42 protein-coding genes (2 of these 42 running past the window's edge) are annotated in these 57671 nt (G+C 65.5%); 9 read left to right on the top strand and 33 right to left on the bottom strand.

Features of this window, described 5'->3' with window-relative positions; translation table 11 throughout:
- The 4 genes from BLT40_RS07045 to BLT40_RS07060 all read right to left on the bottom strand — a co-directional run.
- On the bottom strand, positions 1-974 hold the 5' portion of the coding sequence (locus BLT40_RS07045; protein WP_036113936.1) for a malate dehydrogenase. It extends 10 nt beyond the left edge of the window; only the first 974 of its 984 coding nucleotides appear in the window; its start codon is at positions 972-974; its stop codon lies beyond the left edge, outside the window.
- Between the two features lie 37 nt (positions 975-1011).
- Positions 1012-2211 (bottom strand): aminotransferase class I/II-fold pyridoxal phosphate-dependent enzyme, encoded by a 1200-nt coding sequence (locus tag BLT40_RS07050; RefSeq protein ID WP_090352459.1) that lies wholly within the window; start codon positions 2209-2211, stop codon positions 1012-1014.
- 105 nt (positions 2212-2316) lie between these two features.
- Positions 2317-2823 carry a peptidylprolyl isomerase gene (locus BLT40_RS07055; RefSeq protein ID WP_036113939.1) on the bottom strand — a complete coding sequence of 169 codons (507 nt, stop codon included), beginning with the start codon at positions 2821-2823 and terminating at the stop codon, positions 2317-2319.
- Positions 2824-2949: 126 nt separating this feature from the next.
- Positions 2950-4704 carry a 3-hydroxybutyrate oligomer hydrolase family protein gene (locus BLT40_RS07060; RefSeq protein ID WP_090352543.1) on the bottom strand — a complete coding sequence of 585 codons (1755 nt, stop codon included), beginning with the start codon at positions 4702-4704 and terminating at the stop codon, positions 2950-2952.
- 164 nt (positions 4705-4868) lie between these two features.
- Between BLT40_RS07060 and BLT40_RS20590 the strand changes: the two genes are divergently transcribed.
- Both BLT40_RS20590 and typA read left to right on the top strand, forming a co-directional pair.
- Positions 4869-7079: a pilin gene (locus tag BLT40_RS20590; protein ID WP_255363962.1), complete on the top strand. Its 2211-nt coding sequence runs from the start codon at positions 4869-4871 to the stop codon at positions 7077-7079.
- A gap of 126 nt (positions 7080-7205) precedes the next feature.
- The gene (gene typA, locus BLT40_RS07070) at positions 7206-9050 is read left to right on the top strand and encodes a translational GTPase TypA (protein WP_036113947.1); all 1845 of its coding nucleotides are present in this window, start codon (positions 7206-7208) and stop codon (positions 9048-9050) included.
- Between the two features lie 55 nt (positions 9051-9105).
- Here typA and BLT40_RS07075 read toward each other — a convergent pair whose 3' ends face one another.
- Together BLT40_RS07075 and BLT40_RS07080 are read right to left on the bottom strand one after the other, a co-directional pair.
- Entirely contained in the window at positions 9106-9660 is a 555-nt protein-coding gene (locus tag BLT40_RS07075; RefSeq protein WP_090352460.1) for a DUF1003 domain-containing protein, read from the bottom strand.
- A 119-nt stretch (positions 9661-9779) separates the two neighbouring features.
- Positions 9780-10898, bottom strand: a complete 1119-nt coding sequence (locus BLT40_RS07080) for a mechanosensitive ion channel family protein (protein WP_255363963.1) — start codon at positions 10896-10898, stop codon at positions 9780-9782.
- 71 nt (positions 10899-10969) lie between these two features.
- On the opposite strand from BLT40_RS07080, the gene BLT40_RS07085 reads away from it, so the two are divergent.
- Positions 10970-11500, top strand: a complete 531-nt coding sequence (locus BLT40_RS07085) for a mismatch-specific DNA-glycosylase (protein ID WP_079521483.1) — start codon at positions 10970-10972, stop codon at positions 11498-11500.
- Here BLT40_RS07085 and BLT40_RS07090 read toward each other — a convergent pair.
- Both BLT40_RS07090 and BLT40_RS07095 read right to left on the bottom strand, forming a co-directional pair.
- On the bottom strand, positions 11476-12696 hold the full coding sequence (locus BLT40_RS07090; RefSeq protein ID WP_090352461.1) for a cytochrome c: 1221 nt from the start codon (positions 12694-12696) through the stop codon (positions 11476-11478). The two genes, BLT40_RS07085 and BLT40_RS07090, sit on opposite strands and share 25 nt — an antisense overlap.
- 4 nt (positions 12697-12700) lie before the next feature.
- On the bottom strand, positions 12701-13405 hold the full coding sequence (locus BLT40_RS07095) for a c-type cytochrome (protein ID WP_090352462.1): 705 nt from the start codon (positions 13403-13405) through the stop codon (positions 12701-12703).
- A gap of 100 nt (positions 13406-13505) precedes the next feature.
- Between BLT40_RS07095 and BLT40_RS07100 the strand changes: the two genes are divergently transcribed.
- The gene (locus tag BLT40_RS07100; RefSeq protein WP_090352463.1) at positions 13506-15089 is read left to right on the top strand and encodes an amidase; all 1584 of its coding nucleotides are present in this window, start codon (positions 13506-13508) and stop codon (positions 15087-15089) included.
- 120 nt (positions 15090-15209) lie between these two features.
- On the opposite strand, the gene BLT40_RS07105 is transcribed toward BLT40_RS07100, so the two are convergent.
- From BLT40_RS07105 to cmk, 9 genes are all read right to left on the bottom strand, one after another.
- Positions 15210-15614, bottom strand: a complete 405-nt coding sequence (locus tag BLT40_RS07105) for a DUF2628 domain-containing protein (RefSeq protein WP_036113966.1) — start codon at positions 15612-15614, stop codon at positions 15210-15212.
- A 155-nt stretch (positions 15615-15769) separates the two neighbouring features.
- The gene (locus BLT40_RS07110) at positions 15770-16645 is read right to left on the bottom strand and encodes a UTP--glucose-1-phosphate uridylyltransferase (protein ID WP_036113970.1); all 876 of its coding nucleotides are present in this window, start codon (positions 16643-16645) and stop codon (positions 15770-15772) included.
- Positions 16642-18540 (bottom strand): polysaccharide biosynthesis protein, encoded by a 1899-nt coding sequence (locus tag BLT40_RS07115; protein ID WP_036113973.1) that lies wholly within the window; start codon positions 18538-18540, stop codon positions 16642-16644. The genes BLT40_RS07110 and BLT40_RS07115 overlap by 4 nt, the downstream gene beginning before the upstream one ends.
- A complete protein-coding gene (locus tag BLT40_RS07120; protein WP_079521486.1) occupies positions 18527-19561 on the bottom strand; it encodes an MraY family glycosyltransferase in 1035 nt (344 codons plus the stop codon). Before BLT40_RS07120 ends, BLT40_RS07115 begins: the two co-directional genes overlap by 14 nt.
- The gene (lapB, locus tag BLT40_RS07125) at positions 19558-20730 is read right to left on the bottom strand and encodes a lipopolysaccharide assembly protein LapB (RefSeq protein ID WP_079521487.1); all 1173 of its coding nucleotides are present in this window, start codon (positions 20728-20730) and stop codon (positions 19558-19560) included. Before lapB ends, BLT40_RS07120 begins: the two co-directional genes overlap by 4 nt.
- Complete coding sequence (locus tag BLT40_RS07130) at positions 20727-20987, bottom strand: lipopolysaccharide assembly protein LapA domain-containing protein (RefSeq protein WP_043693444.1); 261 nt, start codon at positions 20985-20987, stop codon at positions 20727-20729. The genes lapB and BLT40_RS07130 overlap by 4 nt, the downstream gene beginning before the upstream one ends.
- 145 nt (positions 20988-21132) lie before the next feature.
- A complete protein-coding gene (locus BLT40_RS07135) occupies positions 21133-21435 on the bottom strand; it encodes an integration host factor subunit beta (protein ID WP_036113981.1) in 303 nt (100 codons plus the stop codon).
- 61 nt (positions 21436-21496) lie between these two features.
- Entirely contained in the window at positions 21497-23170 is a 1674-nt protein-coding gene (rpsA, locus tag BLT40_RS07140) for a 30S ribosomal protein S1 (protein ID WP_036113984.1), read from the bottom strand.
- Between the two features lie 171 nt (positions 23171-23341).
- Positions 23342-24022, bottom strand: coding sequence for a (d)CMP kinase (gene cmk / locus BLT40_RS07145; protein ID WP_079521488.1), 681 nt, complete (start codon positions 24020-24022; stop codon positions 23342-23344).
- Positions 24023-24139: 117 nt separating this feature from the next.
- Here cmk and BLT40_RS07150 point away from each other — a divergent pair, with 117 nt between their 5' ends.
- The gene (locus BLT40_RS07150; RefSeq protein WP_079521489.1) at positions 24140-24412 is read left to right on the top strand and encodes an acyl-CoA-binding protein; all 273 of its coding nucleotides are present in this window, start codon (positions 24140-24142) and stop codon (positions 24410-24412) included.
- A gap of 101 nt (positions 24413-24513) precedes the next feature.
- Here BLT40_RS07150 and treY read toward each other — a convergent pair whose 3' ends face one another.
- The 15 genes from treY to asnB all read right to left on the bottom strand — a co-directional run bounded on the left by treY (position 24514) and on the right by asnB (position 52435).
- Positions 24514-27126, bottom strand: coding sequence for a malto-oligosyltrehalose synthase (gene treY, locus BLT40_RS07155; RefSeq protein WP_079521490.1), 2613 nt, complete (start codon positions 27124-27126; stop codon positions 24514-24516).
- Entirely contained in the window at positions 27123-29201 is a 2079-nt protein-coding gene (malQ, locus tag BLT40_RS07160) for a 4-alpha-glucanotransferase (protein ID WP_090352464.1), read from the bottom strand. Before malQ ends, treY begins: the two co-directional genes overlap by 4 nt.
- A 3-nt stretch (positions 29202-29204) precedes the next feature.
- Positions 29205-30956: a malto-oligosyltrehalose trehalohydrolase gene (gene treZ / locus BLT40_RS07165; RefSeq protein ID WP_218124522.1), complete on the bottom strand. Its 1752-nt coding sequence runs from the start codon at positions 30954-30956 to the stop codon at positions 29205-29207.
- Entirely contained in the window at positions 30953-33061 is a 2109-nt protein-coding gene (gene glgX / locus BLT40_RS07170; RefSeq protein ID WP_090352465.1) for a glycogen debranching protein GlgX, read from the bottom strand. The genes treZ and glgX overlap by 4 nt, the downstream gene beginning before the upstream one ends.
- A gap of 11 nt (positions 33062-33072) precedes the next feature.
- A complete protein-coding gene (glgB, locus tag BLT40_RS07175) occupies positions 33073-35259 on the bottom strand; it encodes a 1,4-alpha-glucan branching protein GlgB (protein WP_255363965.1) in 2187 nt (728 codons plus the stop codon).
- Positions 35256-38573, bottom strand: coding sequence for a maltose alpha-D-glucosyltransferase (treS, locus tag BLT40_RS07180; protein WP_090352466.1), 3318 nt, complete (start codon positions 38571-38573; stop codon positions 35256-35258). Before treS ends, glgB begins: the two co-directional genes overlap by 4 nt.
- Positions 38574-38576: 3 nt before the next feature.
- Positions 38577-41858 (bottom strand): maltotransferase domain-containing protein, encoded by a 3282-nt coding sequence (locus BLT40_RS07185; RefSeq protein WP_090352467.1) that lies wholly within the window; start codon positions 41856-41858, stop codon positions 38577-38579.
- Positions 41859-41994: 136 nt separating this feature from the next.
- The gene (locus BLT40_RS07190) at positions 41995-42633 is read right to left on the bottom strand and encodes an FMN-binding negative transcriptional regulator (RefSeq protein ID WP_090352468.1); all 639 of its coding nucleotides are present in this window, start codon (positions 42631-42633) and stop codon (positions 41995-41997) included.
- A 1-nt stretch (position 42634) separates the two neighbouring features.
- Positions 42635-43714 carry a cell division protein ZipA gene (zipA, locus tag BLT40_RS07195; protein WP_090352469.1) on the bottom strand — a complete coding sequence of 360 codons (1080 nt, stop codon included), beginning with the start codon at positions 43712-43714 and terminating at the stop codon, positions 42635-42637.
- A 26-nt stretch (positions 43715-43740) separates the two neighbouring features.
- On the bottom strand, positions 43741-47241 hold the full coding sequence (gene smc, locus BLT40_RS07200) for a chromosome segregation protein SMC (RefSeq protein WP_090352470.1): 3501 nt from the start codon (positions 47239-47241) through the stop codon (positions 43741-43743).
- A gap of 7 nt (positions 47242-47248) precedes the next feature.
- Positions 47249-47512, bottom strand: a complete 264-nt coding sequence (locus BLT40_RS07205) for a BolA family protein (protein WP_079521499.1) — start codon at positions 47510-47512, stop codon at positions 47249-47251.
- On the bottom strand, positions 47509-47808 hold the full coding sequence (locus tag BLT40_RS07210; protein ID WP_036114004.1) for a YciI family protein: 300 nt from the start codon (positions 47806-47808) through the stop codon (positions 47509-47511). Before BLT40_RS07210 ends, BLT40_RS07205 begins: the two co-directional genes overlap by 4 nt.
- A 24-nt stretch (positions 47809-47832) precedes the next feature.
- Positions 47833-49365: a lysine--tRNA ligase gene (gene lysS, locus BLT40_RS07215; protein ID WP_036114006.1), complete on the bottom strand. Its 1533-nt coding sequence runs from the start codon at positions 49363-49365 to the stop codon at positions 47833-47835.
- A gap of 90 nt (positions 49366-49455) precedes the next feature.
- A protein-coding gene (prfB, locus tag BLT40_RS07220) for a peptide chain release factor 2 (protein WP_143025850.1) occupies positions 49456-50581 on the bottom strand; the annotation gives its coding sequence in 2 pieces (ribosomal slippage) (positions 49456-50505 and positions 50507-50581; 1125 coding nt in all).
- A 183-nt stretch (positions 50582-50764) separates the two neighbouring features.
- Positions 50765-52435, bottom strand: a complete 1671-nt coding sequence (gene asnB / locus BLT40_RS07225; protein WP_079521502.1) for an asparagine synthase B — start codon at positions 52433-52435, stop codon at positions 50765-50767.
- Positions 52436-52767: 332 nt separating this feature from the next.
- Between asnB and BLT40_RS07230 the strand changes: the two genes are divergently transcribed.
- The gene (locus BLT40_RS07230) at positions 52768-53196 is read left to right on the top strand and encodes a hypothetical protein (protein ID WP_079521503.1); all 429 of its coding nucleotides are present in this window, start codon (positions 52768-52770) and stop codon (positions 53194-53196) included.
- Here BLT40_RS07230 and BLT40_RS07235 read toward each other — a convergent pair.
- Positions 53160-54518, bottom strand: a complete 1359-nt coding sequence (locus tag BLT40_RS07235) for a formimidoylglutamate deiminase (protein ID WP_079521504.1) — start codon at positions 54516-54518, stop codon at positions 53160-53162. The genes BLT40_RS07230 and BLT40_RS07235 overlap by 37 nt on opposite strands.
- Before the next feature lie 123 nt (positions 54519-54641).
- Between BLT40_RS07235 and BLT40_RS07240 the strand changes: the two genes are divergently transcribed.
- The 3 genes from BLT40_RS07240 to hutI form a co-directional block, all read left to right on the top strand.
- A complete protein-coding gene (locus BLT40_RS07240; RefSeq protein ID WP_036114014.1) occupies positions 54642-56213 on the top strand; it encodes a bifunctional GNAT family N-acetyltransferase/carbon-nitrogen hydrolase family protein in 1572 nt (523 codons plus the stop codon).
- Positions 56214-56278: 65 nt separating this feature from the next.
- Positions 56279-57631: a chloride channel protein gene (locus BLT40_RS07245; protein WP_090352548.1), complete on the top strand. Its 1353-nt coding sequence runs from the start codon at positions 56279-56281 to the stop codon at positions 57629-57631.
- Positions 57628-57671: the 5' portion of an imidazolonepropionase gene (gene hutI, locus BLT40_RS07250; protein WP_090352471.1), read on the top strand. It continues 1192 nt past the right edge of the window; 44 of the gene's 1236 nt are visible here — the first part of the coding sequence; its start codon is at positions 57628-57630; the stop codon falls past the right edge of the window. Before BLT40_RS07245 ends, hutI begins: the two co-directional genes overlap by 4 nt.

Genomic DNA, 57671 nt, shown 5'->3' on the forward strand with positions numbered 1-57671 from the left:
AACAGATGCTCCACGCCAGCGCGCTCTTCGCGCAGTTCCTTTTCGGTCGCGTCGATACGCGCCTGCGAGAACGCGTTGATCTCCAGACCCTGGACGATGGCGTACTTGCCGTCCTTGACCGTCACCGGGTAACCGAAGATCACGCCCGGCTCCACACCGTACGAGCCGTCCGACGGGATACCCATCGAGACCCAGTCACCCTCGGCCGTACCGAGCGTCCAGTCACGCATATGGTCGACGGCGGCCGAAGCGGCCGAGGCGGCCGACGATGCGCCACGCGCCTTGATGATCGCCGCGCCGCGCTGCTGCACGGTCGGGATGAACTCGCCCTCGTACCAGGCCTGGTCGACCTGATCGAGCGCCGGCTTGCCCTTGACGGTGGTCGTGTGCAGGTCCGGATACTGTGTCGAGCTGTGGTTGCCCCAGATCGTCAGTTTCTTGATGTCGGTGGAGTGGGTACCGGTCTTCTCGGCCAGCTGCGACAGCGCGCGGTTGTGATCGAGACGAACCATCGCGGTGAAGCACTTCGGATCGAGATCCGGAGCGTTCTGCTGCGCGATCAGCGCATTGGTGTTGGCCGGATTGCCGACGACCAACACGCGCACGTCGCGCTTGGCGTGGTCGTTCAGCGCCTTGCCCTGCGGGCCGAAGATGGCGCCGTTGGCTTCCAGAAGGTCCTTGCGCTCCATGCCGGGGCCACGCGGACGTGCGCCGACCAGCAGTGCGTAATCGACGTCCTTGAAAGCGACGTTGAGGTCATCGGTGGCGACAACGCCCGCGAGGGTCGGGAAGGCGCAATCGTTGAGCTCCATCACCACGCCCTGCAGCGTGGGCAGCGCCGGGGTGATTTCGAGCAGGTGCAGGATCACCGGCTGGTCGGGACCCAGCATGTCGCCGGCGGCGATACGGAACAGGAGGGCATAACCGATCTGGCCGGCTGCGCCGGTGACGGCAACGCGAACGGGTGCTTTCATCTTTCGACTCCTCAGGGATATCGCGGGGGACTGACGATCAGCTCAGCTCGGCGAAGAACTCGACGATGCGGGCCATGCCCTTGTCGAGTGCCTCGTCCGGGCACGAATAGGAAATACGCAGGGCGCGCGGCTCGCCGAAGGCCGAACCCGGCACGCAGGCCACGCCCTTGGCATCGAGCAGCACGGCGCAGAAGTCGACGTCGGAGGTGATCTCCACGCCGTTGTGCTTCTTGCCAAAGGCCACCGAGATGTCCGGGAACGCATAGAACGCGCCCTGCGGACGTGGGCAGACCACGCCCGGAATGGACACCAGCGCGTCGTAGACGCGGTCGCGCTTCGCGGCGAACTCGACGCACTTCTGCGCGGGGACGTCCTGCGGACCGGCCAGCGCGGCGACGGCGGCGGCGGTGACCACTTCCGGCAGGCTGGTGATGTGATTGGAGTTGAGCGTGGTAACCGCCCTGGCGACGGTTTCCGGCGCGGCGATGAAACCCACGCGCCAGCCGGGCATGCCGTAGGTCTTCGACAGCGAATCGACGAAGATCGTGCGGTCTTTCAGCTCCGGACGGACGTGCACGAAGTTGTGGTAACCCACGCCGTCGAACACCATCGTGTTGTAGATGTCGTCGGTGATGATCCAGGTATCCGGATACTTCGCGATGACGTCGGCCAGCGCGGCGATTTCATCGCGCGTATAGACCATGCCGGTCGGGTTGGACGGGTTGTTGAACAGGAAGACACGCGGCTTGCGCGCCAGCGCTTCGTCCAGCTGCGCGGGCGTGAGCTTGTAGTGCTGCTCGGGCGGGCACGGCAGGATGTTGATCTTTGCCCCGACGATCTCGGCGATGTCGAGGTAGCTGGTCCAGTACGGGGCCGGGAAAGCGATTTCGTCGCCTTCGTCCAGCAGCGCTTCGGCCAGGTTGTAGAGGATCTGTTTGGCACCGACGCCGGTGGAAACGTTTTCACGCTTGTAGCCGGTGAGACCCAAAGCGTCGATGTGGGCCAGGAAGGCATCGACCAGCGCATCGGCGCCACGGTTGCTGCCGTACTGGCCGGAGTCCTTCGACAACGCCTCGCGGGCGGCGGCGTAGACGTGCTCACCGGGAAGGAAGTTGGGGACACCGATCGAGAAGCTGACGATGTCGCGGCCTTCAGCCTTGAGGCGCTTGGCTTTCTCGGCAATGACCATGATCGCACTGGGTTTGGCGCGACCCATTCGCGTGGCGAGCTGCGGCATCGTTTCCTCGTCGGGGGTGGGGCAAAGTGCGGCATTTTAACACGCCCCAAAAAGAAAACGCCGCCCGGAGGCGGCGTTTCAAACGCTTTGACGCCGGACGGGCGCTCAGCGGTTGTCGAGCACCTCGTTCCACTTCGCGACCTGGGCGGCCTGCTTTTCGAGCAGCGCGTCGACGTCGCCTTCGACGGTCACCGTCTCGATGGTGTCGTCGCCGACGATCTTGTTGACCACGGCCTGGTCGTCCGGGCCGACCACTTCGCCGAAGACGCTGTGCTTGCCGTCGAGCCAGGGGGTGGCGCCGTGGGTGATGAAGAACTGCGAGCCATTGGTGCCCGGGCCGGCGTTGGCCATGGACAGGATGCCCGGCTTGTCGTGCTTGAGGCTGGCGTCGAACTCGTCACCGAACTTGTAGCCCGGACCGCCACGGCCCGAACCCTCGGGGCAACCGCCCTGGATCATGAAGTCGGGGATGACGCGGTGGAACGTCTTGCCATCGTAGTAGCCACGCTTGGCCAGGTTGACGAAGTTGGCCACGGTAACCGGGGTCTTGTCGTCGTGCAGGCGGAGGTGGATATCGCCCTTGTTGGTCTTCATGGTGACGGTAATGGTCATCGCAATTCCTGTAACTCGTTGAAAATCGGACTATCCACTGCGAGCGGCCGGTCCGGTGGGCTGCAAAGGCTAACGAAGATGGCGCCACCTGCCCAACAGTTCAAGCGGTAAAGCGTGATGGTGCGTTCAGGTCCGTGGCAGGGCCAGCGCTTCGGCGGTCAGGGGACCTGCCCCGCGAGGGCGGGCATCGCGCACGGCGGCATCCTCAGGCAGCGCCCTGCCCTCCATGAGGTGCGCCCAGGCCCGGTCCAGCGCCGCGTAGCCGTAAGGCAGCAGCGGCACGTGGCCGTCTCCGAAGTCCGGGAAGGCCAGGAAGGAATCGAAGTGCTGGGCGTACGGCACCTTCCAGAACACGGGCGATCGGCCGGAGGCGCGTAGCCACTTCACGTAGGGCTCCGAACTGAAGGCCATGGGGATCAGACCGTCCTGCGCGCCGTGCACGATGACGATCGGGAGCGCGGCGCGTGGCAGCGTCGCCGCTGTGGCCGCCACGCCAGCGCGCAGGCTGACGGCATCCTCGCCCTGCCCCGTCCACAGGTCACGCAGGCTCAGATGGCCGGGCAGGGTGGGATCGAGCGAGAAGTCGGTGCCGCCGGCAAGGATGACCCCGGCCCCCGGGGGGACGCCCGAACCCTCCGCCCACCAGGCGGCGCGGATAACCGCTTCGGCCGGACCCGCGATCCCACCCGCGTGCTGTGCCCGGTATGAAAACCCGCAGGGCATCGCGCCCGCCGGGCGCCGCATATAAGCGGAGGCATACGCCGCCGTGACCGCCCGCCAGAGATCGAGCGAGGTCGAGGACGCGCCTACCTTGAGGGCGTCGTCGTCCCAGCCTGACGCCCGCAGCATGGCCAGCGCTTCGTCGGCCTGCGGGCCCGGCATGAAAGCCTTCAGCCGTCCATGCGCACGAAGCGCGGCACCTCGCAAAGCCCAGGCCGGGGGCGAGACCGCACCGACCCGCGCGAACGGCACGCCGTCGAACTCACGCGCCGCCAGGGCGGCAGGCAACAGCAGGGCTGCCTCGGTCGCATAGTCGTAGAACGGCCGCCCATGCCCTTCGACGTGGATGTTGGGCTCGAGGGCGACGACCGCCGCCAGCATGCCGTCGGTGTCGTCGCCTGCGGCACGCAGGACGGCACCGCCGCCATTTGAGAGACCGGTGGCGATGATGCGCGTATTTTCCGGCGTGAACGGCGCCTCGTCCGGAAACGCGCGGTCGAGCATGGCGAGACCGAAACGCGCCGCCTGCAAAACGTGTCGACCCCAGTCCGCTTCCGGGTTGTCGCCCGAGTGCGCGTGCTTCACCGCGATACCCGCGTCGTGCGGCGCGTCCTGAGCTTCGAATTCGAGTGACGCCTCCCCCGCCTTCGCCCGGGTTCCGTCGAGCGCCACACCCGTTCTATCGCCGGTATCGAAATACCCCGCGCCCGCGCCTTTGTCCGTGTACGCCACCGCGCAGCCTCGCGGCAGACCCCAGCCTCCGGCGAGGGCGATCGCACCATAGATGCCACGCGATCCCGACGAGGCGGTGACGACCAGGCAGCGCTGCGCGTGATCGAAATCATCGGGGACCTGCGCCAGCACACGATGTGACGCACGTGCACCAGACAGCGTGGCGAACGCGGTGTACTCGCGCCCTGGTACATCCGGCACCTGTCCGTAAAGCGTGCCGAAGCCGCCGATCGGACCCAGATCGGCTATGCCTTTCCAACTGCTCTGGATAGCCCGTCGCCGGAGCTCCGCAGGCGTCGGCGACGTTGGCTGCGCGAACGCCGTGGACGTGCCCGTCAGCCCGCGCAAGCCGAGACCGGCGCTCAGAAGATCGTCGCCATTGCGATGGGTGGTGACGCGGACATCGCCGAAGGTGTCGGGTGCTGACATGACGCGCAATCTCGTGGCGAACGCAAGGACACCGAGCATACCGGTCAGCGGCGGTGAGGTTCCCGGCGACACTTTCGGCGCAAGTTATCGCGAAATGTCGTCACGCGCCAAGGTATGCTCCGGATCCCGGCAGGAGCCGGAAGAACCCAAGGGGATACTGAGCAATGACTGCCCGTCGTAACGTCCTGCTGTCCGCCGCGATCGTCGCGGGTCTGGGACTGGCTGCCTGCCACAAGAAAGACGAAGCACCCGCCGCCGATCCGAAGGCCGTTGCCGCAGCGCAGGCCGCCATCGCTTCGCCCGCATGGTTACGTCAGCACCTGCCCGCCCAGACCGTCGCCTATCTGCGAATTCCTTCGCCGTGGGGCATGCTCGGCGCGGTCCCGGCAGGACGCCCGCTGGATGCCGCCCTCTCGACGAAGGCGCACCTGGATGCGATCGCGAAGATCCGCGAAAGCATCGGCAAGGACAAACTGCTCGCCGACCTGAAAATCGCGCCGGTTGCGAATCTCCTGCTCAGCGACCTGCGGTCGCCGATCGAGGGCATCATCGTCGATCCCCTCGGCATCCCCTCTTTCACGTCGCGCGTGGTCGTCACAGCCGTGCTCGACTTCCCGTCGGTCGATGCGTTTAACGCGCGCCTCAAGAGCCTCGGCGGCGAAACCCCGCTACTCAAGGCGCCGCTCGACGCGCAAGGTAACGGACAACTCGCGTCCGACGGCGGAGCGTTGCATTACGACGTCACCACGCGCCGTCTTTGGGTGACAGGACACATGAAGGGGCTGGCCGCCGAGCAGCCCGGCATCGACGGAACCGCCCTGACCACGCTCATTGCCGACGTCGACAAGGCCACGGCCGCTACGGCACCGGCCAGCCTCTCGGCGCTCGAGCCACGCATAGACACCTCGGGCGAGGGCTTCTTCGGCTGGATCAGCATGCGCGGCATCGGCGCCGTTGCCGCGGCACAGGCCGGCGATTCCCCGCTGGGCCGGTTGCCGGCCGACTTCGCTTCCAAGGCGGACGCCGTGGCCTTCGGCGCAGGCACCGTCAATGGTCGCGGGCAGCTTCAGCTACTGGTGCACGCGCCTCAGGCCCGCCTGCTGCAGTACCTGTCGCCGACGTCCTTTGCGCCGACGGTAAAGAGCGTCGGCGCGCCCCATTGGGCCGTCACCCTGAATACGCCGACCGCCGAGACGTGGAAAGCCTTCGAAGGCAATCTCAATCTCGACTTCGGAGCGGAAGGCGCGAAGGCATTCCACGAAAGCGTCGACCGCCTCTCGAAGCGCTACCACTTCGATCCTGAGCGATACACGGCCTGGTTCGGCCCGGAGACGGTCGTCTTCGCCGACGATGCTGGCCTTTACTACGCTACACGCGTCCGCGACTGGAAGGGCTGGCACGAGCTGATTGACCAGAACAAGGGCAACGGCTGGAAAACCGGCACGGCGAAGGTCGACGGCGCCGAGGTGCACTGGCTGTCGATCCCAGGACAGGCCGCCACGAACCTGCCGCCGGACAGCGACCCGTCCATGCGTGCGTTCATGCAGATGGTCGATCGCTTCGGCGGCCGTACCTGGTGGACGGAAGAAGGCGACTGGGCTGTCTTTGCCAAAGTCCCTCAGGCCCTGTCCGATCGCGCGGCCGCCGGACCCGACACTTCGCTGGATGACTGGTTCAAGGCAAGGTCTTACCCGGGCCAGCGCACGGTGGCGGGCTTCACCGCGACCACCCATGGAGCCCAGCGCGACGCCTACTATCTGTATCTGTCGCTCCTGCAGTTCGTCGCGGGGGCCACCGGTTCCGATGCCGACATCAGCACCCTGCCATCGGCTCACACACTTGGCCTTCCGGACCAGGGCGTTCTGGGCGCGGCGCTCGAAGCCGACAAGGACACTCTGGGCTTCTCGCTCACCTACGAGCACTCCCCCGTCGAGCTAGTCGGTGAAGGTGGCGGCGTCACGGTCATCGCCGGCACCGCCATCCTCGCCGCCATCGCCGTCCCCCAGTATCAGGAGTACACGCTGCGCAGCCAGGTGGCCGGCGCCCTGTCCGCCGCCGACCCGGTCAAGACCGCCGTGGCCGAGCACCGCCTGACCACGGGGAAGTTTCCCGCCAGCAACAAGGCGGCTGGCCTGGACGATGGGGAAGCCCTCGGTAACGACTACGTCAGCTCGGTCGAGGTCGGACAGGGTGGCGAAATCACCGTCAACCTCGACGGCGAAGCCCCGCACAAGGCCGATGCCAAGCTCGACGGCGGCCAGCTGATCCTGCTGCCCAGGGTCGAAGGCGGCCAGGTCGGCTGGACCTGCTCGGGCGAAGGCATCGACGAAAAATACCTGCCGGCAAGCTGTCGGGACGCGTTGCCGGGGCTCTGAAACCGGTCTGCCGGGCGGGGTTCCTGAACGGAGCCTCGCCCGTCATGCGAAAGTCGTCAATTTCCTTTATAATCGGCGGCTTCCCAAACCAAAGAGGCGATCCGGCTTTACGCCGGCGCATAACGCATGTCGATCGAATTCCTGCGCAACATCGCCATCGTCGCTCACGTCGACCATGGCAAGACCACCCTCGTCGACCAGCTTCTGAAGCAGTCGGGCACGCTCAACGAGCGTACCGTGCTCGCCGAGCGCGTCATGGATTCGAACGACCAGGAAAAGGAACGTGGCATCACGATCCTGGCCAAGAACACGGCCATCACCTGGGAAGACAAGAAGACGGGCGTCAAGAACCGCATCAACATCGTCGACACCCCGGGACACGCCGACTTCGGTGGCGAAGTCGAGCGCGTGCTGTCGATGGTCGACACCGTGCTGATCCTGGTCGACGCGATGGACGGCCCGATGCCGCAGACGCGCTTCGTCACCCAGAAGGCCTTCGCGATGGGCTTCAAGCCCATCGTCGTCGTCAACAAGGTCGACCGCCCCGCCGCCCGTACGGAATGGGTCGTCGAGCAGGTCTGGGACCTGTTCGCCAAGCTCGGCGCCACCGATGAGCAGATGGACTTCCCGATCGTTTACGCATCGGCGCTCAACGGTTATGCCTCGCTCGACGAGAACGCCCGCGAAGGTGACATGACCCCGCTGTACGAAGCGATCATGCAGCACGCGCCGCGGCCGGACGTCGATCCGGAAGGCCCCTTCCAGATGCGCATCAGCCAGCTGGACTACAACAACTTCGTCGGCGTGATCGGCATCGGTCGCGTGCAGCGCGGCACCCTGAAGAAGGGCATGCAGGTCGCCGTCATCGATCGCGAAGGCAAGAAGCGTCAGGGCAAGATCGTCCAGGTGCTGGGCTTCCTGGGCCTCGAGCGTATCGAGCAGGACAGTGCCGAAGCCGGCGACATCGTCGCCATCTCGGGCATTCCCGACCTGACCATTTCCGACACGCTGACCGCGCCGGATACGCCGGAAGCGCTGCCCGCGCTGAGCGTCGACGAGCCGATGATCAGCATGACCTTCCAGGTCAACAACTCGCCGTTCGTCGGCAACAAGGACCTGTCGGGCGGCAAGTTCCTGACCAGCCGTCAGCTGCGTGAGCGCCTGGATCGCGAGAAGGTGCACAACGTCGCCCTCCGCGTCGAAGACGGCTCCGACGCCGACAAGTTCCTGGTCTCGGGCCGCGGCGAACTGCATCTTTCGGTGCTGATCGAAAACATGCGTCGCGAAGGCTACGAGCTGGCCGTGTCGCGTCCGGAAGTCATCCTCAAGGAAATCGACGGCCAGAAGATGGAGCCGATCGAAGAACTGGTGATCGACATCGAAGAGATCCACCAGGGCGGCGTGATGGAGCGCCTGGGCATCCGCAAGGGTGAACTGAAGAACATGGTGTCGGACGGTAACGGTCGCGTGCGTCTCGAGTACGAGATTCCCGCCCGTGGCCTGATCGGCTTCCAGAACCAGTTCAAGACCCTGACCCAGGGCTCGGGCCTGCTGTTCCATGTGTTCAAGCACTACGGTCCGTACACCCCGGCTCCCATCGCCAAGCGCCAGAACGGTGTGATGATCGCAAATGCCGGCGGCAACACTCCGGCCTACTCGCTTGGGCCCCTCCAGGAGCGCGGCAAGCTGTTCGCCGCCGAAGGTGACGCGGTGTACGAAGGCCAGCTCATCGGTATCCATGCGAAGGACAACGACCTCACCGTCAACGCGATCAAGCCGAAGCCGCTGACCAACATGCGCGCCTCCGGTAAGGACGATGCGATCCAGCTGACCCCGGCGACCAAGTTCACGCTGGAGCAGGCCCTGGACTTCATCGACGACGACGAGCTGGTCGAAGTCACCCCGAAGGAAATCCGCATGCGGAAGAAGTTCCTGACGGAAGGCGATCGTAAGAAGGCGTCGCGCGGTTAATTGGGGCGACATCGCGATGTGAAAAAAGCCCGGCCATTACCGGGCTTTTTTTCGTTTACTCGTCTCGCTCGCGGACCAGCTTAAGCAGCAGGTCGATCTGCTCCTGCTGTCTCATCAGCATGCGCTCGAGCTGATCGGTACGCATCTGGTCGATCTTCTCGTGCAGGCCCATGATCTCGATCTCGGCCTTGAGGTTGACCTTGTAATCGTTGGCGGCGTCGAGACGGTCTTTCTCGGCCTGGCGGTTCTGACTCATCATGATCACGGGCGCCTGGATGGCGGCGAGCATCGAGAGCAGCAGGTTGAGGAAGATGTACGGGTAAGGATCGAACGGCGCGTGCAGGATCCACGAATTGAAGCCGGTCCATGACGCCAGGATCACGGCGAACACGATGATGAAGGTCCACGAACCGCCGAACCGCGACACCTTGTCGGCGAGGCGCTCGCCGAAGGTCATGTCTGAGCCGAAGACGTCATTGACGTTCTCGGCGACGAGCTTGCGCTGCATGAGGCGGTCGATGAGGCGGCGTTCGGCGTGGCCCAGGTCGTTCAGGCCCTTGGCGAACCAGTGCTGAGCGGCGTGTTCGTGAGGGTGTTCGTTAGCTGCCATCGAGGGCTCCTGGCGTGATGCGTTGACGGCACGGGGGTTCTTGCCGGGAAAGCTATCACGGTGGGGGCTTGAGGCGATGAGGGTCGCGACCAGGGTCGCTCCTACACAACCGTCGATCGCTAGCGGCGTACGTTCGCCAGCTTGCTGGCGAAGGGGGGCGATGCGGCGTCGACAGCGCGGAGCTCACTCTCGAGTTCGCCGCGGAGGCGCGGCAGATACTCCGGAAATTCACGCCTGACGAAGGCGATCAGCCCCTCACGCACCTTGCAACGCAGGTCGAACGACTTGCCCGAGTTCGATGAACTGACCAATGCACGCAATTGCATCGCCTTGTCACTGGCATCGACGACCTGCAGCACGATGACACGACCGTCCCATTCATTCGCGTCCTTGCAGATGCGCTGCAACTCGTCGCGGAGGGGGTCCAGCGGGATGCCGTAATCGAACCAGAGCATGACCGAACCCAGGATCTGCGAGCTGGTCCGCGTCCAGTTCTGGAACGGGTTTTCGATGAAATACTGCAGCGGCACAATCATCCGCCGCTCGTCCCAGATGGCCACCACGACATACGTGCTCGTAATTTCTTCGATCCTGCCCCACTCCCCTTCGACAATCACCACATCGTCGATACGGATCGGCTGGGTCAGCGCGATCTGGATGCCGGCGATCAGGTTGCCGAGCACCGGCTTGGCGGCGAGACCCACCGCCAGCCCCGCCAGACCCGCCGACGCCAGGAGGCTGGCCCCGAACTGGCGCACGACCGGGAACGTCATCAGGGCAACGCCGAGGCCGAGGACGATGACGACGACCATGCCCGTGCGGGACAGCACGCGCACCTGGGTCTGCACGCGACGCGCGCGGAGGTTGTCCTCGAGATCGATAGGGTTGAAGCGCGATACGGTGGCTTCCAGCGCGCCGATGCAGCGGACCAGAAACCACGTGCAGGCCCCGATGAGCAAGACCGCGATGACATGCTCCATGCCGTCGATCAGGCGCGCGGGCTCGTCGGGCGCCCCGCGGAAGGCCAGCAGCAGCATCGCCAGCGGCACGATCACATCCATAGGCGCCTTGGCCCGGGCGATGATGCTCGCCCCACGCGGATGGCGGAGGGCGAAGCGACGCAGCACCATGTCGACGGCGCGGCGAAGGAGACCCGCGACCGCCAGCGCGACCACGACGGTCAGCGCGAAACGTGTCCACGGATGCGAGAGATCGGGCATCCAGTCGGAGAAGTTCATGGGAGCCCAGCCTAAGCCCCCGGATGTCCACGTTTTGTTGTGACGCAGCAATGTAAAGGTAAAGTAGCGAAATGACCGCCGCCGACAACCCTGCTTTCGTGCTCCCCGATGTCCTGGAACCGGGGCTCGCTCTGGTGTTCTGTGGCACCGCCGCGGGTACGCGGTCGGCACGGGAGCATGCCTATTACGCGCATCCGGGCAACATGTTCTGGCGCACGGTGCACGCGGTCGGTCTGACGCCGCGCCTCCTCGCACCGTCCGAATATCCGTCGATGCCGGGCTTCGGTATCGGCCTGACCGACCTGTCGAAATTTCACTTCGGCAACGACAACGAGCTGCCGCGGGAGGCTTTCGATATCGACGCGCTGCGTGCCAAGGTCCTTCGCTTCGCTCCCCGCGTACTTGCCTTTACCAGCAAGCATGCCGGACGCCATGCACTCGGCAGGCAGGCGACCTACGGGCGACAGCCAACGAACATCGGCGACACCATGGTGTTCGTCTTGCCTTCGCCCTCCGGACAGGCCCGCCGCTCCTGGGACGTCGGTCTGTGGCAGGAGCTGGCGGACGTCGTGCGTGCTCAGCCGCCCGGCGTCGACTTGTAAGCGCGCACGTCATTCGGCGACACCGAAGCCGCTTTGTTCGACCAGGCCTGGCGGATATAGGTCACCACCGCGGCGGCGTCATCGTCGCTGAGCTTCTGCGAGAATGGTGGCATCGAATACGGGCGTGGATTGTCGCGCGTCGCCGGAGCGAATCCACCGCTCAGCACCATGCGGATCGCATTGATACCCGTAGGTTCGGTCACCGAAGCGTTAAGGTCGAGCGGCGGGTACGCATCGCCCTTGCCATGACCGTCGACGCCATGACAGTCCGCGCATTGTTCGACGTAGACCTTCTGACCGGTGCGTGCGAGATCGCGAGCGTTGGCGGACGACTCGCGTTGCGCGGGAGGATCGCGTTCCGGCAATGACCTGAGGTAGGTCGCCATCGCGGCGAGGTCGTCGTCGGTCAGGTGCTGCGTACTCTGCAGAACCACCTCCGCCATGGGTCCGAACGCCGTACCTTTCGCTGAGCGTCCGGTCTTCAGCAGCGCGACCACATCGGCTTCGCTCCATCCCGCCAGCCCGCCGTTGGGGCCCATCGACAGATCCGGCGCGTACCAGTTCTGTACCGGAATGATGCCTCCGGCAAGATACGGCTCCGACACCATCGCGCCGAACGCGTTGCGGTTCGCGTGACACTCGTTGCAATGGCCAAGGCCCTGCACCAGATAAGCGCCGCGGTTCCACGCGGCGGACCGCTTCGGGTCATGGACGAACTCGCCTTCGTCGAAATACAACAGCCGCCACGAAGCGATCAGCGACCGCATGCTGTAAGGCCAGCGCAACATCGGCTCGATGGAAGCGCGCTTCACCGGCGGCAGCGATTTCAGGTAAGCGAAGATGGCATCGGTGTCGGCACGCGTGACCTTCGTATACGACGTGAAGGGGAAGACAGGATAAAACGAGCGGTCGTCGTGCCCCTTCCCGTTGTGCATCGCACGGTAGAAATCGTCCGCGCTCCACGCACCGAGGCCGGTGTCCCGGTCGGGCGTGAGGTTGGGTGCGGGGATCGCACCGAACGGCGTACCGATCACCCGTCCGCCTGAAAACGGCGCCCCGCCGCGCGTCGTGTGGCAAGAGGCGCAGTCACCGGCCAGGGTAAGGTAACGACCTCGTTCGACGAGGTCGCTGGCCGGGACGACGCCTGCCGCGAAAGCCAAGGCAAGAAAAGCGATGAGTCGGTTCGTCAGTGCCATCGACTCAGCCTCCGAGCACGCCGCAGCGCATGGGTGGGGTCACGCTTCCCGCCACCTCGGCATGCGCGTCCGCAGGGACCGGTCGGGTCGCCAGCCATGCCGACACCGCGCTGATATCGGCATCGCTGAGGCGACTGACGATCGTCGCCATGCAGTCGGGCGCGATGGTGTTGCGGGTATTCGTACGCCAGGCACCCAGCTGCGCGCTGATGTAGTCGTACGGCAGATTTACCAGCCCGGGAATATCGGGTTGCACGCCCGTGAGGTTGGCGCCGTGACACGCCATGCAGGCAGGCACGCCGCGCGCCGGGTCACCGCGCGTCACCAGCTCCTCCCCGCGTGCGGTCGCCTGGGGCGACATCGCGGGGGCCGGCTGCTTCGTATAAGGCACCTGCTGCGCGGCGAAGTAGTCGGCGATCTCGCGCATGTATTCGTCGCTCAGCGGAGCGACGGTGTACTCCATGATCGGGTAGTGACGCAGACCCTTCTGAAAATCCTGCATCTGCCGGTGCAGATAGCCCGCCGGCTTGCCGGCGAGTCGTGGGTTGAAGCCGTTGTCGCCACCCTCCCCGTGCACTCCGTGGCAGCTCGTGCATGCCGCGATGCGTTGCAGCAGCGTGTCGGGTACGGTCGGCGCGTCCTCCGCCCCGACGGATATGGCGAAACAGGCGATAGCGGCAGCGGCGAACCGGCTGAGGAGACGACGCATGGGCACTCCCTGGCTGACGAGGCATCGGGCCAGTATAGCCACGCGCGACTTGGGGTAGATTGGCCTCAGCCATCACCGTGTCGCCAGGGGGAAAAGACATATGCAGCATGTAGGGATCAGGCCGGCCGCGCTCGCCGCGGCGCTCGTACTCAGTTCGAGCTGCGGTGCAGCCAAAGCGCGCGACGCCGGTGACGATGACGCCTTCGCCTCCATCGCGACCCTGCGGCAAGCCTATGCCACGGGTGCGTTGACGCCGGCGGGCATGACCCGACTCTTCCTCCATCGTATCGAGACGCTCGACAAGGCCGGGCCGTCGATCAACGCCGTGCTCGAAGTCAATCCGGACGCACTGTCCATCGCCGGCAAGGCGCCGCGCAAAGGCTCGCTGGCGGGCATCCCGATCCTGCTGAAGGACAACATCGACACCGGCGACCGCATGCTCACCACGGCTGGCTCGCTGGCCCTGGCGACGAAGCCCGCGCCTCACGATTCCGCCGTGGCGGCGAAGCTGCGCAAGGTCGGTGCCGTGATCCTCGGCAAGACCAACCTCAGCGAATGGGCCAACATGCGCTCCAACCATGCGACCAGCGGATGGACCGGGCGCGGCGGCCTCACCCTCAACCCCTACGTCCTGGACCGCAACGCCTGCGGTTCCAGCGCGGGCTCAGGCGCCGCCGTCGCGGCAGGCCTCGCTACCGTGGCGATCGGCAGTGAGACCGACGGCTCGATCATCTGCCCTGCGTCGATGACGGGACTGGTCGGCATCAAGCCCACGGTAGGCCTCGTCAGCCGCACCGGCATCATCCCCATCTCCAGCAGCCAGGACACCGCGGGGCCGATGGCACGCAGCGTGGCCGACGCGGCCGCGGTACTCGGCGCTATTGCGGGCAGTGACCCGCGCGACCCCGCCACAAAGGATGCGGACAAGCACGCCACCGACTACACGAAGTTCCTCGATCCGAATGCGCTGCGTGGCAAGCGCATCGGCGTGGCGCGTCAGCTGGCGGGTATCGAGCCGAACGCGGATCGCGCGCTGGAACACACCATCGCGCTACTCAAAGCACAAGGCGCGACGGTGGTCGACAACGTCGAGATCCCTCACCTGAAGGAACTGAGCGAACACGAGATCGACGTACTGCTTTATGAGTTCAAACACGGGATCGACGCATATCTCGCCAGCCGGCCCGATCAGCCGATGACGAACCTCGCCGACCTCATCGCGTTCAACGATCGCGAAGCCGCGAAGGAGATGCCGTGGTTCGGGCAGGAACTGTTCCTGCAGGCGCAGGACAAGGGCGACATCACCGATCCGAAGTACATCGAGATGCGCGATCGCAACCAGCGTCTCGCGGGTCCGGAAGGCATCGATGCGGCATTGGCAAAAGACCACCTCGACGCCCTGCTCGCGCCGAGCTGGGGCCCGGCGTTCGTCAACGATCTGGTGCTTGGTGACCATGTGGTCAGCGGCGATCCTACCGTTGGCGGGGTTTCCGCTCCCGCGGCCATCGCCGGGTATCCGTCGATCACCCTGCCGGTGGAGTTCGCGCACGAGCTACCCGTGGGTGTCGTCTTCTTCGGCACGAAATGGAGCGAGCCGACGTTGATCGGCATCGCTTACGGCGTCGAGCAAAAAGCCCAGGCCTACCAGCGCCCGAAGTTCCTGCCGACGCTACCGATCAAGTAAGCCAGCAACCCTGCCGATGCCATGGCTCTGGAGGGAGCCAACCTTGTCGGCGATGGGCCCTGTCGCAAGCACCCATCGCCAGCAGGGCTGGCTCCTGCCGGAAGCGGCAGACGTCCGTCGTCAGAGACGCATGCCCTCGAACGGGCTCCAGTTGTCCTGACCCTTCACCCGCTTCAGGTAGTAGGCGTAGTTGGCGACCAGCATGTAGAACACGTTGAAACCCGTGCCGACGCCGCGGTAGAAACCATCGGGTGCATTGAAGATCATCAGCGCGATGATGATGGCGACTTCGAGACCGAGGATCACCAGGGCCTTCTTCCAGAGACCCAGAATGAAGAAGTAGATCGGCCCGAAGAAGAACGCGAAGAAGTTACCGTTGACGATGAGCTTCTGTCTGAAGGGAAGCTTCTTCAGCTCCGCCTTGTACTGCGGAGAACTGGGACCGCCGAAACGCTCGAAGAAAGCGAAGCGCGTATTCCACTTCGCGTTGAGGCTCGGGTCGCTGACAAATTCGGCTTCCGCCATGGTTTAACTCCTGATGGGATGCCGCGCGGGATGCGCGATCGCGGGATCTTACGCACGTAACGGCGTTACGTAACGATGCGATCGCGGTTCCGGTGCTCACAAAAAAAATAAGCCCGCACAGCAGTGCGGGCTTATCTGCGGGTACCGACGTCGCCTTACGGCTTGTTGGCGAACTCGCGGACGATCGGGGCGAGCTTCGGATCTTCCATCGCCATAGCCAGCGTCGCGCGAACGAGGCCCGCCTTGTTACCGCAGTCGTAGCGATCGCCGAAGAAACGATAGGCGAGCACCTTGCCTTCGTCCTTGAGGTAATTGGCGATCGCGTCGGTCAGCTGGACTTCGTTACCTGCGCCCGGGCGGGTGTTCTTCAGGTAATCGAAGATCTGCGGCGGCAGCACGTAACGGCCGACCACGCCCAGCGTCGACGGAGCGTCTTCCGGCTTCGGCTTTTCAACCATCGTCTTGATGATGGTGGTCCGGTCGTTGACCTTCTCCAGCGCATCCACGATGCCGTACTTGTCGGTGTCGGTGGCCGGAACATCTTCCACCGCGATGACGCCGGCCTTGTGCTCGAAAGCCGCCTCGGCCATCTGGCGAAGCGCACCCTTGCCACGCGACCAGATCAGATCGTCCGGCAGCACCACGCCGAAGTACTCGTCACCGACGACGGCCTGGGCACGCGCGACGGCGTCGCCCAGACCCAGAGCTTCGGGCTGGGTCACGAAGACGCAGCGTACGTGACGCGGAAGGATGCCGCGAAGGATTTCCAGCAGCTCATCCTTGTGCTTTTCGGCCAGCTTCTCTTCCAGCTCGTAAGCCTTGTCGAAGTAGTCCGCGATGGCGTGCTTGTAACGGTTGGTGACGAACACCAGCGTGTCGGCACCGGCGTCCACGGCCTCGTCCACGGCGTACTGGATCAACGGCCGATCGAGCACCGGCAGCATTTCCTTCGCCACCACCTTGGTCGCCGGGAGGAAGCGCGTACCGAGGCCAGCGACGGGAAATACGACCTTGCGCAGGGGTTGGGTCATGCGATGTCTCCACTTTCGTTGCGGCGTAGCGGCAGCACGTTGTCGCTCTGCGGCTCGCTCCAGCGGAACGAAGGCAACAGCTGCGACACGCACCGACGCAGGGTTTCTTCATCGAACGCCGCCACGGCCTCTTCGGCCCTGGCCAGCTGAACCTGAAGCATTTCCCACGAGACCTGGCGATGCTGCGCCTGAAAAATCTTCGCGTGGGTCGTGCTCGTATAATTCTCCAACGGGTGAAACAATTCTTCGAACAGCTTCTCACCCGAGCGAAGACCCGTATAAACAATCTGTATGTCAGAGCCGGGACGCTTGCCTGCCAGACGGATCATCTGTTCAGCCAGATCGCGGATCTTCACCGGGTCACCCATGTCGAGCGCGAAGATCTCGCCACCCTTGCCGAGGGTCGCCGCCTGAAGAATCAGCTGGCAGGCCTCGGGAATGGTCATGAAGTAGCGCGAGATCTCCGGGTGGGTGATCGTCACCGGACCACCCTGGCGAATCTGCCGGCGGAACAATGGGACCACCGAACCGGCGGAATCCAGAACATTACCGAAGCGAACCGTAATGAAACGTGTAGAGGTATGCGCCGCGAGGTTCTGGCACCAGATTTCCGCCATGCGTTTGCAGGCGCCCATCACCGACGTCGGATTGACCGCCTTGTCGGTGGAGATCAGCACGAACGATGCGGCACCACAGCGCACGGCGGCGTCGGCTACCACGCGTGTGCCGAGCACGTTGTTGCGGAACGCCTCGCGCAGCTGACCCTGCAACATGGGGACGTGCTTGTAGGCGGACGCGTGGAAGACGATCTGCGGCTGGGTTTCCTGAAACAGGCGATTGATCGCCGTGGCATCGCGGGCATCGGCCAGCACGCCGTTGAAGATCAGTTCCGGGTAGGCCGAGGTCAGCTCCTGGCCGATCCGATACAGGTTGTATTCGGACATCTCGACCACGGTCAGTGAGGCGGCGCCGAGGCGCGCGACCTGACGGCAAAGCTCCGAACCGATCGATCCGCCACCGCCGGTGACCAGCACACGACCGCCGCTGATGTTCTCGCGGATGGCCGTCCAGTCGAGTTCCACGGCGTCGCGGCCGAGAAGATCCTCGATGGCGACTTCCTTGATTTCGTTGAACTGGGCACGCCCGGCAACCACGTCCTCGAGGCGGGGCACCGTACGGAATGGCAGGCCGGTGCTTTCGCAGAAGGCGACGATGCGACGCATCTGCGCGGTCGTGGCGCCCGGTACCGCGATCAGCAGCATCTGGACCGCGACGGCCTTCGACAACTCGGCCAGCTGATCGACGGTGCCCAGCACCGGGATGCCGCCGATCTGCGCGCCGCGCAGGGCGAGGTTGTCGTCGACGAAGCCGATGACGCTGTAGCGGCTGTCGCGACGCAGATCGCGCGACAGCGCCTCACCCGCACGGTCGGCGCCCACGATCAGCACGCGCTTGGTCGGCGCCGACTGGAACAGGTCGATACGGCTGTCCTTCCAGAAGCGGTAGCTGAGGCGTGGGACGCCGAGCAGCACCACCAGCACGACCGGATAGACGAGCAGGACCGAGCGTGGCACGCCGTCGAGACGCGCGTACATGACCATGGCCAGGCCGATGATCAGGGCGCCGATGACGGTCGCGCGGATGATGTTCCAGAGATCGGGCAGACTGGCGAAGCGCCAGACGCCTTTATAAAGGCCTGTCCAGTTGAACACCGCACCCTGTACCAGCAACACGATGGGAAATTCCATCGGCAGGTACGAGACCGGTGCCAGATCCGGCATCAGCGCATAGCGCAGCGTTTTTGCAATCCACCAGGCGAGCGCCGCCATGGCCAGATCGTGCGCGACGACCGCCGTACGTGGATGAATGATGCCGATGAACTTACGCAGAAACATGTCGCTCCCTTCGACGCAAGCCGTAACGCTTGCCAGTACGCCAGACCGCTGCCCCCAACACGTATGTCGCCCCGAAACACACGGGCGCCACCGCCGGGTAGCGGAACGCGATCCATGCGACGGGAACGCAGACGAGAACGTTCCATGCGAGGTAGCACAGGGCTACCCTTCGATGTGACGAACCCCGCCTCACGAGCCACTGGTAAAGGTGTTCGCGGTGCGGAGTGTACCAGCGCGCACCGCGCAGCATTCGCACGAGCAGCGTCAAAGTCGCGTCGATGACGAACGCCGACGAGAAGATCAGCGCCGGCCAGAGCAGGTTCGTGCGCCAGGCCCAGAGCATGGCCGACAGGGCAAAGACCATGAGGCCGAGGGTGGCGCTGCCGACGTCCCCCATAAAAATACGGGCCGGCGACCGGTTGAAACACCAGAAGCCCAGCGATGCCGCGGCCATGGCCAACCCCGCACCGGCCATGGCCGGGCTGCCGGCCGACCAGGCAAGGGCGGCGGAGGCGGCACCGAAGAAGACGGCCTGCTGCGCGGCCAGGCCGTCGATGCCGTCCATGAAATTATGCAGATTGACGCACCAGACGCCCGCCAGCAGCAGGGGCAGCGCCCACCAGAGGCTCGCCGTGGATGACGCCACGGCCACGCACAGCAGCAGGGTCGCCGCCAGCTGAATCAACAGGCGCGGCTTGATCGGCAGTGAACCGTGATCGTCCAGCCAGCCAATGCCGGCGATGGCGATCGTCGCCACGGAAAAGGCGCCAACCGTCGCAGCCCCTGGCGAGACAGGCAACAAAAGCAGTCCTGCCGGCATGCCCGCCAGAGCGCCGAGCACGATCCCGATGCCGCCCCCGCGAGGGGTCGGGATGATGTGCGAGCGCCTGCGCCCCGGCTCGTCGAGCATGCCGCGTCGATGGGCATAGGCAATCGTGGCGCGGACCGAAGCGAAGGAGACGACGAACGCGGCCAGGACACAGGCGACGAGAGTCGGACCGATACTGAGGACGGGCGTCATTCGTTGGCGACGCCATGGATGGGCCTGACCGTACCCCAGCTCTTGCAGCTCGGGCACTGCCAATGATGGGCCTTGGCGCCGAAGCCGCAGCGGCTGCAGCGATACATCGCCTGCCCCTCGAGCAGCTTACGGGTGAGGTCGCGCAGGATCAGGTAGTTCTCGCGGGCCTCGCCGGAGACCTTATCCATGGTCGCGTCGATCAGCGCCATCAGGCCACGCACCGACGGACGCTTGCGCAGCTGCCCGGTCAGGAAGTCGATGGCCGTCCGTTCGCCGTCCCTGCCCTCGTACAAACGGGTGAGAGCCAGCACCGGTGAGATACCGTGATAGCGCTCCATGATCTCGCGCAGAAAGGTCTCGGCGCGGTCCATCTGCTGGGAACGCGCGTAGCAGTTGAGCAGCGGCGGCAGAATCTCGGGAACGAAGGCGATGTCGGCGGCGATGGCGGCTTCGTAGGAGCCGATGGCGCCCGGCAGATCGTCGTCCTCCGAAGAGAGACGACCCGCGATCATGTGCGCGCGGACGCAGTCGTTCTGGCACGCGAACGCTTCCCGGATGTACTCACGGGCCTCGGTACGGGCGCCATGCTGCCGCGACTGTTCGGCCAGCTCGCAGTAGAACTGCGCGATCATCGCCGACTCGTCTTCGCTCGTCATGGTTTCGAGCCGACGCGCGTGGTCGATGGCCTTATGCCATTCGCGCTCGTGCTGGTAGATCGCGATCAGATGCCGGAGGGCCGACGGTGCCAGCGCATCCATCGCGACCAGGTCGGAAAACAGGGTCTCAGCGCGATCCAGCAAGCCCGCCCGCATGTAGTCCTCACCCAGCTCGAGCAAGGCCACCGTCTTCATTTCGTCCGAAAGACCCTGCCGGGATACCAGGTGCTGGTGGAGACGAATCGCCCGATCCACCTCGCCGCGCTTGCGGAACAGGTTACCCAGCGCGAGATGGGTCTCGACCGTGTCCCGGTTGTATTCCGCCAGACGCAGAAACACTTCCAGCGCCTTGTCCTGCTCCTCGTTGAGAAGGTAGTTCAGGCCCCGGAAGTAATCGGAGGAAAGCTCATTGACTCGCTCGCCGGAGCGTCGCGTATGAGTACGCCGGGCAAACCACCAGCCGCTGGCGAAGGCCAGGGGCGGAACGAGCGCCAGCAACCAGATCGGATTCATGCGGTCGTCGCGCTGCCTACCTTGCGTTCCTTGCGCTCGCGACGGCGCAGGCGCCGATGGGCGAACGACGTGCCGAGCCAGGCGGTGAGTCCGCCCAGAATCCAGCCCACGAGCACGGCGGCGAGGATCGTGCCGCCCTTGGGCAGGGAGCCTCTGGCGAAGCCGAAATCGAAGGTCACGAGATCGGCGTTCAGCGCACCGAACACGACGCCCACGGCGACGAAAAGCAATAGGAAAAGTATGACAAGAAGGCGCATTCCCGGACTGTACCCGAATCGTGAACGCGATGGTGCGGCGCGGTTGGCCTTTCATACAGGTTGGCCGGACCGGAATGTCGTCCCCGATGGACGCCAGGCGGCACGACGAAGTCCGCCCTGCCCCGCGACCAAAAAAAACGCCGCGTCAGAGCGCGGCGTTGGTTTCCTCGACGAGGTTTACGCGTTCGCGCAATTCCTTGCCAGGCTTGAAATGTGGCACGTGCTTACCCGGTAGGGCAACCGCTTCGCCGGTCTTGGGGTTACGCCCCATGCGCGGCGGACGGAAGTGCAGCGCAAAGCTGCCGAAGCCGCGGATCTCGATGCGCTCACCCGTGGACAGGGCATGGCTCATCTGTTCGAGCACGCTCTTGACGGCGAGTTCCACGTCGCTGAACGCAAGGTGGGTCTGGCGCCGCGCCAGCGCCTCGATCAGTTCCGACTTTGTCATGGGTCCCCTGGTTCCTGTCAAGCAAACAGCGAGGGGCGGCGAACCGCCCCTCGCCCGACGGTTAGTCGGCCTTGTTCATCTGCTCTTTGAGGAGAGCGCCGAGCTTGGTCGTACCACCGGCAGCCGAAGCGTAATCGGCCATGGCGTCAGCCACGTCCTCTTCGTCCTTCGCACGGATCGACAGCTGGAGCTGACGGCCCTTGCGATCCATACCGGTGAACTTCGCCTCGACGGCATCGCCGACCTTCAGGTGCGTCGTGGCATCTTCCACGCGCTCCTTGGCGATGTCGTTGGCGCGGATGTAGCCCTCGACGCCTTCACCGAGGTCGATGACCGCACCCTTCGCGTCCACTTCCTTCACGGTGCCATTCAGAATGGTGCCGCGCGGATTCGTGGCCATGAACTGACCGAACGGATCCTGCTCCATCTGCTTGATGCCGAGGGAGATGCGCTCACGTTCCGGATCGACCGCCAGAACCACGGCTTCGACTTCGTCGCCCTTCTTGAAGTTGCGAACGAGGTCTTCACCCGAAGCCTGCCAGGAGATGTCGGACAGGTGGACGAGACCGTCGATGCCGCCTTCCAGACCGATGAAGATACCGAAATCGGTGATCGACTTGATCTGACCGGAAACCTTGTCGCCCTTCTTGTGCATGGCGGCGAAGGCTTCCCACGGGTTCGAGCGGGTCTGCTTGATACCGAGGGAGATACGACGACGCTCTTCATCCACGTCGAGGACCATGACTTCCGTCTCGTCACCGACCTGCACGACCTTGGCCGGGTTGACATTCTTGTTGGTCCAGTCCATTTCGGAGACGTGCACCAGGCCTTCGACGCCCGGCTCGATCTCGACGAAGCAGCCGTAATCGGTGACGTTGGAGACCTTGCCGAACAGACGGCTGCCGACCGGGTAACGGCGGGCGATGGCGACCCACGGGTCGTCGCCGAGCTGCTTGAGGCCGAGCGAAACGCGGTTGCGCTCGCGGTCGTACTTGAGGACGCGGACGTCCAGCTCGTCGCCGACGTTGACCACTTCCGACGGGTGACGCACGCGCTTCCACGCCATATCGGTGATGTGGAGCAGGCCGTCGATGCCGCCGAGGTCGACGAATGCGCCGTAATCGGTGAGGTTCTTGACCACACCCTTGACGACGGCACCTTCGGTCAGGCGCTCGAGGAGCTTCTCGCGCTCTTCCGAGAACTCGGTCTCGACAACCGCGCGGCGGCTGACGACGACGTTGTTACGCTTGCGGTCGAGCTTGATGATCTTGAACTCGAGGTCCTTGCCCTCGAGGTAAACCGGGTCACGGACCGGACGCACATCGACCAGCGAGCCCGGCAGGAATGCGCGGACGTCCTTGATGTCGACCGTGAAGCCGCCCTTGACCTTGCCGGAGATCTTGCCGGTGATGGTCTCTTCCTTGTCGAACGCCTGCTCGAGGTCGTCCCACACCATCGAACGCTTGGCCTTCTCACGGGAGAGCTTGGTCTCGCCGAAGCCGTCCTCGAGCGCATCGAGCGCGACCTTGACTTCGTCGCCCACTTCCACTTCGAGCGCGCCGTTCTCGTCCTTGAACTGCTCAATGGGGACGATGCCTTCGCTCTTCAGGCCGGCGTTGATCACCACCACGTCGTTGCGGATTTCCACAACGATACCCGTGACGATGGAGCCGGGCTTCAGCTTCGAAATGGCCTGCTGGCTCTGTTCAAACAGTTCGGCAAAACTTTCAGTCATGTTGATTCCAGGGTTATGAAAGGTCGTACCCGGCGCCTGCGTAACATCAATGAACGCGTGCGGACAGGGGACCCACCGGTTGTGGGCGCAATAAGAGGGCCGTTATGGGGCCGCTCCGCGCCGTTGCCAATATCCCGCGCACACTGCGCGGGGGTCGTGCCGGATGCGCCCTTACGGACGCACCACGGCGAATACTCGTTCCACCACCACGTCGATCGGCATGCCGGTGGTATCGATCACCACGGCGCCCTCGGCGGGCTTCAACGGGGCCACGAGCCGCGACGCGTCACGCTCGTCGCGAGCCTCGATCTCTCGTTGAAGGACGGCAAGTGTAACGCTCAGCCCCTTATCCTTCAACTGCTTATAGCGCCTTTTCGCGCGCTCGGCGGCACTGGCCGTGAGGAAGAACTTATGCGCCGCATCCGGGAAAATCACCGTCCCCATATCCCGGCCGTCGGCGACCAGCCCCGGGGCCTTGCGGAAGCCGTGCTGCATGTCCACCAGGGCCTGGCGGACGCTGGGGATCACCGCGATGGCCGAGGCCGCGGCCCCGGCCGTCTCGGTCCGCAGCTCGTCCGTGGCGTTGTGGCCGTTGACCAGAATGTAGGTCTCATCGCCACTGGGACTGGGTTTGAAGCGGATCTTCACGGTCTGAGCGCAGCGGGTGACCGCGTCGACATCGGACAGATCGATCCCCTCCTCGCCCGCCGCGTAGCCCACCGCCCGGTAGAGGGCGCCGGAGTCCAGCAGGTGCCAGCCGAGTTTCTCCGCCACCAGGCGACTGATGGTGCCCTTGCCCGAGCCCGAGGGCCCGTCGATGGTCAGGACAGGAGCAGCAGCCGATGGGGCCATGGGGAAACCTCGTTCGCGAAACGGGCATGATATCGCGTCGGCGCCCGGCAGTCGGCGCATGGACGCGCCCGTCCGTGCATGCTACAAGCGCCCGAACGATCGACCAGGCGCCCTTCCATGTCCGACGACCTCCGGAGCCAGTTCGAGCAGGCTTACCTGGACATCACCCGTCTGGGGCGTCGGCCGGACAATGACACGCTGCTGCGGATCTACGCCCTCTACAAACAGGGCTCCGAGGGCGACGCCGTGGGGCCGAAACCGGGCTTTTTCGATTTCGTGGGCACGGCCAAGTACGAGGCCTGGGTGAAGCTGACGGGGATGCCACAGGCGCAGGCGCAAGAGGAATACGTCGCACTGGTCAGGTCGTTAGGGGCCGAGGGGACGGGCTGATGGCGGTCTCAGGGGGCCCCGGCCGCCCTGACGAGGGAAGTTCCCACCGAACCGGCGCTCACCGGATAACTCGGTTCGGCGGGGCACGCTACCGGTGACTGCTAGGAAGCGCGCTGCGCCAGCCACGCCGCTACCGGCAATTCGCCAAAAAGCGTGGCTACCTCGATCGGCCCGCCGTCGACCCGCCCTTCCCCGAAAATACTCATCCAGCGCCCATCAGGAAGGGTCAACGACGTACCCTCCCAGTGGTCGGCGCCGATCGCTGGCGCGTCGCTGCCAGCGATCCATTCCGCCGTGTGCCGGGCGACCGCGATGAACAGGCGCTGCCCGCGATGCTCGCGGACGAACGCAAGAACATGCTCCGAGGCGGGGCCTTCCACCGCCAGGGCGCGGTAGCTGCCGCGGGCAAACAGCTCCGGGTGCTCGCGGCGCGTCGCCAGGAGCCGGGCGATCACCGACTGCTTGATCGCGCCGTCGCGCCAGTGCGTCAATGCCTCGAAGGGGGTCTCCGCCAGTTCCAGGGAGGCGGCGCGCGCCAGGAAATCGACCGGTCGCCGGTTGTCGGGATCGACCAGACTGAAGTCCCAGTAATCCGTACCCTGGTAGAGGTCGGGCACACCGGGCGTCGTCAGTCGCAGAACGGTCTGGGCCAACCCGTTGGCCGCGCCAGGCGAGGCGATGTAATTGGCGAAAGCCGCCAGCTCCGCCGCGACATCGCTGGACAGGATCGTCCGCAGGAAGTCTTCGCAGGCATCTTCGTAAGGCTCGTTGGGCGACGTCCAGCGCGTCCAGCGCTTGGCCTCACGCAGCGCCTTGCGCTGCCAGGCGGCGATACGCGAGGCGAACCGCTCGACGCCGTCGGTATCGTCGGGCGACAGGTGCAGAGGCCAGGCGCCGACCAGCATCTGGTAAAGCATCAGCTCATCGCCCGCCGAAGGCGCCATGCGCCCATCCGCCCGTTGCCGGAAGTCCGCGTGGCGAACACGCCAGCGCTCCGCGGTAACGACCCAGCGTTCGCTTACCTCGGACAGTACCGCCAGCCGGGCGCGCAGATCTTCGCCACGTTTGTGGTCGTGCGTCGCCGTCGCCAGCAGGTTGTGCGGCAAGGTATCGGCACGCATCGCACAGCGCGCATGGAAGTCTTCCATCGACATGGCCATACGCCCGGCGTCGACACCCACCTCGTTACGCGAGAGCAGGCGACCGTAGCGATAGCCGGCGGTGTCTTCGACGGCCTTGGCCGCCACCGGCGAGGTCGCCTGCTGGAACACCGCGATGGCGCGCTCGCGTGCCCGGCGTACGGGACCCGGTGGCAGCGATCGGGGCGCTTCCCCGCCAAGCCACAATGACACGAGCTGCAGCAGATCACTGTCTTCGAGCCGCAGGGTCCGTGAAGCGCCTTCCACCGCCCGGGCGAAGAAGACGTCGTCGATGGCGTCTCGCCCCGCGCCACCCGCATACGTGCGGTAGACAGGGAAGTGCACCAGCAGCTCGACGATCACCCGGCGGACCGCCGCCAGCGACACGTCGCGCGTGGCGACGTTGGCGCGTGCGGCCGTGAACAGCGCTCGTGCGGTGCGATCGAGCTCGGATTCGAAGCTGTCGACCAGAATCTGACGGCGTGCCCGCACCGCCTGCGTGCCGAAGTCCGCCGACTCACCGGTGAGCTTGCGCCACAGTTCGGTAAGTGGCGCTTCGCCACGCTGACAGTGCAGGACGGCCGAGACCTGGTCCATGAACTCGTAGCCCGTGGTGCCGTCGGTGCGCCAGTCCAGCCGGAGATCTTCGTCTTCGGCCAGGATCTTCTCGACGACGAGATAAGCGGCGTCGTGCGGCGCGGAGGATGGCCGTTGCGTACGCAGCGTTTCCAGCCGGTGGCGCAACTGCCGGCAGTAGCGACGCGGATCGGCGAGACCGTCCACATGGTCGCAGCGCACGCCATCGATCAGCCCTTCGGCGTAAAGACGGAAAATCGTCTTGTGCGTGTCCTCGAACACCGCGGTTCGCTCGATGCGAAGACCCGCCAGTTCGTTGATGTCGAAGAAACGACGGTAGTTGACCATGTCGCTGGCCAGCTTCCAGAACGCAAGCCGGTAATGCTGCTTTTCGATCAGAGCATGCAGCTTCGCCCTGCCCGTCTCCGTCGATGGGTCGTGCTCGTCGACCGCGTCATCGCCCAGTCCGGCAACGGAGGCTGGCGACAGCGGAAGACGATCGTCGTAGATGCCCAACATCCAGGTATCGCCGCGACGGCGCAGGCGCAGATGCCCCGACTGCAAGGTTTCCTCGTAACCGGCACCGAGGATCGGCAAGAGCACGCGACCGCGAATCAGCGGATCCGGCGCGGTCCATTCGATATCGAAGTAACCCGCGTAACTGCTCTCACGCCCGTTCCGCAGCACGTCCATCCACCAGGCGTTCTCGGTGCCGACGCCCATGTGGTTCGGCACGATGTCGACCACGAGACCCATGCCGTGCTCGCGCAGGGCGGCGACCAGACGGCGCAACGCGTCCTCACCGCCGATCTCTGGGTTGACCTCGTGGCAGTCGACCACGTCGTAGCCATGCGTCGAACCCGCACGCGCCTTAAGGATCGGCGACGCGTAGAGGTGACTCGCACCCAGCCGGGCGTAATAGCCGACGACGCCGACCGCGTCGTCCAGAGTGAAGCCCGCATGGAACTGCAGGCGAGCCAGCGCGCGCGGCGGGCTCATGTCCGGTTCCGGGTTTTGTCGATCGCCGCGCAGACCGCGTTGGCAATCGGGCCATCGAACAGGCGGGTGGACGAGTCGGGCATGCGCCGCCGCCAGTTCGGATGAATGGCATCGGTGGGGCCCGGAAGATTCGGCTGCTCATGCAGGCCGAGGATGTCCTCCACGGGGAAGATCGCCAGCGGTGCGGGCGCCTGAGACACGTGGCGCGCCGCCGCGACCACGACAGGAGAAATATCGTCCGTCGCGGGTGGCGCATCCTCGTTCCAGGCCGAGCCCGACGCGCACATCGCACGCCACAGCGCCGCGCGTTCCTTCTCACGCTGCGCCGCTTCGTCGACAGCGGGATCGTCCAGGCCGGTGCGCTTACGCCAATCGACATCGCGCCCGCTCCACCATCCCGCCACGGTCGAGACATCGTGGGTGCTCGTCGTCGCCATGGCATTGTCCGACCATTCGCGTGGCGACACGAAACCGCCGTCCGATGCACGCTCGAACCACAGCACGCGAATACCGAGCACGCCCTTATCGGCGATGGCATGACGGAAGTCGGCGGGTACGGTGCCCAAGTCCTCGCCGATGACGACGGCGCGGTGCAGATGCGACTCGAGTGCGATCAGCCGCAGCATGTCGGTGAGCGGGTAGCGCAGATAGGCCCCCTCGGTGGCGCCGGCGCCGTGCGGGACCAGCCACAGGCGTTTCAGGCCGAGCACGTGATCGATGCGGACACCGCCCGAGTGCGCGAGCGCCGCACGCAACATGCCGATGAAGCCACGGAAACCGGTTTCGCGCAGGCCACGCGGGGAGAACGTCGTCAGACCCCAGTCCTGTCCCAGCCGGTTCAGCGCGTCCGGTGGTGCCCCCACCGACAGGCCGCGCAGCATCTCCGCCTGATGCGCCCACGCATGGCTGCCACCCGAGTCCGCCCCCACGGCGAGGTCGGCGACGAGGCCGATCGCCATGCCCGCGTCACGCGCCGCTTTCTGCGCACCTTCGAGCCCTTGCGCGGCCAGCCACTGCAGCCAGGCGTGAAAGGCCACTTCGCGACCATGCTCGCGCACGAACGAAGCGACCTCGTTGCCGGCCGGGTCGTGGAATTCCGTGGGCCAGCCCTGCCAGCCACCGGGCCGGCCATGTGCGGTGAAATGCCCATGCAGCGCCTCGAAACGTGCGTGCCGCTCGAGCGGCTCGCCCTGCTCCCGCCTGAAAGCGCTGAAACGCTCCGAGTGGGCAAGATCCACCGACGCCCATTCGAACAACGACCGCAGAATGGTCATACGCGCACGGGCCGCGCGCGGCCAGTCGATCAGCTCGAGCCATTCGAGTTCGGCCAGTTCCTGACGCAGGTTGTGCGTGTCGATCACCGCGCGAACGGTCTGCTCACCACTGGTTTTCACCGGGTCGACATACAGACCGTTGAGAAACAGGCGGCTCGACGGCGCGTAGGGGCTGTAACGCTCGGGAGCGGCGGCGAACAATGCATGCAACGGGCTGATCGCGAGCGCATCCGCGCCTTTTTCCGCCGCGGCGCGCGCACAAAGCTCAAGCGCCGTGAAATCGCCGAAGCCGCCATCGCCGGGGCGACGGAGCGCGGACATCTGCACGGCCATGCCCCAGGGTCGGCGCGTACCGGCGACGTCGCCGACGCCAAAGGTTCGCGGCGGTGCGATCGCCAGCGTCACCTCGTCGTCGTCGAGCATCAACGTGTAATAGCCGGGTGTCGAGGGCGCCGCAATACCAGCCTCGCCCGACGGCAACGCGCCCTCGGCCACCTGGCCGCCTTCGCTGTCCAGCAGCTTCCACACGCGACCGCGCGGTACGGGCGGAATGGCTACCTGTGCGCCCGCATCGGCGGTAATCATGCGCGGCGGTCGTCGGCCGCTGCGCTCCTGCTCGAGCAGATGCAGGCTCGAGGAAACATCATCGGCGTTGTCCGCAGGCAGGCCGATCGCGCGAAGCACGGCACGAAGCGTGCTGGCCGGCGTGGTCTGCGGGCGGTCCAGCGCGTCGCGCCAGTCGACATCGATGCCAGCCTGTTCGGCAAGCAAAGCGAGACGATCGTCGAGGGGGGCGTTCACGGCTCAGGACTCCAGGCAGGCGACGGTACGGCGAGCAGGAAGCAGGCCGCGCGAAACGGAAGCGATATCCGCGGCATCGCCATGGAGCCATGCCGCGGACGCCGATGGTGGCCGCTGGATCGTGACGTCGGCGTCGCCGAGGTTGACGTACAAGGTAAGCGTCGCCGGTCCCAGTTTCCATGCGGCGGTAAAGGCGCGGTCGCCGACTGCCTCCGCTCCCGCCGCCCTGGCATCGCCTATGTGCGGAGCGACGTGCTTGTGCCGCTGGGCGATCAGTTCGCGAACCAGTTGCCGGCGCGCTTCACCCGCTCCTTCCTCACGGTTGGGAATGGACGCGGTGAACGTGTCGTAGTCGTTCGGATCGGGAATCTCCTCGCCGCCGAAGCTCGTGAATGCCTCGAACTCGCGACGCCGACCGTCGCGCACCGCCTTGCGAAGGTCCTCATCCTGGAAATCGGTGAAGAAGAGAAACGGCGTGCGGCTGGCCCACTCCTCTCCCATGAACAGCATAGGGACGAAAGGCGCAAGCAGCAGGAGGGCCAGCGCGGCCTCCATCGTCTCGGCGTCAATCAGCGTCGTCAGGCGGTCGCCGAACGCACGGTTGCCCACCTGGTCGTGATTCTGCAGGAAGTTGACGAAGCGCGACGGCGGCAGATGAGCGCTCGATTCGCCGCGACGCTTGCCGCCCATCGGCTCGCCCTGAAAAACGAAGCCCTCCTGCAGGCTGCGCAGAAGCTTGGGCATCGGCGCTTCGTAGTGCGCGTAGTAACCCTCGGCCTCACCCGTCAGCAGCACGTGCAGGGCATTGTGAAAGTCGTCGTTCAATTGCGCATCGAAGCGTCCCCTGCCGAGAAGGCTGGCCTGGTTCGCCTCGTTCTCCAGAATCAGGTGCACATGACGGTCCGGTCCCATGGCGCCGTGCACGCGCGCGGCGAGCGAGCCCAGCCAACCGGGATTGCCTATCGCGTGCACCGCGTCGAAGCGCAAGCCGTCGAAGCGGAATTCCTCGAGCCAGTAAAGCGCATTGTGCACGAAGAAGTCGCCGACCTGCGGCGTGGACACGCCAATCGCCGCGCCCCAGGGAGTATGTACGGAGCCATCGAAAAACGGTGATGCGTAGGCGCCCAGATAATTGCCGTCGGGACCGAAATGGTTGTAGACGACATCGAGAAACACCATCAGGCCGAGGCCGTGCGCTGTGTCGATCAGCGACTTGAGGTCTTCGGGTGAGCCGAACGCGTCCGTCGGGGCATATGGTAGGACGCCGTCGTATCCCCAGTTCCGCTCACCGGGGAATTCGGCGATCGGCATGAGCTCCAAGGCCGTGATGCCCAGCGAGGCGAGATGCGGCAGCACCATTTCCACACCGTGATAGCCGCCCAGCGCACCGACATGCAATTCGTAGATCACGGTGTCCTGCCAGGGACGCCCCTGCCAGGCGCCGTTCCGCCACTCGAAGGCCTGCGGATCGGTCACCACACTGAAGCCGTGCACATCGCCGCCTCGCTGCCGGCGCGACGCGGGGTCGGGTACCGCTGTGCCATCCGGCAGACGAAAGCGGTAGCCCGATCCAATCTCCGCGGGGCAGATGCATTCGAACCAGCCATCGTCCAGCGCACGCATCGTCGACGTGTGCCCGGTATCGCACTCGATCGACACGCTGTCGACATCGGGTGCCCACAGACGGAAGCGCGCCTTGCCCTCGCCCAACGGCTTCACGCCATAAGGCATGGCATGTACGTAACGCGCGCTCACGCGGGTTCGGTCCGCACTGTCGCTGCCAGCAACAGGACGCTCCGTCCCTCCACTTCGATCGTCGGCTCGGTCCACGGTAGCTCCGGCGCCAGGGGCGCGGCAGTGTTGCAACGCAGGCGCCAGTTGGCGGCGGGCTGCGGAAGGTGGAAAACATGCGTCTCAGGCGTGGCATTGATCAGAATCAGCGTCACGTCGGCTCGTTTCTCTCCGTACGCCTGGGCGCGCCGCAAGGCCAGCAGGCGCCCCTCGGTATAACCCCAGGTCTCCAGCGTCATTTCGGCGCCGCTTTCGTCGAACCACACGACTTCGCGCATGCCGGGCGCGACCTCCTTGTCGCCCCGCAGGAAGTGCGCGGCCCGCAAGGTGGGATGTTGTTCGCGCAGGCGTATCAGGCGGGAAACGAATTCGGACAACTCGCGACCCGGATCCGAACTGGCCAGCTTCCAGTCGTACCAGGACAACTCGTTGTCCTGGCAATAGGCATTGTTGTTGCCGCTCTGCGTGCGACCGAACTCGTCGCCACCGAGCAGCATCGGCGTGCCGTGCGAGAAGAACATCGTCGCCAGCATCGCGCGCTTCTGCCGGTCGCGCTGGGTACGGATGGAGGGATCGTCGCTCGGCCCTTCGACACCGTGGTTGTAGCTTTCGTTGTCGTTGCCACCGTCACGGTTTTCTTCGCCGTTGGCATCGTTGTGCTTGTCGTTGTAACTGACCAGGTCTTCCAGCGTGAAACCGTCGTGCGCCGTGATGAAATTGACCGATGCCCACGGCTTGCGCTTCTGGTGGTCGAAGAGCTCGCCAGACGCCTGAAGCCGACCCGCAAGCGCGCCGCGCATGTTCGAGTCGCCTTTCCAGAACTTCCGGATATCGTCACGGAACTTGCCGTTCCACTCGGCAAAGCCCGGCGGATGATTGCCCAGCTGGTAACCGCCTGGACCGATGTCCCACGGCTCTGAAATAAGTTTGACGTTGGCCAGCACCGGATCCTGCCGCATGGCATCGAACAGGCCGCAACAGGGGTCGAACCCATGCTCTTCGCGTCCCAGACTGACGCCGAGATCGAAGCGGAAGCCGTCCACATGAAAGGTCTGGACCCAGTAGCGCAGTGAGTCCATCACCATCTGCAGCACACGCGGGTGCGCCGTATTGACCGTATTGCCCGTTCCTGTGTCGTTGATGCAATAGCGCGGGTTGTCCGCCATCAGACGGTAGTAGCTCTTGTTGTCCAGGCCCCGGAAGGACATGGTGGTGCCCAGTTCGCTGCCCTCGCAGGTGTGGTTGTAGACCACATCCAGGATCACCTCGATGCCCGCCGCATGCAGCGCCTGCACCGCGGCACGGATCTCGTTGAGCGCACCTTCGGCAAGATACGCCGGTTCCGGAGCGAAGAACGACAGCGTGTTGTAACCCCAGTAATTGCGCAGCTTCATCTCGGCGAGACGCCGGTCCTGAAGAAACGCATGCACGGGCAGCAGTTCGACGGCCGTGATCCCCAGCTTGACCAGATAGTCGATGACGTAAGGATCGGCCAGCGCGATGAAGGTGCCGCGCTCGTGCGGCCGGATACGCTTGAGCGTTCGCGTTATCCCCTTGAGATGGGTCTCGTAAATGACCGTCTCATTCCAGGGGGTATGCGGGCGATTGTTCTGCGTCCAGTGCATCGGCTCGTCGACCACGACCGCCTTGGGCATCGCCGCGGCGCTGTCGCGACGATCGAACGACAGATCCGCGCGTGGCGAGGACACACGGTAGCCGTGAAGCGCATCGGACCAGCGAACCTGTCCATGGAGCAGGCGGGCGTAAGGATCCAGCAACAGCTTGTTCGGATTGAACCGGTGTCCCTCTTCCGGCTCATACGGACCATACGCCCGGAAACCGTAAAGCGTCCCGCCACGTACACGTGGCAGGTAGCCATGAAACACCTCATCGGTACATTCGGGGAGGTCGTATCGCGCGATCTCGCGCTTACCGGATGGATCGAACAGACACAGTTCGATGCGCTCCGCGTGGGCGGAGAACACCGCGAAATTCGTTCCCATGCCGTCGCAGGTGGCGCCAAGGGGATGCGGCGTACCGGACTGCATGCGCTCGGGAAGTGCGGGCATCGGATTCCTCGTCAGTCGGCCACGAAGATGACCGTGGAAAGGGGTGGCAGGCTCAGCACCAGCGAACGATCGAAGCCATGCGATGGCACATCCTGCGTGTGCCGCTCGCCTTCGTTGCCGACGCCGGAGCCGCCGTAATCGGAAGCATCCGAGTTGAACGCTTCCTTCCAGCGGCCGCCGTCGGGCACGCCCAGGCGGAAGCCGTGACGCGGAGTGGGCGTCATGTTGCTGACGACCAGGGCCGGCCGTCCATTCTCCGCGAAGCGAAGCCACGCAAAGATGCTCTGCGACGCATCGTCCCCGATCACCCAGCGGAAGCCGCGCGGATCGGTATCCCATGCGTGCAGGGCCGGCGTCGACGCATAGAGCCGGTTGAGGTCGCGCACGGTCTTCTGCACACCGAGGTGCAGCGGGTTGTCGAGCAACTCCCAGGCGATCTGCGAATCGTGGTTCCATTCGTGTGGCTGCGCGATTTCGCCACCCGTGAACAGCAGTTTCTTGCCCGGATGACCCCACATGAAACCGTAGTAGGCACGCAGGTTGGCAAAACGCTGCCACTCGTCGCCGGGCATGCGTCCCAGCAACGACCGTTTGCCGTGCACGACTTCGTCGTGTGACAGCGGCAGCACGAACTTCTCGGAATAGGCATAGACCATGCTGAAGGTCATTTCGCCATGATGAAACTGGCGGTACAACGGATCGCGCGACATGTACTCGAGCGAATCGTGCATCCAGCCCATGTTCCACTTGAAGTCGAAGCCGAGGCCGCCCTGCTCCACCGGCTGGGTCACGCCCGGCCATGCCGTGGATTCCTCGGCGATGGTCATGCAGTCCGGATGCCGTTCCGCGACGAGCTGGTTCACCCGGCGCAGGAAGGCGATCGACTCGAGGTTCTCGCGGCCGCCGTACTGGTTCGGCACCCACTCGCCGTGCTTGCGCGAGTAGTCGCGATACAACATCGACGCCACGGCGTCCACACGCAGGCCGTCCACGTGGAAGCGCTCGAGCCAGGCCAGCGCGCTGGCGACCAGGAACGCGGATACCTCGTTCCGGCCGAGATTGAAGATCAGCGTGTTCCAGTCCTGATGGAAACCCTCGCGCGGATCGGCATGTTCGTACAGCGGAGTGCCGTCGAAGTGCGCCAGACCGTGGATATCCGTGGGGAAATGCGCGGGTACCCAGTCGACGATGACGCCAACGCCCGCCTCGTGGCAGCGGTCGACGAAGCGCGCGAATGCCTCGGGCGTACCGAACCGCGACGTCGGGGCGAACTGGCCCAGTGGCTGATAACCCCAGGACCCGCCAAAGGGGTGCTCCGACACCGGCAGCAGTTCGATATGGCTGAAACCCATGCCCGCCACATACGGGATCAGGCGTTCGCCCAGTTCATCCCAGTGCAACTCGCGCCCATCGGGACCGCGCAGCCACGATCCGGCATGCAGCTCATAAATCGACAGCGGGGAGCCCGCATGATGCAACGAACCGCGGTGACGCATCCATTCGTCGTCCGTCCAGCGAAACGCGGTCGGATCGGCCACGATCGACGCGGTGGACGGCGGCAGCTCAGCCGCGAGGGCGACCGGATCGGCGCGCTGGGTGAGCGATCCGTCGGCACCCCAGATCTCGTACTTATAGCGTGCGCCGGGCAGCAAGCCAGGCACGAAGAGTTCCCAGACACCCGCCGGTACACGCTTGCGCATGGGCAAGCGACGCCCGTCCCAGCTGTTGAAGTCGCCCACCACACTCACCCGCTGCGCATTCGGCGCCCAGACGGCAAAGCGTACGCCGTTCACGCCGTCGACCGTGACCGGATGCGCGCCAAGGCAGAGAAACAGCTCCGTATGCGTTCCGGCGGACAGGCGTTGCAGGTCGTCGTCAGTGAGGAGGTTACCGAAACGATACGGATCGTGCGTGTCATGGGCGGCCGCAGGCCAGTGAACACGCAAGCGGTAGTCGTCGTCGGATTCCGGGAAACCGGCGAACAAGCCGCCGTCGTGTACCCGCTTCAGCTCGCCCAGCGAACGTCCGGTCGCATCGATCAACTCCACACCCTGCGCCCCCGGCTGCAAGCTGCGCACGACCCGCCTGCCCTCGACGAGGTGCGGACCGAGCAGAGCGAAGGGATCGCCGTGCCGTCCGTCGACGAGTGCATCGACGGCGGCGGGATCGGTCACGCCATAGGTACGGGGATCGGTCACGTGTCTTCCTTCAATTCTCGGGATGTCTCACCGCGCGCGGCGTGCAGCAGCCCGCGCACCGGCACATCGACCCAGCCGGGCCGGTTCGCCGCTTCATAGTTCACTTCGTACGCCGCCTTCTCGATGACGAACAGCTCCAGGATGGGTGCCAGCGTCTCGCCATCGACCCAGCGTACCGGCGCCGCGTCTAGGACGGCTCGATAGGCCCCCAGGAAGACGCGCGACGAACGCTCGCGGAAGCGGGACAGGTAATCGCCGAAGCCTTCGTCCTCGATCGGAGCAAGTCCGTCTTCACCCCGGCGCGCCATGGCGGCCGCATAGTCGAGCGAACGCAGGAAACCGGCGACATCTCGCAACGGGGAGCCCTTCGCGCGGCGCTCGTCCAGCGAACGAGCGGGTTCGCCTTCGAAGTCGATGATGTACGCGTCGTCCTGCACCACAAGGATCTGGCCGAGGTGGAAGTCGCCATGCACCCGGGTTTTAAGCGCGGATACGCCCGCCTTCGCCAGCTTGCCCACGCGCTCGTCCAGCGTACCCACGAGACCTCTGAGCGCCTCGACATCGGCAGCCACCGTCTCCGACAGATCGGCAAGGTGGTCGATCGACACCAGCGCACGGCCGATCTGTGCACGAACGCTGTCGCGTACCGCGTCGACGTCGGCGGCGCTCGCCTTTTCGGGCGAGAACGCGGGAATCTCGGACGGCTGCGCAAGCAAGGCGTGCAACTCGCCCAGTCGCGTGCCCACCGCGGTCGCGAACGCGTCGTACCCCGCCTCGATCTCCGCCTTGCGCTCTTCCTCGTCGGAGTGACTGTATTCGTCGTAGCTGCGACGAAGGAAGTCGAGCGTCCACCGCCAGGCATCGCCCTGATTGCGCAGAAAGCCCTGCAACACGGCCAGCGTGGTGCGGTCGCCGTTTTCGCCGATGCGGACCACCTCACCGAGCAACGGCGAGGTGTTGGCGTAGCCGTGTTCGGTGAGGAAGCGACCCATCTCCACTTCCGGATTGATGCCGACGGAGGTGCGTCGGAACAGCTTCACCACACCGGCGTCGTGCATGATCATCGAGCTGTTGGATTGCTCAGCGGTCAGCCACCGGCTTTCGATGGCCGGGTCGAAGGTGACCCCGGCGAACGCATCGGTCGTCTCGAAACGTACGACACCGGAGTTCACCGGCAATTCGGTGGCCTGACGCAGCCCGATCAACAGGCCGGAGGCAAAGGCGTCCAGGGCGAATCCGTCGGTAAGCAAGCCGATGCGACGACCTCGACGCACGCGTGCCAACGCAAGCTGCTGGGCACGCGCTGTCGGGCTCTCGTCTTCCCAGACGATGCCGACCGGCAGGCTGTAACGTTCGGTGCCACCGTCGGCGAGCGTCGCTTCGACCTCGGTGAAGACGAGATCGTCGCCATGGTCCGGCCACGGCACCGCGTAAAGGATCTTCGAGCTCTCGATACCGCGATCCTTGGAGGCGAACCAACGCCGGACCCCGAGGTAACCGGGCAGCACCTGCTTCTCGATCACACCGCGGTGATGCGCCATAACCGGCCCTTCCACCAGCGCGCCGCGCACCACCAGCGTCTCGTAATCGGGCAGCGGCTCGGCGGGCACTTCGTGCCACTCGGGCATCTGCGCGTTGGGGCAGATCTGGAAGGCGTAAAAACCGTACGCGGGAAGCGTCAGAAGATAGGGCAGCTGGCCGATCGGCGGGAACGACGAGCCGCCCATGATCTCGATGGGAACCTGCCCGTCGAACGCGGCCACATCGAGCTCGACCGCCTGCAGCGAACGGGACATGTTGGCGACGCAGAGCAGGTGTTCGCCCTCGAACTCGCGCAGATACGCCAGCACCTTGCGGTTACCCGGATAGAGAAACTTCAGCGTGCCGCGGCCGAAGGCCTTGTAACGCTTTCGCACGGCCAGCATGCGGCGCGTCCAGTTGAGCAGCGAGTGCGGATCGCGCCCCTGTGCCTCGACGTTGATGGCCTGGAAGCCGTACAGCGGGTCCATGATCGGCGGCAGCACCAGGCTGGCCGGATCGGCCCGCGAGAATCCGCCGTTGCGGTCGACGGACCACTGCATGGGCGTGCGTACGCCGTCGCGATCGCCGAGATGAATGTTGTCGCCCATGCCGATCTCATCGCCGTAATACAGCACCGGCGTGCCCGGCATCGAGAGGAGCAACGCGTTCATCAGTTCGATGCGACGACGGTCGCGCTCGAGCAAAGGGGCGAGACGCCGACGGATACCCAGGTTGATACGCGCACGACGGTCGGCCGCGTAGGTCTGCCACAGGTAATCGCGTTCGTTGTCGGTCACCATCTCGAGCGTGAGCTCGTCATGGTTACGCAGGAAGATCGCCCACTGGCAGTTCTCGGGGATCGCCGGCGTCTGCCGCATGATGTCGGTGATCGGAAAACGGTCTTCGCGCGCGATCGCCATGTACATGCGCGGCATCAGCGGAAAGTGGAACGCCATGTGGCATTCGTCGCCGTTGCCGAAGTAGTCCTGCGTATCCTCCGGCCACTGGTTCGCTTCCGCGAGCAGCATGCGATCCGGGTAATGCTGGTCGATCTCCGCACGCATCAGCTTGAGGATGTCGTGTGTCTCGGGAAGGTTCTCGTTGTTGGTGCCTTCGCGCTCGATCAGATAGGGCACGGCGTCCAGTCGCAGGCCGTCGACGCCGAGGTCGAGCCAGAAACGCATGACTTCGAGCACCGCCTTGATCACCGCGGGGTTATCGAAGTTCAGATCCGGCTGATGCGAGAAGAACCGGTGCCAGAAGTATTGACCGGCCACCGGATCCCAGGTCCAGTTGGACTTTTCAGTGTCGAGGAAGATGATGCGTGTGCCGTCGTAGGCCTGGTCGGTATCGGACCAGACATAGAAGTTGCGCGCTGCGGAACCCTTCTTCGCCTCTCTCGCCCGCTGAAACCACGGGTGCTGGTCGGAGGTGTGGTTGATGACCAGCTCGGTGATCACGCGCAGGCCGCGCTTATGCGCCTCCGCGATGAACCGTTTCGCATCGGCGAGCTTGCCGTAGTCGGGATGCACCGACTTGTATTCGGCGATGTCGTAGCCGTCGTCGCGCCGCGGACTCGGATAGAACGGCAGCAGCCACAACGTGTTGACGCCCAGCTCGGCGATGTAGTCCAGCTTCTGAATCAGGCCTTCGAAATCGCCCACGCCGTCGTCATTGGCATCGAAGTACGACTTCAGATGGACCTGATAAATGATCGCATCCTTGTACCAGAGCGGATCGCTCGAAAAATCGGGAGCGATCGTCTGTTTCTTTCCCTTACCGCGTGTTGCCATGGATCAGACTCCAGGGAGACGGACGTGCCAGATCGCGTAGGGCTGGCCGAGGCCGAGCCATACGTTCTGACGGGCACCGCGCCAGGCGATGGGTTGGGTATGCAGAAGGTCGTGTACGTCGATGGCGGCGTCGTCGGCCAGGCGCCAGTCGCCAAGCGGCAGCGTGAGGTCCGCGGACTGGGCGTTGTGCGGGTCCATGCTTATCGCGACAAGCACGAGATCGTCACCGGAGCGCTTCTCGAAGAAGAGCACCTGATCGTTGCTCGCCGGCAGGAAGCGCAGTCCGAGGTGCGACTGCAGCGCCGGGTGCGCGCGCCGGATGTGGTTGAGCTGGGTAATTTCCGCAACGATGTTTCCGGGGGCGTTGAAATCGCGGATGCGGATTTCGTACTTCTCGGAATCGAGGTACTCCTCCTTGCCGGGCATCGGCGCGGACTCGCAGATCTCGAAGCCCGAATACATACCCCAGAGTCCGGAGAGCGTCGTCGCCAGCGCGGCGCGGATCAGGAAACCCGGGCGCCCCGAGGTCTGCAGGAAGTACGGGTTGATATCCGGGGTATTGACGAAGAAGTTGGGCCGGAAGAAGTCTTTCGGTGCCGTCGTCGTCAACTCGGTCAGGTAGTCGATGAACTCCTGCTTCGAATTGCGCCAGGTGAAATACGTGTACGACTGACTGAAGCCGACCTTGGCCAGGCGATACATCGGCTTCGGACGGGTGAACGCCTCGGAAAGGAACAGCGTGTCCGGATACTTCGCCCGCACCCGGGCGATCATCCATTCCCAGAACGGGAACGGCTTGGTATGCGGGTTATCGACACGGAAGGTGCGTACACCCTCCGCGGCCCAGAACAGCACGGAGTCGCACAGCGCCTGCCAGAGCGAGGGAATCGCGCCGTCGGCATAGAAGTCGACATTAACGATGTCCTGGTACTTCTTCGGCGGATTCTCGGCGTATTTGATGCTGCCGTCCGGACGCCAGTCGAACCACTCCGGGTGCTCCTTCAGCCAGGGGTGGTCCTGCGAGCACTGGATGGCGAAGTCCAGTGCCAGCTCGAGCCCGTGTTCGTGCGCGGCGTCACGCAGCGCGCGGAAGTCCTCGAGCGTGCCCAGTTGCGGATGGATGGCGTTATGACCGCCGTCCGGCGAGCCGATCGCATACGGACTGCCCGGATCATCGGGACCCGGCGTCAGCGTGTTGTTGGGGCCCTTCCGGAACGACGTGCCGATCGGATGGATCGGCGGGAAGTAGAGCACGTCGAAACCCATGTCGCGGATCGCCGGCAGGCGCGCGATGGTGTTGCGAAAGGTGCCGTGCCTGGCTTTGTCGTCGGTCATCGAACGCGGGAACAGTTCGTACCAGCTGGCGAAGACCGCTTCGCGGCGATCCACCTCGAGTGGATACGTGTCGGTGACGCTGGAGCGGATCCGGGGATCGGTCGCCGCCATGAGCGCCACGGTCGTCTCATCGAGCAGCAGCTCGAGTCGCTGTGCGTCATCGGCCTTGCCGAGTGCCGCCGCCAGGTTACGCAAGGCCTTCGCCCTGGGACCGGCGGCATCTTTGGCCCGGGCTTCGACGAGCAGGCGTCCCTCTTCCAGTTCCAGCGCGAGAGAGACACCGGCGGCGTGCTTCACCTCGATCTCGTGGTGATAGCTGGCGAAGCGGTCATGCCAGGCTTCCACCTGGAACTCGTAGCGGCCGACACGCGTCGGTACGAAGCTCGCCGTATGAATGTCGTTGTTCACCGGTTCCATGACGACTTCGCGCCATGTCCGCTCGTCCTGTGCGCGGTAACGCAGGCGTGCGGCCAGCACCTCGTGGCCGTCCATGAAGATGTCCGCCGTCACCTCCACCGATTGACCGACGACGCGTTTGGCCGGAAAGCGGCCCGCGTCCACCGTCGGCTGCACGGCTTCGATCATGACGCGAGGCGCACGCGAGGCCGCCTGTAGGAATTCCTTCTGCACACTCGCTCCCATCTTTCGTTTGGCTGGCGTGGACGGCACACCGGTGAGGGTCAGGACGGCGCCGGGTGCCAGAAGCATCCCGTCGCCCTGATCGAACACCTTGCGTCCGTCCGGCGTGACCCAGGGGGCGAAATGCGCGGCCGCGCCCGCCAGCGCCTGCGCGGCACCGACCGGTGCGTCACGGTCCAGAGAGGCGTTGACCAGGGTCAGGGTGGCACGGGATGCCTTTCGCGCGTCGGGTCCATCGACCGTCAGGAACACAGCGACGTCGCGGCCCGTCGTGATGAGGGGGGCCGCCGGCACATCGTCACCCACGGCCGCGTTGGCGGCACGGACCGTCGCCGTCAGGTCGAGGGCAGCATTCATGGCGAGCGCGGCGGGCGTGACCGCAAGGCCACGTCGCGGATCCAGCGCATCGTGCTGGGCAAACTCGAAACCGACCGGCATCATCCAGCCCGCTGGCGATGTCGCCGCGAAGGCGATCGCCCGCTGATAGGCGTGCTCAAGTTGATTCTCCTCGCCCAGTTCATCGCCGAGCCGCTTCGCGAACGGTTCCTCCACGCAAGCCAGCGCCGGCGCGACGGTGGCGAGACGCGCGGCTTCTTCCGCGAACCACGGTGCACGAAAGTCCCACCAGTTGGCCGACGAGACGACCGCGTCGAATCCGGCACCTTTCAGGTTGGCGAGATCGTCAGCGGAAAGCCCGGGCGTCCAGGCGAGGAACGCGGCCTGCGACGCATCGGCGTGCGTGTTGCGCACCGCATCGATCAGGCTCTTCCAGCGCGAAGCGCGCAGCCGCTGCGGGTGCACGACGCGAAAGCCTTCGACGCCCGCGGCGGTCCAGCGGTGCAGGCGATCGACCCACCACTGCGTGGCCGCTTCGGCAACCTCGGGGTCGTTCAGGCGCCAGCGGACGCTGTCGCTCTCCGCGGGGGTCCAGCGCGGATCGGGCGTGCCGTGCTGCGCGGCAACCGCGCGAAACCATTCCGGATGCTCCTGGCGAACCGGCGCATCCGAGGCGACCTCGTCCAGAGAAAGGTCCAGCCACAACTCCATGCGGTGATTGCGACAGGCCTTCGCGATCTGCGCAAGCCGGGTGACCGCATCGCCCTCGTCCGCCACCGCCCCGTTCAGCCGGTCGAAGTCGCGTGTAACGAAAACGTCACCGGTGACCGAAGCATCGAACGGGGGTGCCACCAGCAGTTGCCGGAACCCGAGCGACGCCGCGTGCTCGATCCACGCATTCCAGGCGGTCATCGGCCCGGCGAGCAGCGGATGCAGATAGTAGATTCTGAAAGGCGCTCGCGTGCTTTCCGACATGTGAATCGCATTCCTCTGGGGGAAGGACACAAGCATGCCGGGCGGGATGTATGCATCGTGCCAATACCCGGACACGCGAAGACCTTCACAGTGACGCAGAGGGGTGTTGCGGCAGCGTGAATATGGTGCCGTTAATTCACACGTTTCGAGCGGCAAGCATCGCCGCCGCGATAGCCTGTTCGTCGTCACCGGTGCGCTCGGCAAGCAGCGTCGCGGCTCCGATGCGGTCGGCATCCGTACGATTCTGGCCCAGCTTCCACTTGCCCTCGATGCGATCGATGGCGATGCGGATACCGACGATGCCGCGGTACATGGCGGTCAGATACTCGGCCGGGGCATCGCCCACCTGCCACGGCAGGGGCTGTGCAGCATCCTTTTCGGACTGGGCGGTCAGACGGTCGAGCAAGGCACGGAGCAAGGTCGGCTCCGTGAACGTCTCCGGGCGTCCATAGACGTGCACCGCGATGTAGTTCCAGGTCGGGACTTCGCGGTGGTGTTCGGCCTTGCCGGGATACCCGTTCGGTGAGATGTAGGCGTGCGGACCCGCGAAGATCGACAGCGCCTCCCCGACGTGACGTGTCACATGGTCGTTGCCGCGCGCCACATGGCAGTACAGCGTGCCGTAGGGCCCCTCGTCCGGCGCCAGCACGAAAGGAACGTGACTCGCTTCGATGCCGCCCTCACCCGCCGTCACCAGCGTGCCGAACGGATGGCGCCGGATCGCCTCGTGCAGGACGGGCAGACGATCTTCGGCGAAGGCTCGGGGCGTGTACACGTTACTGGCCGAACTTGATCTCTTCGCCTTCGTGCCCGCGGTCCCACCCACGCAGCTCGTCGCGGATGTGCGCGATGCGCTGGCGGCCGAGCGCGTTGCGCTCTTCGTCCAGGACCAGGCCGTCGAGCAACTCGCCCAGGCGCTGCGCGGTGGGCAGCATCGCGTCCCAGGCGTCCAGCGCGGGTACGGGACCCGGCAGCGCCATGAAGAACGACAGACCCGAGGTCTGCAACGTGGCGATGCGTGCCATGTCGAAGTTGCCGGGCTTGGTCAGGTTGGCGACGCTGAAAATCGGACCCTGCTCCGGATGGCCGTCGACGAGCCGGTGGTAAATCCCCATGTCGCCGAACTCCAGGCCGGCCTTTTCGGCGGCCACGACGAGATCGGAACCGTTGAACCGGGTGCCTTCGCGGGCGACGACGTAGAGGCTGACGATGCGCTCGACCGGCGCGTGCGGCGGGCGGCGGCCGAGATCCGAGCGCGGAGGGGTCTTCGCCACCGGCGCGGGAGCCGGCGCGGGGGGGCGCACCGGCACCGGCGCGGGGGCCGGGACAGGCGTCGGCGCAGACGCGGCCACACGCGGCTCGTCGTCGAGATTGAACGGCAGGTCCAGATCGAAACGTGGCTCGGTGCGCTGGGCGGGACGCGCCACGGGCGCGGATGCCGCCGGCGCCGGTGCCGCCGGCGCCACGGGCGCGGCGGACGCCGTCCGCTCACCGGCCAGCGATGCACCGAGGCGCTCCAGCTCCGCCCTCAGGTCCACATCGAGCTCGGCCTGTTTCGGCCGCGGATTGAACAGCGGGTCGTTGGCGTCGTCCTCGCGCAGCTCGTCGCGGGCACTGAAGGACACGTTGTCCCGCTCGTCGTATGCCTCGCGCGCATCGACGCCACCGTCCTCGTCGCTGAATACCGGTTCGCGGCGCTCGCGGGCACGCTCAGGCTGTTCCGGCACGGGCTTGCGGCGACCCTGCTCCTTGCGCGGCTGACCGAACAGCCAGAGCAGCACCATCACGACGATGCCGACGAAGAGCATCGGGATGCCCACTGCGGGATTCCAGGCGAGGCCGATGGCGGGATTCATGGTTCGATTTCCTTGAAGAACGGTACTTAGGCGGCGCCGACGAGCTTGGACGCTTCGGCCAGATCGACCTGGACGAGGCGCGACACGCCCGGCTCGCGCATGGTAACGCCGCAGAGCTGATGGGCGGCCTCCATCGTGGCCTTGTTATGGCTGACGAAGATGAACTGCACCTTCTCACTCATCTCGCGGACCATGGCCGAGAAACGGCCCACGTTGGCTTCGTCCAGCGGTGCGTCCACCTCGTCGAGCAGGCAGAACGGCGCCGGGTTGAGGCCAAATATCGCGAAGACGAGTGAGACTGCCGTGAGCGCCTTCTCACCGCCGGACAGCAGCGTGATGTTGGAGACGCGCTTGCCGGGTGGCCGGGCCATGATCGACACACCAGTGTCGAGGAGGTCTTCGCCGGTGAGCTCGAGGTAGGCGTGGCCGCCGCCGAACAGCCGTGGGAACAACTCCTGCACACCCGCATTGACGCGGTCGAAGGTCTCCTTGAAGCGCTGGCGGGTCTCGCGATCGATTTTCTTGATCGCGCCCTCCAGCGTTTCCATCGCGCTCGTCAGGTCGAGCAGCTGCGCATCGAGGTATTCCTTGCGCTGCGACTGCTCGGCGTGCTCCTGGATCGCCGCCAGGTTGACCGGCTCCAGACGGGCGATCTTGCCGGAAAGATCGACCAGCTGCTGCTGCCAGCGCTCCGGTTCGGCGTCCTCGGGCAGTTCGGTGAGCAATGCTTCGAGTTCGAGACCCGACGCCACGATGGCCTGGGCCAGCTGTTCGGCACGCAACTGCAAGGCCTGCGCGGCGAGACGCTTTTCGGACACGTTCTCACGCACCTGATTGAGCACGTGCTCGACGCGCTGGCGCTCCTGCTCGAGCCGGCGGAACTCGGCGTCGCAGTCTTCGAGCGCACGACGTGCGTCGACCAGCTGCTTGTCGACCAGCAGACGCTGGTCGAGGTAGGTCTGCCGCTCGGCTTCGAGTTCCGCAATGGGATCGGAACCGGCAGCCAGCTGTTGATCGATCTCATCGCGGCGAGCGGTCACCTGGCGCAGCTGGGTATCCAGACGCGCAAGAGCCTGTTCGAGCGACCCCAGCGCCGAGCGCTTGGACTCCATGCTCAGTGCAAGCTGGTGCGACTGGTCAGCCGCTTCGCGCGCATTGATACGGGCTTCTTCGCGCGCTTCGAGCAACTCGCGACGCTCGTTTTCGAGACCACGGCGCTCGTCCTCGCGATCGCCCATGTGGCCGACGGCCTCATCGAGGCGCGCGCGGGCATCACGGGTCTGGCCCTGCAGTTCGTCGAGCTGATCGACGATGACGGAGATTTCGCCGCCGACCTTCTCGGCTCGGGCGCGCGCCGTTTCCATCTTGCCGCGATGGCTCTGCAACTGACCGGCGAGCTCGGACAGACGGCGATGCGCGGCGTAGAGATCGCGCTGGGCGTCGTCACGCTGACGTTCGGTCTCGAACTTGCTGGTGCGCAGGGCTTCCAGCTGTTCGGTACGTTCTTCGATGGTGGCTTCGAGGGTTTCGATCTGCCCGGCGAGCTGGCGGATCTCGCGTTCGCGGGCGAGCACGCCGACCTGATTGCCCTGCGCCCGCAGCACACGGGCCCAGCCCGGACCCATCCATGCGCCATCGCGCGTGATGACGGACTGGTGCGGCTGCAGTGAAGCGAGACGTGCGGCGGCGGCTTCCACCGACTCCGCGACAAAGACATTGCTCAGCAGCGCGACGGCGGCCACCGGCCCACGCACGTGCTCGGCGAGGGTACCGGGGGCGCCGGGGCCGCCCTGCTCCCTCGCGAACAGCGCGACATCGGCCTGCCCGAGCGCTTCGAATTCGGGCAGCAAGGCGTCGATCGAATCGACCAGCACCCCGTCGAGGACGCCGGCGAGCACGGTTTCCACCGGCGACTCGAAGCCGGCGTCGACCTGCAGCGATTCGCCCAGGCGACGCGAGCGGTCGAGACCGAGGCGCGACAGCCAGCCACTGGCCGCGGTTTCTTCCTGGCCCAGCGCGGCACTCTGCAGGGCTTCGAGCGAGGCCTGGCGGCCGCGCGCGGTCTGCAACTGCTGACGCCCGTCGTTCAGTGCGGTCTGCACCTGGCGCTCTTCGTCGAGCACGCGCTCGTACGCGACCTTGTGCTGGTCGAGCACGCCGCCCAGCTGCTCCACCTTCTCGCGCTGGGTATCGTGTTCGACATCGAGTTGTTCGGAGGCGGCGTCGAGCGCGGCGATGTCGGTCGCCTTCTGTTCGGCATCCAACGCCTCTTTGCGACGCGACAGGTCGACCGTCTGTCGGTCGAGATAGGCCAGCTTTGTCCGCTCGACCTCGGCCGCGCGGCTGGACTCCGACGCACCCCGCGTATGGGTATCCCAGCGCTGCTGCCAGTCGGCCAGCTTCGACTCGGTGGCACGAACCACGTCGCCCGTCTCGTCCTGGATCTGCTGCAGGGCTTCGAGCCTGGGCTCGCCCTCGGCCAGTGCCATGCGCAGGGTCTCCACCTGCTCGCGGTCGGCGCCGATGTGGCCCTGCAGTTCTTCGAATTCGCGCTCGGCTTCGCCACGCGCGCGCGTCAGTCGCTCGCTGAGGTCGCGGCTATGCCGCACCTGCTGCTCGACACGGGCGATCTCGGAGCCGACCTTGTAAACCTCGGCCTGAACCTGATTGAGGTGCTCGCTGGCGCCCTGGTGGCGCTCGCGCACGCTTTCCATCTGTGCCTCGACCTGGCGCTGGCCGGCGAGGTGTTTCTCGATCTCGAGTTCCGCCTCGCGCAGACCGGAGCCTTCGCCTTCGTGGCGGCGATGCAGCGTGCGGTACTCCAGCGCGCGGAGCTCGGCTTCGCGGCGGGTGTGCTCTTCCTTGAAGGCCTTCCAGCGCTCGGCGGCGCGGGCCTGGCGATTCAGGTGGTCCAGCTGTTTGTCGACCTCGTCGCGCACGTCACGCACGCGGTCGAGGTTCTCGCGGGTGGCCTTGATGCGGCTCTCGGTTTCCTTGCGGCGCTCCTTGTACTTGGAGATGCCGGCGGCTTCTTCGAGATGGGTGCGCAGTTCTTCCGGCGCCGCCTCGATGATCTGGCTGATCATGCCCTGCTCGATGATCGAGTAGGAACGCGGGCCCAGGCCGGTCCCAAGGAACAGGTCGGTGATGTCACGGCGACGGCAACGCGCGCCGTTGAGGTGATACGAGGACTGGCCGTCACGACTGACGATGCGCTTGACCGAGATCTCGGCGAAGCTGGCGTACTCGCCCTGGATGGTGCCGTCGCTGTTGTCGAAGATCAGTTCGACCGTGGCCTGGCCCACCGGCTTGCGCGCGCTGGAGCCGGAGAAGATGACGTCAGTGAGGGAGTCGCCGCGAAGACGGCTGGCCGCGGATTCACCCATGACCCAACGGATGGCGTCGATGATGTTCGACTTGCCGCAGCCGTTCGGACCGACGACGCCGGTCATATTGGTGGGCAGGTGCAGCGTGGTGGGGTCGACGAACGACTTGAATCCCGCCAGCTTGATCGTGGTCAGACGCATGTTTTCTTTATTCCCCGGGGGCCTTGGCCTCGATCGCCAGCGCGTGGATGCCGTCCGGCATCATCTCGGCCAGCGCAGCATAGACCATGCGATGCCGCTGGATCGGGTTCTTGCCGGCAAAGGCCGGACTGACGATACGGGCGAAGAAATGCCCCCTGCCCTCGCCCGAATGCCCGGCGTGCTTGTGGCCCTCGTCGATCACGTCCAGCTCGACCGGGGCCAGGGCCTCGGTCAGCAGGACCCGGATGCGCTCGACTTTCTCGGCCGTCACGGCAGCACGGCGCGGAACGGCCGGACCGTCACGTCGCGGTACACGCCGGCTTCGACATAAGGATCCGCGCCAGCCCAGGCTTCGGCGGCCGCCAGGTCGCTGAACTCGGCCACGATCATGCTGCCGGTGAATCCGGCCTCACCCGGGTCGTTCGAATCGATGGCCGGGAACGGGCCGGCCAGCTTCAGGCGGCCCTCGTCTTTCAGGGCGTTGAGGCGCGCCAGGTGAGCCGGGCGCGCGGCAAGGCGCTTTTCCAGCGAATTCGGGTGATCCAGTGCGACGATGGCGTAGAACATCGATGTCTCCGGTAGCGAGGCCGGTCAGGCCTCGGGGCGCATGGTCGGGAACAGCAGCACGTCGCGGATGGACGACGAACCGGTCAGCAGCATGACGAGGCGGTCCATGCCGACGCCCAGGCCACCGGTCGGCGGAAGGCCCACTTCGAGCGCACGGATGTAATCGGCGTCGTAATGCATGGCTTCGTCGTCGCCGGCATCCTTGGCGTCCACCTGGGCCTGGAAACGCGCGGCCTGGTCTTCGGAATCGTTGAGCTCCGAGAAGCCGTTGGCGATTTCCTTGCCGTTGATGAACAGCTCGAAGCGGTCGGTGATGCCCTTGTCGGTATCGCTCTCGCGCGCCAGCGGCGAGACTTCCACCGGGTGATCGGTGATGAAGGTCGGCTGGATCAGCGTGTGCTCCACCGTCGCCTCGAAGATCTCCAGCAGCAGCTTGCCCCAGCCGTACGACGGCTTGACCTGGATCTTCAGCCGCGCGGCGTGCGCGGCCATGACGTCACGGTTGCGCAGGTCTGCCGGCTTGATCTCGGGATTGAGTTCGAGCACGGCGTCTTCCATGCGCCAGCGACGGAACGCCGGAGCCAGGTCGACGGTCGCGCCGTCCCACTCGATGGACGTCTGGCCGATGACCGCCTCGGCCGAGGAGCGAATCATGCCCTCGGTGATGTCCATGATCTCGTGGTAGGTAGCGTACGCCTGGTACAGCTCGAGCATGGTGAACTCGGGATTGTGTCGCGTGGACACGCCCTCGTTACGGAAGTTGCGATTGATTTCGTAGACGCGATCGAAGCCGCCCACGACCAGGCGCTTGAGATACAACTCCGGCGCCACGCGCAGGAACAGCGGGATATCGAGCGCATTGTGATGCGTGGTGAACGGACGCGCGGTGGCGCCGCCCGGGATCACGTGCATCATCGGCGTTTCCACTTCCATGAAGCGGCGCGGCTCGGCCTCGAGCCAGCGACGGACGTGGCTGATGATCTTCGAACGGAGCGCGAAGGTGCGGCGCGACTCCTCGGTGACGATCAGGTCGACGTAGCGCTGGCGGTAGCGCTGCTCGACGTCGGCCAGGCCGTGGTGCTTGTCCGGCAGGCCGCGCAGGGACTTGGTCAGCAGACGGATGGCGTCGACCTTGATCGACAGCTCGCCGGTCTTCGTGCGCATCAACAGGCCTTCGGCACCCACGATATCGCCGAGGTCCCAGCGCCTGAAGGCGTCGTAGGACGCTTCGCCCAGCGTGCCCTGGTGAACGAACAGCTGGATGCGGCCGGTGCCGTCCTGCATCTGCACGAAGCTGACCTTGCCCTGCCCGCGCATCAGGATGATGCGGCCGGCCACGGTCACGCGACGCGGCGCACCCTCGATGGCCTCGGCCGTCCAGGTGTCCTTGTCCGCAAACTCGTCCTGCAGGTCGCCCGCGAAACTGTCGACCTTGAAGTCGTTGGGATAGGCGATGCCCTGCGCGCGCAGCGCTTTCAGTTTCTCGCGACGCTCGGCGATGAGGCGGTTCTCGTCGGCGGCGGTGGCGGGCGTGGCATCGCGGGTATCGTCAGTCATGGAAAGGGCAACATGTTTGATGGATGAAAGTAGGAGCGCGCCCTGTGCGCGATGCTCTCCAATCGCGCGCAGGGTGCGCTCCTACCGCTGTCACGCGTCGACGCGCTTGGAACCGGCTTCGAGGCCGGACTTCAGGCTGGCCTCGACGAATTCGTCGAGATCGCCGTCGAGCACTTTCTGCGTATCGGAGCGTTCGAGGCCCGTGCGCAGGTCCTTGATGCGGGACTGGTCGAGCACGTAGTTGCGGATCTGGCTGCCCCAGCCGATGTCCGACTTGGTTGCCTCGAGGGCGTCCTTCTCGGCATTGCGCTTCTGGACTTCCAGCTCGTACAGCTTCGCTTTCAGCATCTTCATCGCGCGGTCGCGGTTGGCATGCTGGCTGCGCTCGGTCTGGCAGGCCACGACCGTGTTGGTGGGCACGTGGGTGATACGCACCGCCGACTCGGTCTTGTTGACGTGCTGGCCGCCGGCGCCGGACGAACGGTAGACGTCCGTACGCAGGTCGGCCGGATTGATGTCGATCTCGATGTTGTCGTCGACTTCCGGCGAAACGAACACCGAGGTAAAGCTGGTGTGCCGGCGGTTGTCGGAGTCGAACGGGCTCTTGCGGACCAGGCGGTGCACGCCGATCTCGGTCTTGAGCCAGCCGTAGGCGTAGTCGCCTTCGACGCGGAACGTGGCGGACTTGATGCCCGCAACTTCGCCCGCGCTGACTTCCATCATTTCCGTCTTCCAGCCGCGCGACTCCGCCCAGCGCAGATACATGCGCAGGAGGATTTCCGCCCAGTCCTGGGCCTCGGTACCGCCGGCACCTGCCTGGACGTCGACGAAGGCCGCCGCCGAGTCGAGCTCGCCGGAGAACATGCGCTGGAATTCGAGCTTGCCGACGCGGGCGTCGACCTTTTTCAGGTCGTCGACGATGGACTGAACGGTGGCGCCGTCGCCATCCGCGGCGGCCATCTCGAGCAGCTCACCGGAGTCGTCGAGCGTGCCGGACATCTCGTCGATGCCGGTGACGATGCCGTCGAGCTGGGCGCGTTCGCGGCCGAGCTCCTGTGCGCGCTTGGGGTCATCCCATACGGTGGGACTTTCCAGCTCGCGATTGACTTCTTCTAGGCGTTCTTTCTTGACGGCGTAGTCAAAGATACCCCCTAAGCGACTCGACGCGGCCCTTGAGGTCCGCAATCTGCGCAAGGATCGGATTGGTCTCGATCATGGTGTGTCTGGCCTGATGACGCGGCGCGGAAGGCGCCGACTAAAGCGGCCGATCTTAACAAATCCTGGGGTGGGCCGCATGGCGGGCGGAGGCCGCTCCTGTAGGAGCCCGCCCTGCGGGCGATGGGACTGCGGCAAGACCCCATCGCCCGCAGGGCGGGCTCCTACGGACGAGCGGCTGCCCTCAGGCCGGCAAGGCCTCCTGGTGAACCCCTCGCACGGCCCGGCCCGACGGGTCGGCGGCGGCCGCGAAGGCCGGGTCCCACGCCAGCGCGGCCGGGGACGAGCAGGCGATGGACTTGCCGCCGGGCACCGTGGCCGCACAGGCCTCTCCCGGGAAATGGGTCTCGAAGACGGTACGGTAGAAGAATGCCTCCTTGGTCGCCGGGGTGTTCACCGGGAAGCGGGCCGCGGCGGCCGCGAACTCACGATCGGAAACCATCGTCTCGGCATGCGCCTTCAGGCCGTCGATCCAGCCATAACCCACGCCGTCGCTGAACTGCTCCTTCTGGCGCCAGAGAATCGAATCCGGCAAGGCGCCTTCGAAGGCCTCGCGCAGCAGGCCCTTCTCGATACCCTTGCGGGCGACCATCTTGGCCTCGGCGTCGATCGACATGGCCGTTTCGAGAAATTCCGTATCGAGGAAGGGCACGCGGGCTTCGACACCCCAGGCCGACATCGACTTGTTCGCACGCAGGCAGTCGTAATAATGCAGCGCGTCCAGCTTGCGCACGGTTTCCTCGTGGAAGGCGCGGGCCGACGGAGCCTTGTGGAAGTACAGGTAACCACCGAAGACCTCGTCGGAACCCTCGCCCGAGAGCACCATCTTCACGCCCATCGCCTTGATCCGTCGCGCCAGCAGGAACATCGGCGTGGATGCGCGGATGGTGGTGACGTCGTAGGTCTCGATGTGGCGGATGACTTCGGGCAGCGCGTCGAGGCCTTCCTCGAAGGTGTAGCGGAAGCCGTGATGGACGGTACCCAGCGCCTCGGCCGCGATCTCGGCGGCTTTCAGGTCGGGCGACCCTTCGAGCCCGATGGCGAATGAATGAAGGCGCGGCCACCAGGCTTCGCCACGGTCGTCTTCTTCGATACGGCGGCGCGCGTAACCCGCGGCGACCGCGGCGACCAGCGACGAATCCAGACCGCCCGACAGGAGCACGCCATACGGCACATCCGTCATCATCTGGCGATGCACGGCGGCTTCGAACGCGGTACGGAGATCTTTCGGGTCGATGGTCTTGCCGACGGTCGCATCGTAGTCGCGCCACTCAGGCGTCCAGTAACGCACGGCCTCACCGGTCTGGCTGTCGTAGACATGGCCCGGCGGGAAGGGCGCCACGTCCGCGCAGACACCGACCAGCGACTTCATTTCCGACGCGACGCAGAGGCGGCCTTCGCGATCGTGGCCCCAGTACAGCGGGCAGACGCCGACCGGATCGCGGGCGATGATGTAACGCTGGCGGCCCGCGTCCCAGAGCGCGAAAGCGAAGATACCGTTGAGCTGACCGAGGAAGTCCGCCCCGTGCTCGCGGTACAGCGCGTTGATCACCTCGCAGTCGGAGCCCGTGGTGAACGGATAGCTGCTGGCGGCGCGAATCTCACGATGGTTGTAGATCTCGCCGTTGACGGCCAGGGCCAGGTCGCCTTCTGGGGAACGCAGCGGCTGGGCGCCACTGGCGGGGTCGACGATGGCGAGGCGTTCGTGGACGAGGATCGCGCCGTCGTCGACGTAGACACCGCTCCAGTCCGGCCCGCGATGGCGCTGCCGCTGCGAAAGGGACATCGCCTCACGGCGCAGCGCGACCAGGTCATCACCGGCCGCGAGGCCGAACATCCCGAAGATCGAACACATGGTCTTGCTCCTGACTATCGATGGGGAAACGCGCAAAGAAAAAGGCCCGCCTGGTGAGGGCGGGCCTTTGGTGTCTGGTGGTTTGTCTCGCAACCGCCTACACGCCGACCCTCCCGAGGTTCCGGGCATTATTGGTATTGGCGTTATTGGCGGCGAGGCGGGTCATGAGTCGAATAGAGCATGAAGATCGCTGCAATGCAACACCCTCCCCCGTGATTGCTACTCTGTAGGAGCGCACCCTGTGCGCGATGTCACGTTGCGGGGGCGGCACTCGCAAGAAAGCGTCGCGAGCGGGGCTCGCTCCTACACGACTTCCGGAACCGAGGTACCCCATGACTCCCCTCCTCGCGCTCGCTCTTCTCTCCACGGCCCAGACCGCGCCGGCATGGATCGCCGGCGACTGGGATCCCTACAGCAACGCCTTCACCGGTCTGCGCATCCTCACCGTCGGCAAGGACTCGCTCACCTGGCACGGCTGCCAGAACGCGCACTTCGATGTCGTCGACGCGAAGGACAACACGCTCACGATTCGTCTTGCAAAGAACACTGCCTGCAGGCTCGACGATGAGCCGCCGACCCGCATCGACACCGTGCGCTTCACGCTGCGCGACAACCACTGCGACCTTGCCGTATCGATCTACGCGTCGCCCGATGCGCTGGCCCGGAACGAGCCCGCCGCGGAAGGCCTCTACGGCAAGTCGAAATGCCCGTCGGGCCCGGCGGCTCAGGCGGCGACCAACCTTTCGACCACACCGCGATAAGCCTCGGCGGCACGCGTTTCGGCGGCGTGCGCGAAGTCGCGCACACGCCACGTGCCGCCCACCATCACGTCACGCACCAGCGGCGTGTTGCCGGCGAACAGGAAGCTGTCGATCACGTCCGCTTCGCCGCGCGCCGCCAGCAACGGCGAGCGATCGTCGAGGACGAGCAGGTCCGCGCGTGAGCCGGGCGCAAGACGTGCCACGTTGACGCCGGCCGACTGCGCGCCGCCGTCCAGAGCGCGCTGCCACAGGACCGTACCCACGCTTTCTTCCGGCCGACGCGCCGCCACATTGCGATGCCGGGTCAGCAGGCGCTGGCCGTATTCGAGCCAGCGCAACTCCTCCACCGGCGACACCGAAATGTGCGAATCGGAGCCGATGCCGAGCGTGCCGCCCGCATCGATATAGGCCGCCAGCGGGAACAGGCCGTCCCCCAGGTTCGCTTCCGTCGTCGGACATAGCCCGGCGACGGCACCGGTCTTCGCGAGCCGGTCGGTTTCGTGCGGCGTCAGGTGGGTGGCATGGACCAGCGTCCAGCGCGCGTCGACGTCCGCGTGGTCGAGCAACCATTCCACCGGACGCGCGCCACGCGCGGCGAGGCAATCCTGCACTTCGCCGATCTGCTCGGCGATATGAATGTGGATCGGCAGGTCACGGCAGACGCCCGTGGCGAGCAGCGCACGCATCGCCTCCTCGGGAACGGCGCGCAGCGAATGCAGGGCCACACCCAGACGCAGCATGTCGTTCTGCAGAGGCGCCAGGCGCTCCAGCAACGCGACATACTGGCCCACGTCGTTGCGGAACCGCTGCTGGCGCTCGTTCAGTGCCCGACCGTCGAACCCGCCCGTCATGTACAGGACGGGGAGCAGCGTGAGGCCGATCCCGGCTTCCCTGGCCGCCTCGATCAGCGCCAGCGACATCGCGGCCGGATCGGCGTAGGGCACGCCCCGGGGACCGTGGTGCAGGTAATGGAACTCGCAGACCTGGGTGTAGCCGGCCTTGACCATCTCGATGTAGAGCTGGGTCGCGATGGCCTTCATGTCGTCGGGGTCGATCGCCTCCGCGAAGGCATACATCGTCTCTCGCCAGGTCCAGAAACTGTCCTCGCCCGGACCGCGACGCTCGGCCATGCCGGCCATGGCGCGCTGGAACGCGTGCGAGTGGAGGTTGGGCATGCCCGGCAGCACGAAGCGGCCGATGCGCTCGTCCGGGCCCGGTGAGGCATCGGCGAAGCGACCGGCGGCCACCGCGATACCACCCTCCCCCGAGCGCCATCCGCGGTCGTGCCAGAGATAGTCGGCGGCGAGCTTCTGGTGTGACATGGGGAGATGTCCTTGGGGGGGTAGTCGCGACATGGTATCGCGGGCGGGGCCCGCTCCTGCATGGGGACGGCAGGCGATCGCGGGTCTGTCGGTGATTTCATCGCGCGGGCGCATAATGGGGGGATGACCGAGATCAACTCCGCTCAGGCGCCGAAGCTCACGCTTCGGCTTGCACGCCTCGCCGACGTGCCCGAACTCGTCGCCCTCACCGCCCGTGTCTACACGGCCGAGTGGGGTCATTCCGCCGAGATGCTGCAAGGCCAGCAGACCCACTTCCCCGAAGGCCAGTTCGTGGTCGAGTACGAGGGAAAGATCGTGGGTTTCTGCGCCACCTTCCGGATCAACGAGGCGCTGGCCCTGGCGCCGCATACGTGGATGCAGATCACCGGCGGCGGTTTCGCCTCGCGCCACGATCCCAAAGGGGACTGGCTCTACGGCATGGAAGTCGTGGTGCACCCCGACTACCGCGGCATGCGCATCGGCCAGCGGCTGTACATGGCCCGCAAACGTCTGTGCACCGAGCTCAAGCTGCGTGGCATCGTATTCGGCGGTCGCCTGCCGGGTCTCTCCAAAGCCATCGGCCGCTATGGCAGCGCCGAGGCTTACGTCCAGGCCATCGTCGACGGCAGCCGCCGCGACGCGACGCTGAGCTTTCAGTTGCGTAACGGCTTCGAGGTCATCGGGCTGCTGCGCGAGTACGTGCCGTCCGACCACGAATCGCTCGGCTATGCGGCGCATCTGGTCTGGCGCAACCCGCAGTTGCTCAACCACCCTGACACGCCGAAGGTGTCGCAGTCGCATCGACTGCCCGACTCGGTGCGCGTGGCATCCGTGCAGTACCAGCAGCGGCGCATCGCATCGTTCGCCGAGTTCGCCACCCAGGTGGAATACTTCGTCGACATCGCCGCCGATTACGACGCCGACTTCGTCGTCTTCCCCGAGCTGATCACGCTGCAGCTGTTGTCGATCGAAAACGCCGAGCTGTCGCCAGTGGATTCGATCCGCCGCCTCTCCGAGTACACCGACGAGGTCAAGGCTCTCTTCCATCGCCTGGCCGTGCACTACAACATCAATATCATCGGTGGTTCGCACCCGACCCGGCAGCCCAATGGCGACATCCACAATGTCTGCTATGTCTGTCTGCGCGACGGCTCGATCCACGAGCGCGAGAAGCTGCATCCGACGCCCAGCGAGAAGAACGTCTGGAACATCACCGGCGGCGACAGCGCTGCGACGATCCAGACCGACTGCGGTCCGATCGGCGTGATGATCTGCTACGACTCCGAGTTCCCCGAGGTGGCCCGTCACCTCACCGACCAGGGTGCGCTGATCCTGTTCGTCCCGTTCTGCACCGACGTGCGCGAGGGCTACCTGCGTGTGCGTTACTGCTCGCAGGCACGCGCCATCGAGAACCAGTGCTACGTGGTGCTTTCGGGCAACGTGGGCAACCTGCCCGGCGTGAACAACTTCGACATCCAGTACGGCCAGAGCTGCATTCTGACGCCGAGCGATTTCCCGTTCGCGCGCGACGGTATCGCCGCGGATTCCACCCCGAATATCGAGACGGTGCTGTTCGCCGATCTGCGGCTGGAAAGCATTGCGCGCGCACGCAATGCCGGTGCCGTGCAGAACCTTAAGGACCGTCGTTTCGACCTCTACCAGGTACGCTGGGCACGACATCTGGAGGGCAAATGAACGAACTTCCTCCCGACATCGACCCGACGCCGGGCGCCGAACCCGCACCGGGGCATCCATCGCGCATGGCCCGCCTGCGTGAGTTGCGCCGGCACGAATGGTTGTCGCCCAGGCAGTGGCGTCGACGCATCCTGTTCTGGACGGGCGCCATCGTCGTCGGCCTGTCCGCCGTCTTCTTCGCCAAGGCCGCGGATTACGCCTTCGAGCTGTTTCACAGCGTGGCATCGCATGGCTGGTGGGTACCGTTGTTCATCACCCCGCCGATGTTCGCGCTGCTCTGCTGGCTGACACAGGGGGCGCTGAAAGCGACGCGGGGCTCGGGTATTCCGCAGGCCATCGCGGCACTGAAGGTCGAGGACGAGGGTTTTCGTTCCCGCCTGCTGGCGCTGAAGGTTGCGCTCGGCAAGATGGCTCTGACCCTTGCCGCGCTGCTCGGCGGCGCCTCGGTCGGTCGCGAAGGCCCGACCGTGCACGTCGGTGCGGGGCTGCTGTATTCGATGGGCCGGCGCTTCGGCTTCGACGACCCTGCCGCGGCGGGCCGTTTCATTCTTGCCGGTTCGGCGGCCGGTCTGGCGGCGGCGTTCAATACCCCGCTGGCGGGCATCGTGTTCGCCATCGAGGAAATGTCCGGCACTTTCGAGCACCGCATGAGCGGCACGCTGCTCACCGCCGTCTTCGTCGCCGGCGTGGTCTCCCTGGGCATCGTCGGCAACTACGCCTACTTCGGCGACATCACGGCCACCCTGCCCCTCGGCCGCGCGTGGATCGCCGTGCTGCTCACCGGGCTCGTCGGCGGTCTGGCCGGAGGCCTGTTCGCCCGGCTGATCATTCCGTCCACGCTGGGACTGCGCGGTGCGATGGGCCGTCTGCGCGCGCGTCAGCCGATCGTCTTCGCCGCGGCCTGCGGTCTGGCCCTGGTGCTGCTCAGCCTGCTCAGCGCCAACGGTCTGTATGGCACCGGTTATGCGCAGGCACAGGACATCCTGCAGGGACATAGCGACACCGGCCCGCTGTTCGGCGTGCTCAAGTTTCTGGGCAACATCGCGTCGGCGTGGGCAGGTATTCCCGGTGGCATCTTCTCGCCCGCACTGGCGGTGGGCGCGGGCTTCGGTGGCAACATCGCTCAGCTGCTGCCCGGCGCGGACACCTCCGCCGTGGTGCTTCTGGGCATGGCGGCATATCTGTCCGGCGTCACCCAGGCACCACTCACCGCCACGGTGATCTCGCTGGAACTGACGGCCAACCACATGATGGCCCTGCCGATCATGGCCGCCTGCCTGCTCGCGCGCGGCGCGTCGGCTCTGGTCTGCCGCGTTCCGGTGTACAAGGCTCTGGCCGACGTACTGATCGTGCAGTACGAGGCCGAACGCGCGCGTCGCGAAACGCCTCCCACTCCCGAGCCGAGCCCCTCGCCATGACCGCCGATACCCGCTGGGACCACCTCCTCCTCGATGTCGG

Source organism: Dyella sp. 333MFSha (assembly GCF_900102405.1).
GTDB lineage: Bacteria > Pseudomonadota > Gammaproteobacteria > Xanthomonadales > Rhodanobacteraceae > Luteibacter > Luteibacter mycovicinus.

Bases quoted from the DNA above. Each gene is read 5' to 3' on its own strand.
- lapB (WP_079521487.1), bottom strand. From the start codon at position 20,730: ATGAATCCGATCTGGTTGCTGGCGCTCGTTCCGCCCCTGGCCTTCGCC.
- BLT40_RS07185 (WP_090352467.1), bottom strand. From the start codon at position 41,858: ATGTCGGAAAGCACGCGAGCGCCTTTCAGAATCTACTATCTGCATCCG.
- BLT40_RS07050 (WP_090352459.1), bottom strand. From the start codon at position 2,211: ATGCCGCAGCTCGCCACGCGAATGGGTCGCGCCAAACCCAGTGCGATC.
- BLT40_RS07120 (WP_079521486.1), bottom strand. From the start codon at position 19,561: ATGACGCCCGTCCTCAGTATCGGTCCGACTCTCGTCGCCTGTGTCCTG.
- lysS (WP_036114006.1), bottom strand. From the start codon at position 49,365: ATGACTGACGATACCCGCGATGCCACGCCCGCCACCGCCGCCGACGAG.
- BLT40_RS07055 (WP_036113939.1), bottom strand. From the start codon at position 2,823: ATGACCATTACCGTCACCATGAAGACCAACAAGGGCGATATCCACCTC.
- cmk (WP_079521488.1), bottom strand. From the start codon at position 24,022: ATGGCCCCATCGGCTGCTGCTCCTGTCCTGACCATCGACGGGCCCTCG.
- BLT40_RS07115 (WP_036113973.1), bottom strand. From the start codon at position 18,540: ATGTTTCTGCGTAAGTTCATCGGCATCATTCATCCACGTACGGCGGTC.
- BLT40_RS07105 (WP_036113966.1), bottom strand. From the start codon at position 15,614: ATGGCGGAAGCCGAATTTGTCAGCGACCCGAGCCTCAACGCGAAGTGG.
- rpsA (WP_036113984.1), bottom strand. From the start codon at position 23,170: ATGACTGAAAGTTTTGCCGAACTGTTTGAACAGAGCCAGCAGGCCATT.
- BLT40_RS07060 (WP_090352543.1), bottom strand. From the start codon at position 4,704: ATGTCAGCACCCGACACCTTCGGCGATGTCCGCGTCACCACCCATCGC.
- BLT40_RS07100 (WP_090352463.1), top strand. From the start codon at position 13,506: ATGCAGCATGTAGGGATCAGGCCGGCCGCGCTCGCCGCGGCGCTCGTA.
- BLT40_RS07075 (WP_090352460.1), bottom strand. From the start codon at position 9,660: ATGGCAGCTAACGAACACCCTCACGAACACGCCGCTCAGCACTGGTTC.
- BLT40_RS07240 (WP_036114014.1), top strand. From the start codon at position 54,642: ATGACCGAGATCAACTCCGCTCAGGCGCCGAAGCTCACGCTTCGGCTT.
- BLT40_RS07245 (WP_090352548.1), top strand. From the start codon at position 56,279: ATGGCCCGCCTGCGTGAGTTGCGCCGGCACGAATGGTTGTCGCCCAGG.
- BLT40_RS07210 (WP_036114004.1), bottom strand. From the start codon at position 47,808: ATGTTCTACGCCATCGTCGCACTGGATCACCCGAATTCGCTGGAAAAG.
- BLT40_RS07235 (WP_079521504.1), bottom strand. From the start codon at position 54,518: ATGTCACACCAGAAGCTCGCCGCCGACTATCTCTGGCACGACCGCGGA.
- BLT40_RS07090 (WP_090352461.1), bottom strand. From the start codon at position 12,696: ATGGCACTGACGAACCGACTCATCGCTTTTCTTGCCTTGGCTTTCGCG.
- treY (WP_079521490.1), bottom strand. From the start codon at position 27,126: ATGAGCCCGCCGCGCGCGCTGGCTCGCCTGCAGTTCCATGCGGGCTTC.
- BLT40_RS07080 (WP_255363963.1), bottom strand. From the start codon at position 10,898: ATGAACTTCTCCGACTGGATGCCCGATCTCTCGCATCCGTGGACACGT.
- BLT40_RS07085 (WP_079521483.1), top strand. From the start codon at position 10,970: ATGACCGCCGCCGACAACCCTGCTTTCGTGCTCCCCGATGTCCTGGAA.
- BLT40_RS07150 (WP_079521489.1), top strand. From the start codon at position 24,140: ATGTCCGACGACCTCCGGAGCCAGTTCGAGCAGGCTTACCTGGACATC.
- zipA (WP_090352469.1), bottom strand. From the start codon at position 43,714: ATGAATCCCGCCATCGGCCTCGCCTGGAATCCCGCAGTGGGCATCCCG.
- BLT40_RS07135 (WP_036113981.1), bottom strand. From the start codon at position 21,435: ATGACAAAGTCGGAACTGATCGAGGCGCTGGCGCGGCGCCAGACCCAC.
- BLT40_RS07130 (WP_043693444.1), bottom strand. From the start codon at position 20,987: ATGCGCCTTCTTGTCATACTTTTCCTATTGCTTTTCGTCGCCGTGGGC.
- smc (WP_090352470.1), bottom strand. From the start codon at position 47,241: ATGCGTCTGACCACGATCAAGCTGGCGGGATTCAAGTCGTTCGTCGAC.
- asnB (WP_079521502.1), bottom strand. From the start codon at position 52,435: ATGTGTTCGATCTTCGGGATGTTCGGCCTCGCGGCCGGTGATGACCTG.
- glgX (WP_090352465.1), bottom strand. From the start codon at position 33,061: ATGCCCGCACTTCCCGAGCGCATGCAGTCCGGTACGCCGCATCCCCTT.
- treS (WP_090352466.1), bottom strand. From the start codon at position 38,573: ATGGCAACACGCGGTAAGGGAAAGAAACAGACGATCGCTCCCGATTTT.
- BLT40_RS20590 (WP_255363962.1), top strand. From the start codon at position 4,869: ATGACTGCCCGTCGTAACGTCCTGCTGTCCGCCGCGATCGTCGCGGGT.
- BLT40_RS07095 (WP_090352462.1), bottom strand. From the start codon at position 13,405: ATGCGTCGTCTCCTCAGCCGGTTCGCCGCTGCCGCTATCGCCTGTTTC.
- BLT40_RS07110 (WP_036113970.1), bottom strand. From the start codon at position 16,645: ATGACCCAACCCCTGCGCAAGGTCGTATTTCCCGTCGCTGGCCTCGGT.
- BLT40_RS07230 (WP_079521503.1), top strand. From the start codon at position 52,768: ATGACTCCCCTCCTCGCGCTCGCTCTTCTCTCCACGGCCCAGACCGCG.
- typA (WP_036113947.1), top strand. From the start codon at position 7,206: ATGTCGATCGAATTCCTGCGCAACATCGCCATCGTCGCTCACGTCGAC.